The organism is Flavobacterium enshiense, from assembly GCF_040750275.1.
In the GTDB taxonomy this organism is placed as follows: domain Bacteria; phylum Bacteroidota; class Bacteroidia; order Flavobacteriales; family Flavobacteriaceae; genus Flavobacterium; species Flavobacterium enshiense_B.
Window position 1 is genome coordinate 115,343 of the sequence record NZ_JBDOCV010000004.1, and the last position, 57,671, is coordinate 173,013.

Annotated in this window: 50 protein-coding genes and 3 tRNA genes (2 of these 53 running past the window's edge); 28 read left to right on the top strand and 25 right to left on the bottom strand. The window is 38.0% G+C overall.

Features of this window, described 5'->3' with window-relative positions; genetic code table 11:
* The 6 genes in view from ABGT15_RS07115 to ABGT15_RS07140 are tightly spaced (at most 11 nt apart) and all read right to left on the bottom strand, a layout consistent with a single transcriptional unit that may run on beyond the window.
* Positions 1–829, bottom strand: the 5' portion of a protein-coding gene (locus ABGT15_RS07115) for a hypothetical protein (RefSeq protein ID WP_367230742.1). 65 nt of this gene lie to the left of the window's left edge; only the first 829 of its 894 coding nucleotides appear in the window; its start codon is at positions 827–829; its stop codon lies beyond the left edge, outside the window.
* Between the two features lies 1 nt (position 830).
* Positions 831–1,652, bottom strand: coding sequence for a glycosyltransferase family 2 protein (locus ABGT15_RS07120; protein WP_367230743.1), 822 nt, complete (start codon positions 1,650–1,652; stop codon positions 831–833).
* A complete protein-coding gene (gene fcl, locus ABGT15_RS07125) occupies positions 1,645–2,574 on the bottom strand; it encodes a GDP-L-fucose synthase (RefSeq protein ID WP_367230744.1) in 930 nt (309 codons plus the stop codon). Before fcl ends, ABGT15_RS07120 begins: the two co-directional genes overlap by 8 nt.
* Positions 2,574–3,662, bottom strand: coding sequence for a GDP-mannose 4,6-dehydratase (gene gmd, locus ABGT15_RS07130; protein ID WP_367230745.1), 1,089 nt, complete (start codon positions 3,660–3,662; stop codon positions 2,574–2,576). Before gmd ends, fcl begins: the two co-directional genes overlap by 1 nt.
* A gap of 11 nt (positions 3,663–3,673) precedes the next feature.
* The gene (locus ABGT15_RS07135; protein WP_367230746.1) at positions 3,674–4,639 is read right to left on the bottom strand and encodes a GDP-mannose 4,6-dehydratase; all 966 of its coding nucleotides are present in this window, start codon (positions 4,637–4,639) and stop codon (positions 3,674–3,676) included.
* Complete coding sequence (locus ABGT15_RS07140; RefSeq protein ID WP_367230747.1) at positions 4,632–5,762, bottom strand: glycosyltransferase family 4 protein; 1,131 nt, start codon at positions 5,760–5,762, stop codon at positions 4,632–4,634. The genes ABGT15_RS07135 and ABGT15_RS07140 overlap by 8 nt, the downstream gene beginning before the upstream one ends.
* Positions 5,763–5,920: 158 nt before the next feature.
* Here ABGT15_RS07140 and ABGT15_RS07145 point away from each other — a divergent pair, with 158 nt between their 5' ends.
* The 6 genes from ABGT15_RS07145 (at position 5,921) to ABGT15_RS07170 (ending at position 11,639) form a co-directional block, all read left to right on the top strand.
* Positions 5,921–6,703 carry a class I SAM-dependent methyltransferase gene (locus ABGT15_RS07145; protein WP_367230748.1) on the top strand — a complete coding sequence of 261 codons (783 nt, stop codon included), beginning with the start codon at positions 5,921–5,923 and terminating at the stop codon, positions 6,701–6,703.
* 71 nt (positions 6,704–6,774) lie between these two features.
* Complete coding sequence (locus ABGT15_RS07150) at positions 6,775–7,710, top strand: glycosyltransferase (RefSeq protein WP_367230749.1); 936 nt, start codon at positions 6,775–6,777, stop codon at positions 7,708–7,710.
* A gap of 5 nt (positions 7,711–7,715) precedes the next feature.
* Positions 7,716–8,285 (top strand): L-threonylcarbamoyladenylate synthase, encoded by a 570-nt coding sequence (locus ABGT15_RS07155; RefSeq protein WP_367230750.1) that lies wholly within the window; start codon positions 7,716–7,718, stop codon positions 8,283–8,285.
* A 109-nt stretch (positions 8,286–8,394) separates the two neighbouring features.
* On the top strand, positions 8,395–9,813 hold the full coding sequence (locus ABGT15_RS07160; protein ID WP_367230751.1) for a CCA tRNA nucleotidyltransferase: 1,419 nt from the start codon (positions 8,395–8,397) through the stop codon (positions 9,811–9,813).
* 67 nt (positions 9,814–9,880) lie between these two features.
* Positions 9,881–10,900, top strand: a complete 1,020-nt coding sequence (locus tag ABGT15_RS07165; RefSeq protein ID WP_367230752.1) for a COX15/CtaA family protein — start codon at positions 9,881–9,883, stop codon at positions 10,898–10,900.
* 4 nt (positions 10,901–10,904) lie between these two features.
* Positions 10,905–11,639 (top strand): alpha/beta hydrolase, encoded by a 735-nt coding sequence (locus ABGT15_RS07170; RefSeq protein ID WP_367230753.1) that lies wholly within the window; start codon positions 10,905–10,907, stop codon positions 11,637–11,639.
* Between the two features lie 4 nt (positions 11,640–11,643).
* On the opposite strand, the gene ABGT15_RS07175 is transcribed toward ABGT15_RS07170, so the two are convergent.
* The 7 genes from ABGT15_RS07175 to ABGT15_RS07205 all read right to left on the bottom strand — a co-directional run bounded on the left by ABGT15_RS07175 (position 11,644) and on the right by ABGT15_RS07205 (position 19,010).
* Complete coding sequence (locus tag ABGT15_RS07175) at positions 11,644–12,396, bottom strand: LytR/AlgR family response regulator transcription factor (protein WP_367230754.1); 753 nt, start codon at positions 12,394–12,396, stop codon at positions 11,644–11,646.
* An 11-nt stretch (positions 12,397–12,407) separates the two neighbouring features.
* Positions 12,408–13,898 carry an ArnT family glycosyltransferase gene (locus ABGT15_RS07180; protein WP_367230755.1) on the bottom strand — a complete coding sequence of 497 codons (1,491 nt, stop codon included), beginning with the start codon at positions 13,896–13,898 and terminating at the stop codon, positions 12,408–12,410.
* A 46-nt stretch (positions 13,899–13,944) separates the two neighbouring features.
* The gene (locus tag ABGT15_RS07185; RefSeq protein WP_367230756.1) at positions 13,945–14,268 is read right to left on the bottom strand and encodes a 2TM domain-containing protein; all 324 of its coding nucleotides are present in this window, start codon (positions 14,266–14,268) and stop codon (positions 13,945–13,947) included.
* Between the two features lie 4 nt (positions 14,269–14,272).
* Complete coding sequence (locus tag ABGT15_RS07190; RefSeq protein ID WP_367230757.1) at positions 14,273–14,578, bottom strand: 2TM domain-containing protein; 306 nt, start codon at positions 14,576–14,578, stop codon at positions 14,273–14,275.
* A 2-nt stretch (positions 14,579–14,580) separates the two neighbouring features.
* Positions 14,581–15,918, bottom strand: coding sequence for a histidine kinase (locus ABGT15_RS07195; protein WP_367230758.1), 1,338 nt, complete (start codon positions 15,916–15,918; stop codon positions 14,581–14,583).
* Positions 15,919–15,973: 55 nt separating this feature from the next.
* Complete coding sequence (locus ABGT15_RS07200) at positions 15,974–16,606, bottom strand: tetratricopeptide repeat protein (protein ID WP_367230759.1); 633 nt, start codon at positions 16,604–16,606, stop codon at positions 15,974–15,976.
* A 250-nt stretch (positions 16,607–16,856) separates the two neighbouring features.
* A complete protein-coding gene (locus ABGT15_RS07205) occupies positions 16,857–19,010 on the bottom strand; it encodes a TonB-dependent receptor (protein ID WP_437125356.1) in 2,154 nt (717 codons plus the stop codon).
* A gap of 168 nt (positions 19,011–19,178) precedes the next feature.
* Between ABGT15_RS07205 and ABGT15_RS07210 the strand changes: the two genes are divergently transcribed.
* From ABGT15_RS07210 to ABGT15_RS07270, 13 genes are all read left to right on the top strand, one after another.
* Entirely contained in the window at positions 19,179–19,628 is a 450-nt protein-coding gene (locus ABGT15_RS07210; protein ID WP_367230761.1) for a YciI family protein, read from the top strand.
* A 1-nt stretch (position 19,629) separates the two neighbouring features.
* Complete coding sequence (locus tag ABGT15_RS07215; protein ID WP_367230762.1) at positions 19,630–19,980, top strand: MmcQ/YjbR family DNA-binding protein; 351 nt, start codon at positions 19,630–19,632, stop codon at positions 19,978–19,980.
* A gap of 86 nt (positions 19,981–20,066) precedes the next feature.
* Positions 20,067–21,347: a chloride channel protein gene (locus tag ABGT15_RS07220; RefSeq protein WP_367230763.1), complete on the top strand. Its 1,281-nt coding sequence runs from the start codon at positions 20,067–20,069 to the stop codon at positions 21,345–21,347.
* A gap of 3 nt (positions 21,348–21,350) precedes the next feature.
* Entirely contained in the window at positions 21,351–21,965 is a 615-nt protein-coding gene (locus ABGT15_RS07225; protein WP_367230764.1) for an HPP family protein, read from the top strand.
* Complete coding sequence (gene gloA2 / locus ABGT15_RS07230; RefSeq protein WP_367230765.1) at positions 21,952–22,341, top strand: SMU1112c/YaeR family gloxylase I-like metalloprotein; 390 nt, start codon at positions 21,952–21,954, stop codon at positions 22,339–22,341. The genes ABGT15_RS07225 and gloA2 overlap by 14 nt, the downstream gene beginning before the upstream one ends.
* Before the next feature lie 86 nt (positions 22,342–22,427).
* Entirely contained in the window at positions 22,428–22,976 is a 549-nt protein-coding gene (locus ABGT15_RS07235; RefSeq protein ID WP_367230766.1) for an IS1096 element passenger TnpR family protein, read from the top strand.
* Positions 22,977–23,055: 79 nt separating this feature from the next.
* A complete protein-coding gene (locus ABGT15_RS07240) occupies positions 23,056–24,114 on the top strand; it encodes a nucleoid-associated protein (protein ID WP_367230767.1) in 1,059 nt (352 codons plus the stop codon).
* Positions 24,115–24,324: 210 nt separating this feature from the next.
* Positions 24,325–24,597, top strand: coding sequence for a DUF4242 domain-containing protein (locus ABGT15_RS07245; protein WP_367230768.1), 273 nt, complete (start codon positions 24,325–24,327; stop codon positions 24,595–24,597).
* 108 nt (positions 24,598–24,705) lie between these two features.
* Complete coding sequence (locus tag ABGT15_RS07250; protein WP_367230769.1) at positions 24,706–26,538, top strand: hypothetical protein; 1,833 nt, start codon at positions 24,706–24,708, stop codon at positions 26,536–26,538.
* Between the two features lie 53 nt (positions 26,539–26,591).
* Positions 26,592–27,494: an ABC transporter ATP-binding protein gene (locus ABGT15_RS07255; RefSeq protein ID WP_367230770.1), complete on the top strand. Its 903-nt coding sequence runs from the start codon at positions 26,592–26,594 to the stop codon at positions 27,492–27,494.
* Between the two features lie 54 nt (positions 27,495–27,548).
* Positions 27,549–28,388, top strand: a complete 840-nt coding sequence (locus ABGT15_RS07260; RefSeq protein ID WP_367230771.1) for an ABC transporter permease — start codon at positions 27,549–27,551, stop codon at positions 28,386–28,388.
* 52 nt (positions 28,389–28,440) lie between these two features.
* Positions 28,441–30,726 (top strand): T9SS type B sorting domain-containing protein, encoded by a 2,286-nt coding sequence (locus ABGT15_RS07265; protein WP_367230772.1) that lies wholly within the window; start codon positions 28,441–28,443, stop codon positions 30,724–30,726.
* A gap of 36 nt (positions 30,727–30,762) precedes the next feature.
* The gene (locus tag ABGT15_RS07270; protein WP_367230773.1) at positions 30,763–33,165 is read left to right on the top strand and encodes a T9SS type B sorting domain-containing protein; all 2,403 of its coding nucleotides are present in this window, start codon (positions 30,763–30,765) and stop codon (positions 33,163–33,165) included.
* A gap of 85 nt (positions 33,166–33,250) precedes the next feature.
* On the opposite strand, the gene typA is transcribed toward ABGT15_RS07270, so the two are convergent.
* The 6 genes from typA to proS all read right to left on the bottom strand — a co-directional run bounded on the left by typA (position 33,251) and on the right by proS (position 37,424).
* Entirely contained in the window at positions 33,251–35,050 is a 1,800-nt protein-coding gene (gene typA / locus ABGT15_RS07275) for a translational GTPase TypA (protein ID WP_367230774.1), read from the bottom strand.
* Positions 35,051–35,195: 145 nt separating this feature from the next.
* Complete coding sequence (gene rpsT / locus ABGT15_RS07280; RefSeq protein ID WP_367230775.1) at positions 35,196–35,447, bottom strand: 30S ribosomal protein S20; 252 nt, start codon at positions 35,445–35,447, stop codon at positions 35,196–35,198.
* A 156-nt stretch (positions 35,448–35,603) separates the two neighbouring features.
* Positions 35,604–35,675: transfer RNA gene (locus ABGT15_RS07285), tRNA-Glu, on the bottom strand.
* A gap of 32 nt (positions 35,676–35,707) precedes the next feature.
* Positions 35,708–35,779, bottom strand: a tRNA-Glu gene (locus tag ABGT15_RS07290).
* Positions 35,780–35,797: 18 nt separating this feature from the next.
* A tRNA-Glu gene (locus ABGT15_RS07295) sits at positions 35,798–35,869 on the bottom strand.
* Between the two features lie 76 nt (positions 35,870–35,945).
* The gene (gene proS / locus ABGT15_RS07300; RefSeq protein WP_367230776.1) at positions 35,946–37,424 is read right to left on the bottom strand and encodes a proline--tRNA ligase; all 1,479 of its coding nucleotides are present in this window, start codon (positions 37,422–37,424) and stop codon (positions 35,946–35,948) included.
* Positions 37,425–37,525: 101 nt separating this feature from the next.
* Between proS and ABGT15_RS07305 the strand changes: the two genes are divergently transcribed.
* The 3 genes from ABGT15_RS07305 to rimO all read left to right on the top strand — a co-directional run bounded on the left by ABGT15_RS07305 (position 37,526) and on the right by rimO (position 41,760).
* Positions 37,526–38,584: a hypothetical protein gene (locus tag ABGT15_RS07305; RefSeq protein ID WP_367230777.1), complete on the top strand. Its 1,059-nt coding sequence runs from the start codon at positions 37,526–37,528 to the stop codon at positions 38,582–38,584.
* Between the two features lie 69 nt (positions 38,585–38,653).
* On the top strand, positions 38,654–40,225 hold the full coding sequence (locus ABGT15_RS07310; protein ID WP_367230778.1) for an OmpP1/FadL family transporter: 1,572 nt from the start codon (positions 38,654–38,656) through the stop codon (positions 40,223–40,225).
* A 230-nt stretch (positions 40,226–40,455) separates the two neighbouring features.
* Positions 40,456–41,760, top strand: a complete 1,305-nt coding sequence (gene rimO / locus ABGT15_RS07315) for a 30S ribosomal protein S12 methylthiotransferase RimO (RefSeq protein WP_367230779.1) — start codon at positions 40,456–40,458, stop codon at positions 41,758–41,760.
* Between the two features lie 70 nt (positions 41,761–41,830).
* Here the strand turns inward: rimO and ABGT15_RS07320 are convergent, their stop codons facing one another.
* A complete protein-coding gene (locus tag ABGT15_RS07320) occupies positions 41,831–42,235 on the bottom strand; it encodes a DUF1573 domain-containing protein (RefSeq protein WP_367230780.1) in 405 nt (134 codons plus the stop codon).
* 144 nt (positions 42,236–42,379) lie between these two features.
* Between ABGT15_RS07320 and ABGT15_RS07325 the strand changes: the two genes are divergently transcribed.
* The 3 genes from ABGT15_RS07325 to ABGT15_RS07335 all read left to right on the top strand — a co-directional run bounded on the left by ABGT15_RS07325 (position 42,380) and on the right by ABGT15_RS07335 (position 44,686).
* Positions 42,380–43,681 carry a sensor histidine kinase gene (locus ABGT15_RS07325; protein ID WP_367230781.1) on the top strand — a complete coding sequence of 434 codons (1,302 nt, stop codon included), beginning with the start codon at positions 42,380–42,382 and terminating at the stop codon, positions 43,679–43,681.
* Complete coding sequence (locus tag ABGT15_RS07330; protein WP_367230782.1) at positions 43,668–44,360, top strand: response regulator transcription factor; 693 nt, start codon at positions 43,668–43,670, stop codon at positions 44,358–44,360. The genes ABGT15_RS07325 and ABGT15_RS07330 overlap by 14 nt, the downstream gene beginning before the upstream one ends.
* Positions 44,361–44,449: 89 nt before the next feature.
* On the top strand, positions 44,450–44,686 hold the full coding sequence (locus ABGT15_RS07335) for a YdcH family protein (RefSeq protein ID WP_367230783.1): 237 nt from the start codon (positions 44,450–44,452) through the stop codon (positions 44,684–44,686).
* A 39-nt stretch (positions 44,687–44,725) separates the two neighbouring features.
* On the opposite strand, the gene ABGT15_RS07340 is transcribed toward ABGT15_RS07335, so the two are convergent.
* Genes ABGT15_RS07340 through ABGT15_RS07350 form a run of 3 tightly spaced genes read right to left on the bottom strand, consistent with a single transcriptional unit; the run spans position 44,726 to position 48,205 of the window.
* Positions 44,726–46,270, bottom strand: a complete 1,545-nt coding sequence (locus ABGT15_RS07340; protein WP_367230784.1) for an acyl-CoA carboxylase subunit beta — start codon at positions 46,268–46,270, stop codon at positions 44,726–44,728.
* 2 nt (positions 46,271–46,272) lie between these two features.
* Positions 46,273–47,718, bottom strand: a complete 1,446-nt coding sequence (accC, locus tag ABGT15_RS07345) for an acetyl-CoA carboxylase biotin carboxylase subunit (protein WP_367230785.1) — start codon at positions 47,716–47,718, stop codon at positions 46,273–46,275.
* Between the two features lies 1 nt (position 47,719).
* Complete coding sequence (locus ABGT15_RS07350; RefSeq protein ID WP_367230786.1) at positions 47,720–48,205, bottom strand: acetyl-CoA carboxylase biotin carboxyl carrier protein subunit; 486 nt, start codon at positions 48,203–48,205, stop codon at positions 47,720–47,722.
* Positions 48,206–48,337: 132 nt separating this feature from the next.
* On the opposite strand from ABGT15_RS07350, the gene ABGT15_RS07355 reads away from it, so the two are divergent.
* A complete protein-coding gene (locus ABGT15_RS07355) occupies positions 48,338–48,877 on the top strand; it encodes a YfbU family protein (protein ID WP_367230787.1) in 540 nt (179 codons plus the stop codon).
* A gap of 67 nt (positions 48,878–48,944) precedes the next feature.
* Here ABGT15_RS07355 and ABGT15_RS07360 read toward each other — a convergent pair whose 3' ends face one another.
* Together ABGT15_RS07360 and ABGT15_RS07365 are read right to left on the bottom strand one after the other, a co-directional pair.
* Positions 48,945–51,056, bottom strand: a complete 2,112-nt coding sequence (locus ABGT15_RS07360) for a response regulator (RefSeq protein ID WP_367230788.1) — start codon at positions 51,054–51,056, stop codon at positions 48,945–48,947.
* A gap of 73 nt (positions 51,057–51,129) precedes the next feature.
* Entirely contained in the window at positions 51,130–53,319 is a 2,190-nt protein-coding gene (locus ABGT15_RS07365) for a B12-binding domain-containing radical SAM protein (protein ID WP_367230789.1), read from the bottom strand.
* A 199-nt stretch (positions 53,320–53,518) separates the two neighbouring features.
* Between ABGT15_RS07365 and ABGT15_RS07370 the strand changes: the two genes are divergently transcribed.
* Complete coding sequence (locus ABGT15_RS07370) at positions 53,519–57,169, top strand: T9SS type B sorting domain-containing protein (protein ID WP_367230790.1); 3,651 nt, start codon at positions 53,519–53,521, stop codon at positions 57,167–57,169.
* Between the two features lie 78 nt (positions 57,170–57,247).
* Positions 57,248–57,671, top strand: partial view of a bacillithiol biosynthesis cysteine-adding enzyme BshC gene (gene bshC / locus ABGT15_RS07375; RefSeq protein ID WP_367230791.1) — the 5' portion only. It continues 1,169 nt past the right edge of the window; only the first 424 of its 1,593 coding nucleotides appear in the window; it begins with the start codon at positions 57,248–57,250; its stop codon lies beyond the right edge, outside the window.

Below are 57,671 nucleotides of genomic sequence, written 5' to 3' on the forward strand. Positions count from 1 at the left end.
TTCTAAAGAACAACTTATGAGCCGGTATTTTCAGATTGGCATCGTTGGAAACAATTCTTTTCAGTTCCTCAAGATTTGTAGTCGGAAAATAGCCTAATTCCGGCCAGGTTTCCGGATCTAAATAAAAAACATCTCTTATTTCTTTATAGTTGTCTTTGTTTGCCTTTTGCCATTTTTCCAAAAAAGTAGTATTGATTTCGTGGCTGTGTCCCCAGTTAACCAATTTCATTTTTAATTCTTCCTCCGTTCTGGCCAAACCTTCGTGTAAAACATATGTGGGCAGGTAAACGATTCTGGATTTTGTATTTTTTGCGTATTTAAAATTCGGATAGTTGGTAGCCAACAAAAACTTTGAGGGTTGATTCACATACAACAATCCTTCTTCCAGATATTTGTAAACATTGATGTGAAAACCGGCAAACTGAATCGGATGACTCTTTGGATTGGTCAAATAACTGTCAAACTTTCTCAATTTCTGTACAAAACCTTCAAAATCAATAATAATTTCATCAGAATCAACCTGAACAATCCAATTCCCCAATCCCATTTTCATTCCCAGCATGTGGCGTTCACGGGTATCGTTCTGAATAGCGTTCAATTCGGGAACATAAAAATTATCGCGGTAAATTTGAATTTTATTATCAACATCGATACTTTTCAGCCATTCAAAAAAAGAATCGTTAATCTCGAATTTATTCCCTTTCCAGGTACGCTGCTGTTCGTCCAACGCTAAAAAAATAGCATCCGCTGCTTTATAAACCGGCGGAATTGACTTTTTTAAAAGTTCATAATCATAAGACAACAGAAATCCTACATGAATTTTCTTCATACTATTTTTTCATTTTAGGCACAAACAACAAAAGCAGTGACATGAATCCTTTTAACAGCTTCCAGGGCATTCCGAATTGCTGTAAATGTAAAAACTGGCTTACCCTTTTGGAGGTAACCGTATTCAATCGTTTATAATCTTCCGTAAAAAGCGTGAAATACTTTTGAAGCACCTGTTCTCTTTCAATTCGGGCATATTCCTCATACTTACCGGTAGAAGACATTCCTGTAAAATCGTATTGACAAATAGTGACATTCAAATACTTATACGGAACATTTTCCTTACAGATGGTGTAGATAAAAAATTCCCAATCCGAGGCGATTTTGAAATTTTCCGTATAATAAAAATAAGTATCAAATAACGATTTACGAATAAACGTTGACTGATGGTTTAACGTACTGGTATAAAAAAACGAAAAATCAAGTCGTTCCGGATACGTTTTCAGCCTTTTGGAACCGTTTTCCTTCACTTTATAATTGTTTCCGTAACAAATATCGTAATCGGAGGTTAACTGTGGTGCGACCACTTCCAAAACCTTAGCATCCTCAAAAACATCACCCGCATTCATAAAGATTACAAACTCACTGTTGGAAGCTTTTATTCCTTTATTTTGAGCGTTGTAAACTCCTGAATCTTTTTCACTTACCCAATAATGAATATTGGATGCATATTGTGCAATTACTTCCTTGCTGCCATCATTACTGCCACCGTCTATTACCAGGAATTCATAATCGGTAAACGTTTGGCCTATAACGCTTTTAATGGTTTTCTCTAAACCGGTTTTATCATTATAATTAATGGTTATAATGGCTATTTTAGGCATGCTGAAGGAATTTATCTTTGTAAACTTTTTCGATACCGTCTCTAAACTCAATACTGTATTTCCAGCCTAAACCCGTTAGTTTGCTAACATCCATTAATTTTCTCGGGGTACCGTCCGGCTTGGTGATATCAAACACTATTTCTCCTGCAAAACCTACTATTTCTTTAACTAAAAAAGCAAGGTCTTTAATAGATATTTCCGTACCTGTACCAATGTTTACAAAACCCTTTTCATCGTAAGTCTGCATTAGGTAAACGCAGGCATCGGCCATATCGGAAGCGTGCAAAAACTCTCGTAACGGTGTTCCCGTTCCCCAAACTTCCACCTGATGTACGCCGTTGACTTTAGCCTCATGAAATTTACGCAACAAAGCCGGCAGGACATGGGAATTCTGCAAATCGTAATTATCATTAAACCCATAAAGGTTCGTTGGCATTACCGATATAAAATTACAGCCATATTGGTCTCTGTAAGCATCACACATTTTAATCCCTGCGATTTTGGCTATGGCATAAGGCTCATTGGTTTCTTCTAAAAGACCTGTTAACAAATAATCTTCTTTTAACGGTTGCGGTGCCAATTTCGGATAAATACAGGAAGATCCTAAAAACATCAGTTTCGTAACGCCGTTTACATAACTTTGATGAATGACGTTATTCTGAATCATCATGTTTTCGTAGATAAAATCGGCTCTGTATGTATTATTAGCTACGATTCCGCCAACTTTTGCTGCAGCTAAAAAAACATATTCCGGCTTTTCAGAGGCGAAGAAATCGGCTACTGCTTTTTGATCGGTTAAGTTTAATTCCGAAGACGTGCGGGTTATGATATTGGTAAACCCTTTGCTTTGCAAATTGGCCACAATAGCACTACCTACCATCCCGCGATGTCCTGCAACAAATATTTTAGACTGTAATTCCATTACCTGTTTTCCTTGTAAAATTTCTCTTTTTTGAAAAGAGCCACATCTGCTTCCATCATTTCTTTCACTAACATTTCCAAAGTATATTTAGGTGTCCAACCCAATTTGGTTTTTGCTTTGGTATTGTCACCGATTAACAAATCTACTTCAGTCGGACGGAAATAGGTCGGATCGATTTTAATCACTTCCTGGCCTATTTTAAAAGCATATTCAGGATTTGAAGAAGAAACAACTACACCAACTTCATCAACACCTTCGCCTTTGAATTCCAATTCAACCCCTACTTCTCTGAATGCCATTCTAATGAAATCACGAACTCGTGTTGTAACGCCTGTAGAAATAACGAAATCTTCTGCTGTATCTTGTTGCAAAATCAACCACATCGCTTCAACATAGTCTTTGGCATGACCCCAGTCGCGTTGTGCATCGATATTACCCATATACAAAACATCCTGCATTCCCATAGCCATTTGTGCGATACCTCTGGTAATTTTACGGGTTACGAATGTTTCACCACGCAAAGGACTTTCGTGATTAAACAAAATCCCGTTACATGCAAAAATATCATAGGCTTCACGGTAGTTTACGGTAATCCAATACGCATACATTTTTGCTACGGCATAAGGAGAACGCGGATAAAATGGTGTGGTTTCTTTTTGAGGAACTTCCTGCACCAAACCGTAAAGTTCGGAAGTGGATGCCTGATAAATTTTAGTTTTCTTGGTTAAGCCCAACAAACGTACCGCTTCTAAAATACGAAGGGTTCCGATTCCATCTGCATTAGCCGTATATTCCGGTGTATCGAAACTCACTTTTACGTGGCTCATCGCTCCCAAATTGTAGATTTCATCCGGTTGGGTTTCCTGAATGATTCGTATTAAATTGGTTGAATCACTCAAATCACCATAATGTAATCTGAAGTGTTGATTCTGAATATGCGGATCTTCATAAATGTGATCAATTCTTTGGGTATTGAACAAAGAACTTCTACGCTTTATACCGTGAACCATATAGCCTTTCGACAATAATAATTCTGCCAAATAGGCTCCGTCTTGTCCTGTTATCCCTGTAATTAATGCTACTTTCATATTCTGTTTGCTTATATAAGGTTTTTCAATTCTTCTTCTATTAATAAATCTAAAACATCTGAAACGGATAAATTGTAATCCCAATTCAGCGTTGATTTTGCTTTGGTATTATTTCCGTAGATATCTTCAATGTCTGCCGGTCGGTATAATTCATCACTGATTTTACAGGCCGATTTGTCTATATTCAGTTTTTCAAAAACATAATAAACAATATCTCTCAAGGATACTGATTTACCCGAACAAATCAGATAATCTGACGGCTCGTTTTTTTGCAGCATAAGATACATGGCTTCCACATATTTGGGTGCATAACCGAAATCTCTTTTAACATCCAGATTTCCTACATACATAAATTCCTGTTCTCCTCTGCTTATTTTTATACTCTCTCTTATAACTTTTTTTACAAAAAAATGCTCTTGCCTTAAATACGATTCATGATTAAACAATACACCGCAACTAATGTGCAAACCGTAACTTTCCCTGTAATGAATACAGGTAAAATGTGCCGCAGCTTTGGAAATAGCATACGGACTTAATGGATGCAACACACTGTTTTCTGTAATTGGCAAGTTATTAACTTTTCCGTACATTTCACTGCTGCTGGCCTGATAAAACTTAACGCCCGGATGTTTTTTCTTAATGGTTTCCAACAAGTTAAAAACACTGATCGTATTAAACTGAAACGTTTGTATCGGCTCTTTAAAAGAAATATAAACAGAACTCTGAGCTGCAAGATTATAAAACTCATCTGGAAGAAACAAAATAAAAAGATTTTCTACCTGAGTGATATCCAGCAAATCGGTAACATGGAATTCTATTTTGTCTTTTATCCCTAAATATACCAACCCTTTCAGTTTATCAACATCAGTATTCCCTCTTAAAAGGCCGATTACCCGATAACCTTTATCAAGCAGCAATTTTGCCAGATAAGCACCATCTTGCCCGGAAATTCCCGAAATCACCGCGGTTTTACCCATTGCTTATTGCTTTTTTATAAACACTTAGGCAATTTTCAGCCGTAGTGTTCCAATTAAATTTTGCTGCCTGGGCAATTCCTTTTTCAGCATAAACCTTTCTCAGATTCGCATCTTTTAAAAGATTTTCTATTTTATCTTTCAAATCGTTGGTATCATTCAATTCAAAGTATACACCCGCATCACCCGCTACTTCCGGAAACGAACTGTGATGTGCCAATACAATCGGACAGCCACAAGCCATCGATTCTAAAACCGGAATACCAAATCCCTCATACTCAGACGGAAAAACAAAACACTGGGCATTTTTGTAATACGACACCAGTTCGTTATCTTCAAAATTACGCTGAATAAGCTGATTTTCAACACCTAACTCCTCTATTAATTTTTTATCGTTCTTTGAGAACTTATTTCCTCCGGCACAAACTACAAAAAGATCTTTATCCTTTTTCAGTAGAGGAGAAACAGCTTCCATAAAAAAATTGAAGTTCTTATAACCACTTCTATTTCCTACGAACAACACATATTTTTTAGGAAGTTCAATATCCGCATTGGTGTTGGTATCAATACTGTGTGACAAGTAAACGACATCAATTTTTGAACTGTCAATATGCGGATAAATTTCAAGAATATCCCGTTTGGTGCTTTCGGAAATAGCAATAATCCTTGTGGCTTTTTCCATAAGGAGTTTTTTGTAATCGGCAGTTTCACGATCTCTACCGAAATATTGCGGCAGTTTTTCATGAATCATGTCATAAACCGTCAGTACAAAAGGTTTGTTTCCGATTGCCTCCAAAAAATACGGATTGAAATAGGTCGGCACAAAAAGATCAAAATCCTGTTTTTTCAACAAGTTCAATGTCTCCCTTTGGTTGGTTTTTCTGTAGTATTTTAAAATTTTTTTATTGATAAATTTTGGTAAAAAACCCGAAGTAATAAAAGCCGCAAAAGCGTTATGGAACAATCCTGCTTCCTTCAAATGCAGGTTATCTGAGAATACAATCGGACAATCCATATCTACATTCATATCTCTTAAATATGCCAGATACAGTTCCGTGTAATATCTTGAAATCCCCCCAAATTTCTGTTCGTTAAAGGTTTGAGGGTCTAAAATTATTTTTATCAATTTTTTGTAGTATTATAGTGTAAGATTACGCGATTTTACGATACAAATTTAATTATTTATTTGATTTATCTCCAGAGAATCTGTTTTGAAAAGCTAAAGTCACAAGAGTTCGTATATTTTAACTACTTTTGAAAAAGAAAACTTAATCGCGTTTTTTTATGAATTGTAAAATATGTAATAACCCGTCCGAAAAGATATTCGACAAAATTGTACTCCAAAAATACCCTTCCAATTATTACAAATGTACCGCATGCAACTTTGTTCAAACTGACGAACCCATCTGGTTAAATGAAGCCTACAGCAGCGCCATTACAGACTTAGACATTGGTTTATTGGATCGAAATAACATTCTGAAAAATGAAGTCAAAAACATTATAGACACTTATTTCCCTGAATCCAAAGTCTATTTGGATTATGCGGGAGGTTATGGTGTTTTTGTACGAATAATGCGCGATATCGGTTATGATTTTTATCGTCAGGACACCTATTGCGAAAACATTTTTGCCACACACTTTGACATTACCGATACTGATATTAAAAAATTTGACATCGTAACTGGTTTTGAAGTTTTAGAACATCTAAACAACCCTATTCAGGAAATCGGGGAAATGCTGAACTATGCAGACACCGCCATTTTCTCAACCGAAATATTACCGGAAAATAACAACCAGATTGAAAACTGGTGGTACATTACACAGGAAACCGGGCAACATATTGCTTTTTATTCTAAAGAAGCGATGGAAGTTTTAGCTAAAAGATTTAATAAAAATTATTATCGCAGAAACGGTAACATTCATATTTTCACGAATAAAAAACTATCGAACTTTAAAACCAAATCATCGAAAAGCTTCTTATCGAAAATATTTGAAAAGAAAGTACGACGTGAATCGCTTACCGGTAAAGATTATCAGTACATTAAAAATTTACTGAATAAAAAATAAATTCTGAAAAGCGATTACCGCACTGAATGGAAGTAAAACGCAAATAAACTTTAATACCATTCATTTTTTTAATGAATATTACCATCATAAATAACGGAAACCCCATCCCCAGTATCCACTATGGCGGAACGGAAAGAGTCATTTGGGGATTGGGTTATGAACTTCATAAATTGGGTCATAAAGTAACTTTTATTGTCCCGAAAGGTTCCTACTGCGATTTTGCGGATGTGGTTTTTCTGGAAGACAACACCCCGATCAACACCCTAATTCCAAAAGATACGGATATCGTTCATTTCAATGGTTTTTATGACGAAACCTGTGCCTTCCCATTTGTGTACACCTTACACGGTAACAATCCCGAAGGCTCCGTTGCGGAACCTTTTACTATTTTCATTTCCAAAAACCAGGCGTTACGAAACCAGGGGAAAACTTTTATTTATAACGGTTTATTATGGGATGATTACCCAAAAGTAGATTTAACCAAAAAAAGAGACTATTATCACTTTTTAGGAAAAGCAAGCTGGAAAGTAAAAAATCTGCAAGGAGCATGTGAAATTGCCGTAAAATCCAACAACAAACTCATGGTTATGGGCGGCGAGAAATGGACTTGGGCCAATCTGAAAAGAAAACCTCAGTTTACGCTTCATCCTAATATAAAATACTTTAAGCAGGTAAATAACACACAGAAAATGGCCATTATGGAACACTCCAAAGGACTTATTTTCCCTGTAAAATGGCACGAACCTTTCGGACTGGCCATTATTGAAAGCATGTATGCCGGTTGCCCGGTTTTCGGCTCTACATTGGGTTCTTTACCGGAATTGGTTTTACCTGAAGTTGGCTTCTTGAGTAACAACATTGATGAAATTTCGGCTAAAATAAACACCTTTGATTTTTCTCCGAAGCGGTGTCATGAATATGCGTTAGAAAATTTCAATTCCAAAAAAATGGCTGAAAACTATCTGGAAGCTTATACCCGAATTTTAGACGGTGAATCTTTAAATTAAAAATCATGCAAGACATCAACACAGAAGTACATAACGCTTTCGAGGTTATTAAAAACGGTGGTATTATTCTTTATCCTACGGATACGGTTTGGGGAATCGGTTGCGATGCTACTAATCCGGAAGCCGTTAAAAAAATCTATGCTTTAAAACAACGCGAAGAAACCAAAAGCATGATTGTACTGATGAATTCCGACCGCATGATGTATAACGTTTTCAAAGACATTCCGGAAGTAGCCTGGCAGATTCTCGACTTATCCGAAAAACCAACTACTTTAATCCTTGACAACCCACGAAATGTAGCCGAAAATGTGATTGCAGAAGACAAAACCTTGGGTGTTCGACTGGTTAACGAAGCTTTTTGTTTTAAGTTGATGGAACGCATGAAAAAACCATTGGTTTCCACTTCGGCGAATATTTCCGGCCAGCCTACGCCAAAATCCTTTAAAGAAATCAGTCCTGAAATTTTAAAAGGTGTGGACTATGTGGTAAATTTGCACCAAGATAAAATTTGCGACAAACCTTCCACGATTATCAAATTAACATCCGATAGTCAAGTGAAAATTATTAGAAAGTAGTTTTACTTCATCAGTTCGCTACGCTCAGGACAGTCGCAGTCACAGTTTATCAGTTTACAGTTTGGCCTAACAGCTTTAAACTCTGAACATTTAAACTTTAAACTTCAGCATGAATTACAAAGAAGCATTACAAGATAAAATATTCAAAATCATTGCACAAGCGGCTAAAGAACTTAACGTTGACAGTTATGTTATCGGCGGTTTTGTACGCGATTTGATTTTACAACGCGACCATAAAAAAGATATCGATATTGTTGCGGTGGGCAGCGGTATCGAACTCGCTTTAAAAGTATCTGAATTACTGCCAAACAAACCAAAGGTTCAGGTTTTTAAAACCTACGGAACGGCGATGTTGCGCTATAACGACATGGACATCGAGTTTGTAGGTGCCCGAAAAGAAAGCTATCATTTTGACAGTCGCAATCCTGTGGTGGAAAACGGTACTTTGGAAGACGATCAGAACCGACGCGATTTCACCATCAATGCTTTGGCGCTTTCGCTGAATGAAACCACATTCGGAGATTTAGTAGATCCTTTCAACGGATTGCAGGATATGGAAAACAAAATCATCCGAACGCCTTTAAATCCGGATATTACTTATTCGGATGATCCTTTGCGTATGATGCGCGCGATTCGTTTTGCATCACAACTGCATTTTGAAATCGAAGCGGAATCGTTGGAAGCTATTTCCCGAAACAAAGAACGCATTAACATTATTACCGGCGAACGTATTGTTGACGAATTAAATAAAATTTTAATGTCGGAACAACCATCCGTTGGCTTTTTATTACTGTACAAAACCGGTTTATTAGACATTATCCTTCCCGAATTGACCGCGTTAAACAATGTGGAAGAAGTAGAAGGTCACACCCATAAAAACAATTTCTATCATACGTTAGAAGTAGTTGATAATATTTGTCCGAATACCGATGACGTTTGGCTACGCTGGTCGGCCTTGTTGCACGACATCGGAAAAGCGCCTACCAAAAAATACAACAAAAAACAAGGCTGGACCTTTCACGGCCATGAGTTTTTAGGCGGAAAAATGGCGAAGAAAATCTTCATGCGTTTGCACATGCCGTTAAATCAAAAACTGAAATTTGTTCAGAAAATGGTGATGATGAGTTCCCGTCCGATTGTTCTGGCACAGGATATTGTTACCGATTCGGCGGTACGTCGTTTGGTTTTTGATGCCGGGGAAGATGTGGAAAGCCTGATGACCTTGTGCGAAGCCGATATCACCACCAAAAACCCGAAAAAATTTCAGAAATACCATAACAATTTCAAAATCGTTCGCGAGAAAATTGTGGAAGTGGAAGAGCGCGACAAAGTTCGTGTGTTTCAACCGCCTATCACCGGAGAAGAAATCATGGAGCTTTTCAACTTAAAACCTTCACGGGAAATCGGGGTTTTAAAGGAAGCTGTAAAAGAAGCCATTCTGGAAGGCGAAATTCCGAATGAATACCAAGCTGCGTACGATTTTGTTTTGATGAAAGCTGAAAAAATGGGGTTGAAAAAAGCAACCTAACATTTATCATATTCTTTTGAAAGAAAACCCATGACATTTGTACCCATAACGAAGAAACCATATCATCATGAACTTTAATAAAATTGCCAAAACCGCTTTAGTTTTAGTTTATTTCGTAATCATTGCCGGCGCGCTGGTTCGTATGACGGGTTCCGGAATGGGTTGTCCGGACTGGCCAAAATGCTTCGGCTATTACATTCCTCCAACTGATGTTAAAGAGTTGACTTGGAGCGAGAATCACGAATTCAAGAAAGGACAGGTAATCATTAAAGACGAAGGTTTATGGGTTGCCAAAGAAACTTTTACCACTGGAAGCGAATTTGACGCTTCACATTGGGAGAAATATACCAAACATGATTATGCTGTTTTCAATCCAACGCATACTTGGGTGGAATACATTAACCGTTTGTTTGGCGCATTGGCAGGAATGGCTTGTTTTGCCATGGCTATTGCTTCCTTCAAACAATGGAAAAAAGATAAAAAAATCACGTTGTTTTCCTGGCTGGTGGTTTTCATGATGGGTTTTCAGGCATGGTTAGGTGCGACTGTGGTATACAGCGTTTTAAATCCGGTAAAAATTACGATTCACATGGTAATGGCACTGGTGATTGTTGCGGTGATTTTATACATTATTCGTTTGGCAAAACCGGTTACTTCAGATAAAATTTTTAATCCGATGTTCCGCAATATCCTTTGGATTTCGTTACTTTTTACGTTGATTCAAGTAGTTTTAGGAACCCAGGTGCGTCAGTTTGTAGACGAACAAGTAAAATCCGGCATCGGCAATGAAACCCTTTGGCTACGCCAACCGGAATTGAGTTTCTACTTTCACCGCACGTTTTCGTTTATCGTTTTATTTGCCAATTTCTTTTTATATCTGAGAAACAAGCGCTTGAATTTAGGTTTCAATAAAATCAATTGGGTAATGTTGTTGTTGTTTGCCGAAGTACTTTCTGGTGTTGCGATGTACTACATGCATTTTCCTTTTGGTAGTCAGACAATACATTTGGTCTTAGCTTCGTTATTATTCGGAGTACAATTTTATATGATTCTGGAAGCAAAACAAGTAAACAAAAACACATTGTAACCATATGAAACATTTGGCTTTTAAAACTTTTACATTCTTTTGGTTTTTTATTTTCCAGCCTACAAATGCTCAAAATACAATTAAAGAGTTGGCGGGATTCAAGTACAAAGAATTAATAGTCAATGCCGATTCTACAGCTTCTAAGCTTCCCGTCATTATCGCAATGCATTGGATGCGATCTACCCCTGATGAGTTTTTCGGTTATATAAAAACTGTACAAAAACCAGCCCGAATCATATTATTACAGGGCACCTATCCGTACAAGGAAGGGTTTTCCTTTTTCCCGGTTTCCCCTGATAATTATTACAAAATGAATGATGATGCGAAGATGGAAAAACTTAGTGAAGAAGGTGACAGACTTGCCAAATTTATAAAAGCTGCAGTAAAAAAGTACCCTTCAAATACAAAACCCATTATTGTTGGAGCTTCACAGGGTGGCGATTTAAGTTATTACATTGGAATAAAATACAATCAACTGATAAGCCTTGCCTGCCCATTACTTGCGACCATTGACAACCGCATAATAACAAAACGCGATAAGAAAAAAAGTTCGCCCATAATTGCCTTTCATGGTGAAGATGACCCCATTGTAAAGATTGATGTAGCCAAGAATCATATTGAAATCTTAAAACAAAACAATTTTAACGCCACAATAAACACCTATAAGAACTTACAACACGACATTGCTCCCGAAATGCAAGCCAATTATTGCCGCCTCATCGACCAATATCTAAAATAAGCTACTACCCGATCCATTCCTTAAAATCATTCACGCGTTCGCGGGCAACAATTATTTCATCATCGTTGAACGTCGGTAAAATAACCTTCAGACGGGAATTGCTGTGCAGCTGAATTTCTTTAATCGCTTTCATCGGCACAATGAATTTTCGGCTTACGCGATAGAAATCCTTCGGATCGAGTTCGGTTTCCAGTTGCTCCAAAGTTCCGTCTAACAGGTAATTGCGATTGTCTAACGTGTGCAGATAGGTTCCTTTATTTTCACTGAAAAAACATTCGACTTCTTCCACATTGATTAATTTTAACTGCTGACCTATTCTCACAGTGAAACGTTTCTTGTAATTTTTATCGATTGGATTGACCAGCATCTTCTTAATCATTTCAAAATCCAGCGATAAGTTCTGAGGTTGATTTCGGGCTTTAAATTTATTGACCGCCACTTCCAAATCGTCTTCATCAATCGGTTTTAATAAATAATCAATGCTATTCAGTTTAAAAGCGCGTAAAGCGTATTCATCATAAGCAGTAGTAAAAATCACGGCGCTTTTTATATCAATCTTTTCAAAAATCTCAAACGACAAACCATCCGACAACTGAATGTCCAGAAAAATCAAGTCCGGATGAACATTGTTTTGAAACCATTCCAGCGCTTCTTCCACCGAATGCAACATGGTGTTTACATTCAGCCCTAATTTTTCTACTTTTCGTTGTAACAGGCGCGCTGCCGGTTTTTCGTCTTCGATGATGATGATATTCATACGTTGGAGGTTTATTCAAAAATATATTGTTCAAGCTCTGGCCACAGTTGCTGGAGATCTTTTTTAGGCTTACGACAAACGTAAACGGGAATATTGTTCTCTTCGTCAATAGCGTATTTATGAGTAATGATTTTGATTTGTTTGCAATCTTCAAAGAGTTTACGGACAACCTCTTCTTCATTTCCAATACTGATGCAAACGTCACCTTTTTTATCACCCGGCCCCCAAGTCCAGAAACTACCGTGTCGGGAAACAGGATCAGGAAGATTGTACTTATCTCCTAATATTTTCAAAGCTCCAGCCTCGCCATAATTTTCAGCAAGAAAGATGCATTTTTCCTTATCCGGTTTAGAAAGTGAATTGTATAAACTATCGGCAAGTTTTACTTGTTCTTCCCATCCGAACATGTCGGCATAATCGTCAGTGAGGATGATTCTGCCGTCTTTTTCCGGTTGCAGTTTAGCATAATGCACAAAGGTATCAATAGGCAAAACAGGGGTAGCCATCGGAATAAAATAAATTACAGGAACGATTAACACCAAAACCACAGCATAATTCCAAATGGGTTTTCGGCTTAGTAATTTCTCTATTTTAACCGCACCTAAAGCAAATAAAACCGGGTAAATCACAAAGAAATAATACGCTTTGGATTGCAACAGCCACATGGCAAAAAACACAACCAAAACTGCTATGCCAATGCTTTTGTATTTTCGCAATTCGGTATCAAAGAAGCTCGCGAATAAACCTATCAAGCTTATAAGTAAAGTAAACGGAAATTTTAATTGTTCGAGTGCAAAGTCGTATGGCCCCATTTCATCCAACTGGCTTTCCTTTAATTGCCTTAAGTGCATCAACAAGGGAAAATGATGTTTCGCCTGCCAGATAATGTTGGGCAAAACCATCAACAAAGCAATGATTCCGGAAACATGCAACCATTTGTTTTTAAACAACTTACCTTTCTCAAAAAACATCAACCCGATAACAACTCCCAATCCCCAAACTACAAAAGTATATTTATTCATCAAACCCAATCCGGCTGTAATTCCAAGCCAAACGAGAAATCTTTCGTTCTTGGTATTGAAATATTTAATCAGAAAATAAAATGCCAACGTCCAAAAAAACTGATCGAAAGCTACCGGTTGAAATAACGTATGATTTCGGAAAAAAGGTAAAAAAGCCAGTACAGAAACTCCTGCTAACATAATGGCATTACGTTTTCCGCCTAATTCCTTTGCTATCAAACAACACAATATTAAAATTGCTACACCTGCCAAGGTTGAAAACAAACGAACTCCGGAAAGCGAATACCCGAACAAGAAATGAGCCAATTTTCCAACAACAGCAATGAAAGGCGGAAATTCCATATAACCCCAAGCAAGATGCTCACTAACAGATAAATGCAGCAATTCATCTCGCTGAAAACCGTAATTTCGGTTCGCAACAAGATGAATCAATAATTTTGTTAATGATAAGATCAGAACAATGGGCAAATATTTTTTCATGAAACTCTTTTAGTCAAAACTAAATCTTTTCTTTCATATCGTAAAATTATTCCCACTTGTCGTGTAACTCTTTATCTTTCTCCATGAATTCTTTGATTTTTCGTTCCTCCCAACCTTTTCCGAAGATCAAATGATGACCAAAAACGCTAACTCCATGTGCCAATAAGCCGATTCCCCAAAAGAAGGCGGTAAAAAAGTTCTCAAACTGAAAATAACTTTCTCCGGGTTTCAGGTTGCTGATGTTTAAAATCACAATCATGATGTTTACGGCCACATAAGCCAAAAGATGTGTATAAAAACCTTTGATTCTTTTTACGCGTTTCTCTGCTGCCTGATAGCGTTCATCGAAATTGTCGTTATAATTTTCCATACTTTTACTTGATTTGATTTTTACGACGTTCTTCTTCTTCCATAAATTCTTTCAGCTTGCGTTCTTCCCAATCTCTCCCAAGGAAAGGCATAAAATTGAAGGTTTTCATGGCATGAACCGTGATTCCGATTCCCCAGCCCAACATCGGCCAGAAAAACCAAAGATGTTCCGGCGATGTGAGTAAATTAACCGCCATCAGAAACAGATTCACCACCACATAGGCTAACAAATGGCTGTAAAACTCTTTAATTTCTTTTACTCGGTTTCTAGCGGTTTCGTATTTTTCCCTATCGTTATAATTCGTTTCCATAATTACTTCCAATTTTGTTTTTTGGCATCCTCATTCATAAGTTCTTTAATTTTTCGTTCTTCCCAATTGGCCCCTAATCCAAAAACGCCGAACCCGTGGAAAATTAAGCCCATTCCCCAACCCAGCATCGGAAACCAAAACCATTGGAATTTGGAGGAGAATTTCAGATTAATGAATACTAATACCGGAATGACCACGCAATACGACAACAAACTTCCGTAAAACCCGCGAATGGCTTCCACTCTTTTTTTAGCTCTGAAATAAGCTGATTCTTCTTTATAATTATATGATGTTTCCATGATTCCTACTTGTTTGGTTAACAGCGGTAATTCCACCGTAAATTCTTTTTCGCTTTGTGTGATGTTTACTTTTCGGTCTGTCAGAATAGCGTAGCGGCTGATAATATTTTGCAAACCAACACCTTGCCGGTCTTTCAATACTTCTTTCTTTTGCAAATCGTTTTGAACAATTAAGCAATTATCCTTTTCAAAAATTCTGATTCTCAGCGGCTTTTTTTCACTTACCACATTATGTTTCACGGTATTTTCCAAAAGCAATTGCAAGGACAAGGGAACTATTTTAGCTTCCAGGTTATTCACTTTTTCCGGCAATTCGTAAAAAATACTGTTTTCGAAACGCATTTTCAAAAGGTTCATGTACGTTTTGGCAAATGCTAATTCCTCTTCGATGCTTACCAATTCTTTATCACGTTGTTCCAAAACATAACGGTAAATTTTTGATAATGACGATGTGAATTTTTGAGCGCTTTCCGGATTTTCCTCAATAAGAGAACTCAATACATTCAAGCTGTTGAACAGAAAATGAGGATCGATCTGATTTTTTAAACTCTCAAATTTCGCGGAAGCAGTCCCCGCAATGATTTTCTGTTCTTTTACACGATTTTCCTGATAAGAACGGTAAAAATAAACCGAATGAACAATCAGTGTAATAATGAATGTTATGATCGTGGCAACCAAGTAATTGGCAGCTCTCTCATTGTTTATAAACTCTTCCAGTGTGTCTCTTTCGATAACGACTTCTTCAAAAATCCGCAATAAAAAAATCGTAAAAACAGATACTACAAAGGAACTTATGAAACCAATCAGTACCCTTTTAAAAGTAAAACGATTGTTGGCAAAAACCTTATCCAAAAAAATAAATATAAAAGAATTCGTCATATACAGACACACGGAATACAGCAAAGTGTACTGCAAATTCATCAACAAGTTGTTGTCTAAAGCAATATTTTGTCCGGTGAGCCAGCTTAAAAACGTCAAGACTACAAAGACAATCAATCCAATGCCTATCGATTTTAAAAACTCTTTTAAATATTTGTTCATTACTATATCGTTTAAGGTTACGGATTAAAAACCAACCTTTATTCCGTTTCGCTTATTATTTTCCGCAAGTCGCCAACACCTCTTTTGCTCTTTCCAATCCCCAATTCGGATGAAATGGTGTTTCCGGTTTAAATTTAGCAAAAAGTCCGATAGAACGTTCTACTTCAGCACACATTGACTTTGTATCGGTTCCCCAATATTTGGCACCTCCAATTTCAAATTCCGCTTTAGAAAACACAACTCTCGGGTTTTCAGGTGCAAGTGCTTGTGCTTTATAATACTGCTCCATGGCTTTGCTGGAATATTTCATCCCGTTGGTCATCGGATCCTGAACTATCCAAGCAGTGTAGATTAACGCTTGAACCACCATTAATTCCGGATTATTCGGACTTACCGCCGTAGCATCGTCTAAAGCAACTTGTGCCTTATCTAACAACGCTGGATTTTTACTCTTATCCTGTGCTTTAAACGTTTCAATGGTATTGATTAACGACACATAATAATTAGGCAACCAATTGTTTTTTTCAACTGAGGCAATGCGTTCGAAAATTGCTGTGGCTTCTGTTCCTTTTCCTTCACTCCAAAGTTTCAGTGCTTTCCCCATTCCTTGTTCGTACTGCGCTGACGGTGCCTGTGCCAAAGCCAATCCGCAGATAAATAATACTAATGATGTGATAATTCTAGTCATGATTTTAATTTTTTAAGTTGTTAATGTCTTCTTTTTAATTTGTTGTGATTCGATTGATGATTGAACCCTTTTAATTTATACTCCAAAAGTATTTCGGTTTTTATTCCTATTAAATTTATGTTTACCGAACTGTCGAATTTTGAGGATGAAGTGTTTTTTTTAAGGCGCTAAGGTTTTATTTACTATTTTTTTAAAGACAATAAGGCTCATTTTACACCGCCTAAGCACCTCAGCGCCATAACACCTTCCCCTACAAATTATCCAACTGATTCTTAGTCTTATCCTTACTAATCGTCCAGAAGAACCCGATGAAAAAGAAACGGTCTGCGGGTTGTGTTATCGCTTGACGCTGAAACTGCCCTGCCAAATCCGGTGAATTAGCGTATTGGTAGCCAAAAACATTATCTCTTCCCAAAACATTCGATACGGAAAAATACAAAATTTTCTGAGGCGATAACAGGTAAGCCCAACTCATACTCAAACTGTTATATTCTTTGGTTTTCCCGTTCATGAACGTTCTCTGGTTCGGATTGTTGTAAGGACGGCCCGTGGCAAAACTGTTTGTTACACTCAATTGCGATTTCCAGTCTTCTATCCAGTATTTACCGACTAACGATAACGTATGATTCGCTACAAAACCCGGTGTAACTTCCGCCGAATAATTTTTATAATCCCGTTTGCTGTCAATATACGAATAGGAAATCCAATAATCCACATGTTTAAACGTGTTGCTGTCTCTCCAAAACACATCCAGGCCTTTGGCAAAACCAAATCCGTTATTGTTGTAAATACTGTTATACATTGGCATTTGCGTATCGTATTTCACCAAATCGGAATAATCTTTGTAAAACAATTCAGCTCTTAATGTTCTCCGGTTGTGGGCATACAAATAGTTTAAAATATAATGCGACGTTTTTTCATAATTAAAATCAGAATGAAATTTCAGGTAATCCTGTTTCGGATTCTGGTGAAAATCCCCGTAAGCCAACGAAAGCTGTCCGTTTTTACCGGTTTTGTAGGCCAGTGAAATTCTCGGATCGACAACAGTTTGATCAATCAAATCGCTGTTCATGGCTCTTACCCCAAGTTTAGCCGCAAATTTTTTCGAGAAGAAAATATCCGATTCGGCATAAAACGCGGCTACATTGTTTCGGTACCCCGTTCTGAAATCGCCATAGGAATATTCGTTATAGTTTTCGTCAAAATCGGTAATAAAATAATCGCCTCCAAAAGCCAGATTGATTCTTTCGGAAAACTTTTTGGTTAGTTTCAGCTTCATGTGTGAGGCATTTTCACTATTTCTCAACTGATCCAAATCCAAACCGATTTTGTTCTGACTGTACCCGAAACTGATTCCGCTTTGCAAACTCCAACCCAATCCAAAACTCCCTTTGTAGGAAGCATTCAGGTAGAAATTATCGTTTTTGGTGTCTACCCGGACAGGTTCAGGAGCATTGATATCTTTCTGATTCAAATCGAAAGTGGCATGATCGAAAGCCGCATACAATTTAAACAATCCGTTTTCAAAATGTCTTCGAAAAACAGTTTCACCCGACATCGACTGATACGGTTTATTCCAATCCACGCGTTGCTTGATAATTTCCTGGTACGGTTTTAAATTGATATATGACAGATTAAAACTCAACGAACTTTTTTTCCATTTTTGCGTATTACTCAACCCTAAACCAACCGTCATATACGACATGTGGGTTTGTTCATCATCCGGTTCATTAATAGTGTTCAATAATAAAACACTGGAAAGCGCATCGCCAAATTCCGCCGAATAACCTCCGGTGGAAAATGTCATTCCACTAAACAAAAATGGGGAAAAACGACCACGCGTTGGCAAGTTGTTTGCCGTTGCACCGTATGGTTGAGCCACACGGATGCCGTCAATATAGGTTTGTGTTTCATCTGATTCCCCTCCCCGTACAAAAAGCCTTCCGCTTTCTCCAACAATTTGGGCTCCCGGTAAAGTTTGCAGTGCACCTACTATATCACCGGCAGCTCCGGCAGTAGTCACAATATCCAAAGGTTTTAATGCCGATACTTTGGAATTATCGCCCGCCTTAAAAGTTCCTGCCGAAATCACTACGGCATCCAATGTATTTACACTTTCTCTTAATTTAAACGTTTTGGGTTGATAGCTTTCCATAACAATCGGAATTCTTGTCGTTTCAAAACTTAGGAAAGTGATCACTAAAGTCTGTTCGCCTTTTTCGGTTGTCGTGAATGAAAAATCGCCGGTGACATCGCTGGTGGTTCCGTCGTACGCGCCTTCAATAAACACATTGGCTCCTTCTACCGGCTTCCCTTTGTGATCCGTAACTTTTCCGGTTACTGTAGTCTGAGCCATCAAACTTAGGCTGAAAAAAAATACTAAAAATGTAAAAAACCTGTTCATTTTGGTTGAATTTGATAGGACAAATTTCTATCAGAATTTTAACCGAAGATAAAAAAGAATACTGAACTGTCTTTTTTTAAGGATGAACTGTAAAAAGAGTGGCTGAATTACTGAGTGGCTGAGTTGCAAAGTAATTTGTACATTTGATATTCCTAAAATTATCAAACAATGAAAAAAATAGTATTTCTTTTACTGATAAGTCTTTCGGCATTTGCTCAGGAAACTAATTCAACTTACGATGAAAAACTGGCAAAAGAACTGGGTGCTGATGAATATGGCATGAAGACCTACGTGTTTTGTATTCTGAAAACCGGTTCCAACACTACAGCAACCAAAGAAGAAAAAGCAAAATACTTTGAAGGGCATATGAACAACATTAACCGTTTGGCAAAAGAAGGAAAACTGGTGGTGGCCGGGCCTTTCATGAAAAACGACCGAAACTATCGCGGGATTTTCATCTTCAATTGTGCCACTGTAGAAGAAGCTCAGAAATTAGTGGAAACGGATCCTGCAGTTAAAGCCAAAATATTTGAGGTAGAATTAACGCCATGGTACAGCAGTGCTTCTTTAATGGAGATTTCGAAAATGCATGACAAAATCGCCAAAACCAAAATTTAAAATGAACATTGAAGAACTGCAACAACTGTGTACCTCGTTTCCGCATGTAACAGAAGATGTAAAATGGGGCAACGATTTGTGTTTCTGCATCGGAGAAAAAATGTTTTGTGTTGTGGGTTTGAACCAATCGCCAACTTCAGCATCGTTTAAGGTAACTCCGGAAGAATTCGACGAACTTTCTACCAAAAAAGAGTTTACACCTGCTCCATATGTTGCCCGTTACAAATGGATTCTGGTAGAAGACATTACTACTTTATCGGCCAAAGAATGGAAACATTATGTTACACAATCGTATACGTTGGTGAAAGACAAATTACCAGCAAAAGTTAAAAAAATGCTGGAATTATCCTGAAATTGAACTTTAACGTTTTTGTGTTGCCTTTTTCTTTAGCTGATGCTTATTTTTGTGATTCAAATTCCGTTTACTTCAAATTTTAAATGACTAAAACTGCACAAATCCGCAAAAACTATAGGCTCATCAAATTGCAAAAACTAAGCATTGCTTCCGTTTTGATTGGTTTTTTGTGCGCTTTCCTTTCCGTTTCCTTAAAACGTCTGACGGAGCATTATGAAGAAATTTTATTTCACAAAGCAAGCCTCAACTGGGTCTTCTTCTTAATTTTTCCTGCTTTTGGGCTTTTTGTTATTTATTTTTTACGTCAGTACCTTTTCAAAAAGAAAGAAAATAAAGGGATTAAAGAAATTTTTGAAGTTCGTGATAACGCAAATAAAAAATTACCGGTTTACAAAGTGCCTTCCCACTTTTTCAATGGGCTACTCACCGTTGTTTTTGGTGGTTCTACCGGGATTGAAGTTTCTACGGTAGTCGCATCCGCTGCTATAGGTTCTGTTGCACAACAAAAAGAAAACCTCTTCAATCGCTATAAAACAGAACTCATTTGTGCGGGAATTGCAGCTGGTATTACTGCTTTGTTCAACAGTCCCATTGCAGGACTTCTTTTTGCTTTTGAAGTTATCTCTAAAAAAATCACCAAGGCTTTTGCTTTAACCACAACCCTCTCGGTAGCAATTGCTTATGGATTTATACTCATTTTAGATGAAAAACCGCTTTTTGAAGTTTCGGTTTCTAATTGGCATCTGCATGCCTTCCCTTATTTTCTGCTACTGGGAATAATGGCTGGAATTCATTCGGTTTATCTGACCAAATCGGTAATTTATATAAAAAATAAGTTTGCTGCTATTAAAAAGCACTCCATAAAAATTATATTTGGTTCTATAATTATAAGCGCTTCGTTATTGCTTTTACCCCAGTTGTATGGCGAAGGTTATCATGCGGTAAAAACCATTTTTGCCAATGCAGAATCTGTTGTTTTAACCACGTCTTTCACCATTAGCCTGATTGGCATTCTGCTCTTAAAACCGATTATTACCTCGGTAACACTCGCTTCCGGTGGCGACGGTGGTGTATTTGCTCCAAGTATGTTTCTCGGAGCTTTTTTAGGTCTTTTAACCGCTTTGGTTTTAAACACTTTTTTCGATGCAAATGTTATTCCGCTCAATTTCATGATCATAGGAATGGCTGCCATGCTGAGTGCCAGTATTCATGCTCCTTTCACAGCATTATTCTTAATTTGCGGATTGATAAACGATTACACCTTGTTTTTCCCTATTCTTGTAGTGTGTTTGATTTCCAAAACCACAGCCCAATTGCTTTGTCCCTATACCGTTTACAGTTATCAGCCTAAAACCGTTCAATAACGTATGCCAACCAAACACCTAAAGCGAAACTACCGCAAGGCCAAGTATGTACTCTACAAGGAAACTCTGGTCGATTTCAAGGAACATTTCTGGGCTTTCATGGGTGCTTTTGTAGGCATGGGAATTATTGCTTATTTACAATACGATGCTTTTCCCAAAGAAGATTTCGTGTTTTTAATTGGCTCTTTCGGAGCCTCCTGCGTTTTGGTGTATGGTGTGATCCAAAGCCCATTGGCGCAACCGCGAAACCTGATTGGTGGCCATGTAATTTCAGCCATTGTAGGGGTAACTGCTGCTAAATTTTTTCCGGATATGCTTTGGCTCGCGTCTGCCGTTGCCGTAGCGTCTGCGATTGTCTTAATGCAAATTACAAAAACTCTGCATCCTCCAGGTGGTGCAACGGCTTTAATTGCCGTGACCGGCTCACCTGCTATTTTGGAATTAGATTATTGGTATGTTCTTTCTCCGGTTTTAAGCGGTGCTGTAATTCTTTTGGCAGTAGCTTTAGTGTTCAACAATTTAACCTCGAATCGTCAATATCCGACCAACAAAAAATTCACAAAGTTTAAAAAGAAAATCGCTCGTAAAATAACTTTGAATAAAAATGCTTCAGCTTAATAAAATTCATCATACCGCCATCATCTGTTCCGATTATGAAAAATCAAAATTTTTCTACACCCAAATATTAGGGCTGGAGATTATTCAGGAAATTTATCGGGAAGAACGTCAATCGTTTAAACTGGATTTGGCTTTAAACGGAATTTATGTTCTGGAATTATTTTCGTTTCCTAATCCGCCAAAGCGTGTTTCGAGGCCGGAAGCAACAGGATTGCGTCATTTAGCTTTTGAAGTAAATGATATTGAAATAACACGGAACTTAATCCTTTCTCAGAACATTGACGCTGAGCTCATCAGAATCGATGAATACACCGGAAAACCTTTTTTCTTCATTGCCGATCCGGACGATTTACCTATCGAATTCTATGCGAGCTGATTAAAATCTTATCAACAATTCGCATTTCCGGATTCGTAATTCGCAATTAAATTTTACCTTTGACCTTTCCAAAAAATACACAAATCATGGTTTATAAGTTTAGAGTGATATTAGATGCCGAAGAAGATGTTTTCCGCGATATTGCCATCCTTGAAGACGACACTTTAGAAGATTTACACAATGCCATCGTGAATGCTTTCGGTTTTGACGGTATGGAAATGGCTTCCTTTTATACGTGTGACGATGCCTGGACTCAGGAGGAAGAAATTCCTATGTTTGATGCCGGCGATGTTCCCGGAGAAATGAAAATCATGGCCGATTATCCGCTTTCGTCTATTTTGAATGAAAACGATACTAAAATCATTTACGTATACGATTTCCTGAACATGTGGACATTTTTTGTAGAATTGGCTGCTGTTGAGGCGGAAGAACCAGGTGTTTCGTATCCCGAGTTGCTTTTTGCACACGGTGAATTGCCTACTGATGCTCCAACAAACGATTTCAAATCGCCAAATGTTTCCAAAGATGATATCTACGGGGATTATGAAGACGATTTCGATGAAGAAGACTTCGACATGTTTGACGGCGACGATTCGTTTGAAGACTTTGGCTACGAGGACAACAACTGGAACTAAAAAATATCAATACTAATTGTTTAGAACCAAGATTTAGACCTTTCTTCTTCTTGGTTTTTTCATCTAAAATACCACAGCAATGATCAACTTGTTCAACACCCACATCGACAACCTTTCCATCCACCGTGTTGGAAACAAAAGCCGTAATGAAGCAATTTTTCTTTCGGAACAGCCTTACAACCTGAACGATGAAATCATGCCTCTTTTAAAGGAATTTTTCTTTAAACCATTCCGTGACAAGGAAGAGAACTATTATCAGTTTGCGCACGATGTGGATTTGGATTACAACGAAATGTACAATTTTGCCAATGAGATTTTTGCCAATCCGGGCAGTGTGCATGAGGTTACTAAAAAAATTACAAAGCATTTGTTTGAGCAGTCTAACCATCCGCACATTAAAAACGGAGAAGTTTATGTGACGTATTTAACCAATGTATCTATTGACAACAATGTGGTGGACGCCATCGGTGTTTTCAAAAGTGAGTTAAAGGCAGATTTCCTTCAGTTTGAAGAAAAAGATGCCAACCTGGATATGATCCTGCAACAAGGAATCAACCTGAACAAATTGGACAAAGGCTGTTTGATTTTCAACTACAAAAAAGAAGAAGGCTATAAGATTTTAACGGTAGACAGCAACCGTTATGATGCGCGCTATTGGTTAGAGCATTTCCTTTCTGTAGATGCTTTTCAGGATGAGAACTTCATCACTAAGAAATATTTGAAATTCTGTCAGGACTTTGCTAAAGAAGTAGTTTTACCAGCAGAAGACAAAAAAGAAGAAGTAATGTTCATGAACCGCGCTGTAAATCACTTCGCGAAAAACGACAACTTTGAAGAATCTTTATTCCTTAATGAAGTAATCGACAACCCGGATTTGATTTCGGAATTCAAAAACTACAAAGTGGATAAAGGTGAAAAATACAGCATTGAAGATTTAACAACTTTTCCGATTGCCAACGCAGCCGTTTCCGATGCCCGCAAAAAAATGAAAAACGTGATTGAGCTGGATACCAACATTCAGATTAAACTGGATTTCATCAACCCGGAAAGTGCCGAAAAATTTGTCGAAAAAGGCTGGGACGAAGAAAAACAAATGTATTACTACTTGGTATACTTCAACAAAGAAAATAAATCATAGTATTGATTTTCAACAAAATACACAATCCTCAAGCAGCAATGTTTGGGGATTTTTTCTTAAATTTGATAGTTAATTCCGTTAATTGATACCTATACAACATCCTAATACTTACTTCGCCCCTTTATTGTAAAATGTGAAGCCGGACTCACTCTAAAAAACGGGGCAAAACCGAAAAGCCATACGAGTAGGACTAATTTAATTTTTAAAATTATGCCGAAATATGTAATCGAAAGGGAAATTCCTGGGGCCGGAAACCTGACTCCCGACCAATTAAAAGAAATTTCCTTAACTTCACGCAGTGTATTGAGCAAAATGGGATCGGAAATCCAGTGGCTGCACAGTTATGTAACCGAAGATAAGATTTATTGTGTTTACATTGCACCAGATGAAGATATGGTTCGGGAACACGCCAGACAAGGTGGCTTCCCTGCAAATTCAGTAAGTAAAGTCGCCAACATTATTGATCCGACAACCGCTGAATAACACTTTATATTAGTTTGTAACTAAATGCAGAAGGTCTTCATGACCTTTTTATTTTTTCTGTACAACAATAATACATAAATTACGTTGGATTACCGTTAATTTCCGATTATGCCAAAACGTTTACTTTTAGTATCACTTATATTCTTTTTTATCTGCTCCACAGGTTCTGCACAGATTGTAAGAGTACCCAGAGATACTACAAAAGTGTACAGTTATATTGAAAAGTATTCCAAAAAAAGAAAGTTTACCAAATTTCTGCACCGCTTGGTATTTAAACCTACTCAGAAAGTATCGGCTTCCAGTCGTAAAAAACAAGCTGCCGCTCAAAAAAATCTTTACGTTCCATACGAGGGGAAAATCATCCGAAACATTAATGTCGAAACTTTTGATCCTTTTGGACATTCTTTAGACAATCCGAAAAAAAAACCAAACACCTGGCTCGAAAAAACAGGTAACAGTTTACACATAAAAACCCAAAAATGGACCATTCGAAACAACTTGCTTTTCAGGAAAAATGAACCCTTGGATTCCCTTTTGGTTAAAGAATCCGAGCGTCTTATTCAACGTCAGCGCTACATCCGAAGGGTTACTATAAAACCAGTTCCCGTAGCAAACAGTAAAGATTCCGTTGATATTCAAATTTCAGTTCTGGATTCCTGGAGCATCATCCCAACCGGTTCCGTATCCCCTACAAACGGAGATTTGGAAATCACAGAACGAAATTTTATGGGTATGGGGCACCAATTCGAAAACAACTTCAAACAACGTTTTACCGACAGTGAAAATGCCTACGCTATGCGTTACATTATCCCAAATTTCAGAAATACATTCATAAACACAACCTTATTATATGATGTAGATTTTGAAGATAATTACGTAAAAAGCATCGCTTTGGAGCGCACGTTTTTCTCTCCATTCACAAAATGGGCAGGCGGTAGTAGTTTTCAGCAACGCTTTTACAGGGATTCCCTTAAAAATAACCTCAATGAATACCGAAAGTTCAATTTCAAATTCGAAACCAGTGATTTTTGGGCAGGACACTCCATAAGGCTTTTTGACGGAAAAAGTGAAGATGACCGAATTTCAAACCTGGTCATGACGTTACGGTACTCCAATCAAAAATTTATTGAAGCACCGACCGCTGATTTCGACCCGATACATTTTTTCTCAAAGTCGCAATTGTATCTGGCCAGCATAGGTATTACTTCCCGACGATTTATAGAAGACAAATACCTCTTTAACAACGGCATTCCGGAATACGTTCAAATTGGAAAAACCTATTCGTTTACAACAGGATTTCTTGATAAATATTCCAACAAAAGACCGTATTTAGGTGGAAGATTTTCCTTTGGAGGCTATTATGAATTCGGCTATTTGAGCCTTAATGCGGAAGCCGGAAGCTATTTTAATCAAGGTCGTTCGGAGCAGACCACTTTTCGACTCGAAGCGCTTTATTTTTCGGATATAATGGAAGCCGGCAGATGGAAATTTCGACAGTTTATCAGCCCGCAACTGGTTATCGGAAACAACCGGCTACCGGTTAAAAACGACCAACTGAATATTAACGAACGTAATGGTATACAAGGGTTTGAAACCAATTTATTCGGAACCAAAAAGTTTCTGGCTACCCTGCAAACGCAGTCCTATGTCCCGGGAAGTTTGTATGGCTTCCGCTTGAGTCCTTTTTTCAATGCCACTTTCGGAATGATTTCGGATGAAACACAACCGCTTTTCAACAGTCGATTATACTCAAAATTCGGATTGGGAATTTTAATCAGTAATGATTATCTGGTTTTCAACAGCTTCCAGATTTCTTTTTCTTATTATTCCACAATTCCCGGAGATGGAGACAACATCCTGAAATCAAACACTTTAAAAAACAACGAAATAGAACTTCCGGATTTTCAGATTGAAAAACCTTATGTAGTTCCGTTGCAATAAGTAACAAATTCCGTTCTTATTCGTCTAACCTTAGCAATCAAAAAACAAACACATTGGAAACTATTCTTACTATTGAAAATCTCAATAAACATTACGGAAAAGTTCATGCCGTAAAAAATGTTTCTTTCGAAATCAAAAAAGGAAATGTTTACGGAATTTTAGGCCCCAACGGAAGCGGTAAATCGACCACTTTGGGAATCATTCTAAATGTTGTAAACAGAACTTCTGGCGATTACCGTTGGTTTGACGGAAAATCAGACACGCATGAAGCATTGAAAAAAGTAGGCGCAATCATCGAGCGACCAAACTTTTATCCTTACATGACGGCTGAAGAAAACTTGAAACTCGTTTGTAAAATCAAAGGCATTCAATACGAAAAAGTGAACGAAAAACTTGAAATCGTTGGCCTTTTGGAACGAAAAGACAGTAAATTCAGGACATTTTCATTGGGAATGAAGCAGCGTCTGGCAATTGCTTCTGCTTTACTAAACGATCCGGAAATCCTCATTTTGGACGAACCTACTAACGGGTTGGATCCTCAGGGAATCCGTCAGATTAGAGACATCATAAAACATATTGCTTCATTGGGAACAACCATTTTATTGGCTTCTCACCTTTTGGATGAAGTAGAAAAAGTGTGTTCACACGTGGTTGTGCTTCGAAAAGGAGAGGTTTTGTATTCGGGTTCTGTAGACGGAATTGTGGCCAACGAAGGCTTCTTCGAATTGCAGGCTGATGACAATCAATCGTTGAGAAATTTGCTGCAACATCATGCCGCTGTTGAAAAAATAGAAGACGAAGACGGTAAACTTTATGTATATCTGAAAGCGCCTTTGGAAGCTGCTGATCTAAACCGATATTTATTCCAGAACAATATCAGTTTAAATCATCTTGTAAAACGCAAACACAGCCTTGAAGAGCAGTTTTTACAACTTACCAATCATCATCAGTCATAAAGAATTACAAATTCGGAATAACCCGATTAACAAATCCACAAATAATCAGCAGAAATGAAACGTCTTTTAGATATAGAATTACAAAAACTTTGGAAAAACAGAGCGAGTAAGGTATTAATTATTGCCTATTTTGTACTGCTTTCCTTCATCGCTTTAATTGCTTCAATAAAATTTGAATTCGGTGCTTTTAAACTTCATATTGCAGAACAGGGTATCTTCAACTTTCCTTACATCTGGCATTTTAACACTTGGATTGCAGCCATTTTAAAATTGTTTTTAGCCATCGTAATTGTTTCAATGATGGCCAACGAATACAGCTATGGCACCTTAAAACAGAACCTGATTGACGGCATGAGTAAACGAGAATTCATACAGTCAAAATTTTCAACAGTGATTTTATTTGCCTTTAGTTCAACGGTATTCATTTTCATCATGTCATTGGTATTGGGTTATTCGTTCTCTTCTTATAATGAAATTGGTATTGTTTTTTCGGATTTGGAATACCTCTTAGCCTACTTCATCAAACTAATTGGTTTTTTCTCTTTCTGTTTGTTTTTAGGGATTTTGGTAAAACGTTCGGCGTTTGCTTTAGGTTTCTTATTCGTTTGGAATATTGCAGAAGGCATCGCTATCGGATTAATGAAATGGAAACTTTTCAAAGACACAAACATTGCAGAAAAAGTAAGTCAGTTTTTCCCATTGGAATCTATGAGTAACCTGATTAAAGAACCGTTCACCAGACTTTCGGTAATAAAAAGTGCCGGAGAAATGATTGGAGGCAAAGCTTTTGAAAAAGACTACTCTGTACATTTTTATGAAATCTTAATCGTTTTAGCCTGGACTGTTATTTTTGTGTTAATGTCATATAAAATTCTGCAAAAAAGAGATTTATAGTATCTTTGCAGATGCTATGCATGAATACAAAAAGTACTTTTCACTTATATTTTTGATACTGACAACCTATTCAGTATCGGCGCAATACATTACTATTGACAATTCGAAAACACCTGTAGAACTGGTTCAGTCGCTGTTTCCGGCAGGAAGTTGCGTACAGCCTACCAACATCAGCATAAACGGTTATGACTTTGGCGGCGGTGCGAAAAGTTATGCCGCTTTTGACAGTAACGGTTCCGGTTTTCCGCTTAATAACGGGTTGATTATTTCCACCGGAAAAGCAAGTTCTGCGATTGGGCCTAATTCCTTTATATTAAGTGAAGGGCCTACAAGTTGGGCAGGTGACTCTGATTTGCAAAATGCCATCAATGAAAACAACACCATCAATGCAACAGTGGTGGAATTTGATTTTACGGCGGTTACCAACCATATGAGTTTTGATTATGTCTTTTCTTCAGAACAATATTTATCAAATCCGGGATCCAACCAATGTAATTATTCGGATGGTTTTGCTTTTTTATTACGGGAAACCGGCAGCGCTGCTTATGAGAATCTTGCCGTAGTTCCGGGAACCAATATTCCGGTAAAAGTAACGACCGTAAGAGCCCAAACGCCAAATTGTCCGGCAGCTAATACACAATATTTCGGTGGGTTTAACAACAATGATCATCCAACTAATTTTAACGGGCAAACCATTATTCTAACAGCAGAAGCAAATGTAATTCCAGGGACATCTTACCACATTAAAATGGTAATTGCCGACCAAGGCAATAACTTATACGACTCGGCAATTTTTATTGGCGGCAATAGTTTTAACAACGAAATAGATTTAGGCGATGATCGTTTAATCGCGAACAACAATCCTTTGTGTGAAGATGATACTCTCGCACTTACGCCCAGCCCAATAACAGGAGCTGTAAGTTACACCTGGCTGAAAAACAGTACTCCGATTCCCGGATATACTAATGTAAGTTCGCCTAATTACACCATAACTGAAGCCGGAGATTATACCTTCGTTGTCAACCAAACGAGTTGCTCGCTTTTTGGTTATATAAAAGTTGAATATGCAAGCATCACCGTTAACAATGCTACTTTAATCCAATGTGATGACAATAACGACGGGATTACCACTTTCAATCTTACCAATGCAAACACCTTAATTACAGGAGGCAATAGTAATTTAAGTATTGAGGGTTATTACCGTTCACTTACTGAGGCACAAAATCAGCAAAACAGGATTACGAATCCTACTGCTTTTCAGAATTCTTCAACGAACAATATTGTTACAGTTAGAATTGAAAACAGATTTGGATGTAAAGAATATGCTGAAATCACCTTGCAGCTTGCCAATAACATTTTGAACACCATTTCTCCTGTTGAAGAATGCGATACAGATGATGAACAAGATGGTTTTTTTGAATTTAATCTGAACGAAATCACACAAGAAATTGCAACTGACAACACCCTTCCGACCGGATATGTCATTCAATATTTTGCAACACCAGCAAATGCTGTTGTAACAACTGCACCTTTAAGCAATCCTTTTACAAATACAGTGGCAAATCAGCAAGTTATTTATGCCCGTATTATTAATGGTCCTGATTGCTATGGAATTCTGCCCGTAACCTTGAAAGTAAATACTTTTCAGCCATCTAATTTTAACACCGAACAAAAAAGGATTTGTAAAGGTCGTTCCATTACCATTGGTGTTAGCAATATTTACGATTCATACAGTTGGAATACCACTCCTGTTCAAACAACATCTTCCATTACGGTTTCAGCCGCGGGTACATACACCATTACAGCTACCAACAACAAAGGTTGTACCGCTACAAAAACATTTACAGTCCTTGAATCGGAAGCAGCCACAATCAATGATGTTCAGGTAATTAGTTTTTCGGGCAACGGAAACACAATAACGGTTTTGGCAAGCGGATCAGGAAATTATGAATATTCGCTGGACAATGAATTTTATCAGGATGAAAATATATTTACAGATATCCCTCCTGGTGAGTATACTATTTATGTTCGTGACAAAAACGGCTGTGGTCCAACAGCAACCAAGCATGTATATGTGCTGGATTACCCTAACTTTTTCACTCCGAACGGGGATGGATTTAACGACACTTGGTTTATAAAAAACCTGCATATAACCTACCCTAACGCTAAACTTTTCATTTTCAACCGCTACGGAAAACTCCTCAAACAAGTCGCTGCTTCAGGACAAGGATGGGATGGAATTCTCAACAACAATCCGCTACCTTCTGACGATTATTGGTTCACTTTACAAATGGAAAACGGAAAAACAATTAAAGGGCATTTCGCTTTGAAACGGTAAGAGTTTACATTACTTTTGCGATCAAAGAGTTATATTATGATTTCATTTAAACCCAAAAACTTAATTTTTCTGTTTTTACTGTGTTTTCAGCTTTCTTTTTCACAAAATGACTGCTCCGATGCCATCATTGTGTGTGGAAACAGCGATTTCACACAATTATCAGCTACTGGTTCCGGTGTGCAGGAATTAAACAATTCTAATAATTGCGGAAGTCAGGAAAACAATAGCCTTTGGCTTAAAGTCAGCATAGAAAGCAGTGGTACATTAGGTTTTACGTTAACTCCAGAAAGCAACGATATAGATATAGATTTTGACTTTTTTATATTTGGCCCAAATGCTTCATGCGGAAATTTAGGGAGAGCCATACGATGTTCCACTACAAACCCGCAAGCCGCAGGTCAATCAAATAACTTAACCGGTTTAAACAGTTCAGAAACAGATACAAGTGAAGGACCGGCTGAGGATGGAAACAGTTTTGTAAAATGGCTCAATGTTCAGGCTGGCCAAACATATTTTATTGTAATTGACCGTCCTGTAGGCACCAGTAATTTTTCATTAAACTGGACCGGAACTGCAACTTTTAGTGCCCCGCCGGTATTTAATGTACCAACTACCGGAACAGCTCTAAATTTAAGCAAATGCGATGCTGACGGAAATCAAGACAATTTAACACAATTTGACTTAACCCAAAATAATAATCTTATATTAGGTTCACAAACCAACACATCAATTTCATTTCATAATTCTGTTAATGATGCTATTACCAATACAAATGCTATAGTAAATCCGAATACTTTTACCAATTCAAGCAACCCTCAAACTATTCACATCCGATTAACAAATACCGTTACAGGATGTTTTGCAAATACTAGTTTTACAATTGAAGTCACACCCTTACAGACGAATAACCCATCAAATCTGGAAGAATGTGATTTGGATAATGACGGATTTGCCAATTTCAATTTAAGAGATAACGACGCTACTATTTTTGGCAATGACCCGAATCTTTCCGTCACTTACCATCCTTTTCAAAACAGTCCTCTTACTTTGCCGAACAATTACACGAATCAAACTGCTTTTACCAATGAAACCGTTTGGGCCAAAATAACCAATACAGTTTCCGGCTGTTTTATTTACAAGTCATTTGAACTTGTTTTGTTAAGTCGACCTGTGGTAACACCTGCGCAATTGACCCAGTGTGATTTTCAATTAAGTCCGGACGGGCTTACCGCCTTCAATTTAACAGAAGCCAATACAACCATAACCGGAAGTAATTCCAATTACACCACTACATTTTATACAAATACAGCTAATGCACAATCCGACACCGGTGCGTTAAATACTACTTATACAAATACTCAAAATCCACAAACGCTTGGTGTAAGAGTAACCGATAACACAACTGGTTGCTATACAATTACCACATTAACTTTAAATGTCACTGTAAATCCGACGGTAACGAAGCAACTTCATGAATGTGATGATGACGGAACTGAAGACGGTTATACAGAATTTGATTTAACTGACGCCGGTTTTGAAAATAGCGGAAATACGGTTACTTACTTTTCCAATAGTAACAATGCCTTGTTGGAAATAGACCCGATAGCCACAATTTTTACCAACACGGAAGAAGATACACAAAGAATTTATGCCCGAATTGAAAACGGAAATGACTGTATCGGTATTAATATCATTGATCTTTTTGTAGAAGCTTTACCTGATATCGACATAAGCGATGAGGCTGTTTTTTGTTTGAACAAATCGAACATCCCTGTCACACTTGATGCAGGAATAGGAAATCAAAATCCGAGCAATTTCACATACAGTTGGACACCAAATGGTGAAACCACACCCACTATTGCTATTTTATCAGCAGGTACTTACACCGTAACCGTAACCAACAATGACAGCTATAATTGTTTCAAAGTAAGGACGATTGTTGTTAAAGAATCTGATTTAGCTTTGGTAGAAAGTGTCGCAATAGTTGATTTAAGTGACAACAATTCAGTAACCGTATTTGTACAAGGTGATGAAAGTGATTATACTTACAGCTTGGATTTACCAAATGGTCCTTTTCAGGAGAGTAATTATTTTGACGATGTTACGCCGGGCATACACCACGTTTACATCTCAGACAAAGATGGTTGCGGAATACAAAAACATGAAATTTCCCTTTTAGGTATTCCTAACTTCTTCACTCCAAATGGCGACGGAATCAATGATACCTGGAAAATCGAAGGAATGGGAAAAGGACATTACAAAAACAGTGTTATTTACATCTTTGACCGCTACGGAAAGCTATTGAAACAAATGGCCCCTTCGAGTGACGGATGGAACGGCACCTTCAACGGTCAGCCGGTTGCTTCATCTGATTATTGGTATGTGATGCATTTAGAAGACGGACGTACTATCAAAGGACATATTTCCTTAAAGCGATAATCACAGCAGCAGAAAACCCGGAAAACAACAAGCATAAAAAAACCACTCTGTTTTAGAGTGGTTTTTTATTTATCTACAATTGAAATTAATCAATTTTGTAACGTTTTCTGTCGTTCTCGTTCAAGTAGATTTTACGTAAACGCAACGATTTTGGTGTAACCTCAACGTACTCATCTTTTTGAATGTACTCCAACGCTTCCTCTAAAGAGAATTTGATTGCCGGGATAATTCTTGTTTTATCATCAGCTCCAGCTGAACGGAAGTTGGTTAACTGTTTCGTTTTAGTAATATTGATTACCATATCGTCTCCACGAGAGTTCTCACCCACAACCTGTCCTTCGTACACATCCTCATTCGGATCCACGAAGAATTTACCTCTATCCTGTAATTTGTTGATAGAATAAGGAATCGCTTTTCCGTTTTCCATAGAAATTAACGAACCGTTGATACGACCTGCAATTTCTCCTTTATACGGTTGATACTCTAAGAAACGGTGTGCCATGATTGCCTCACCTGCCGTAGCGGTTAACAACTGATTTCTCAAACCGATAATCCCTCTTGAAGGAATGTTGAATTTGATGATCATACGCTCACCTCTTGGTTCCATGCTTAACATTTCACCTTTACGAACGGTTACGAATTCTACTGCTCTACCCGATACATTTTCTGGTAAATCGATAGTTAATTCCTCAATCGGCTCACATTTTACCCCATCAATTTCTTTGATGATTACCTGTGGCTGTCCGATTTGCAACTCGTATCCTTCACGACGCATGGTCTCAATTAAAACCGATAAGTGCAATACCCCACGTCCGAAAACCATGAATTTATCCGCAGAATCCGTTTCGTTAACACGTAATGCTAAGTTCTTTTCTAACTCTTTAGTTAAACGATCTTTTACGTGACGTGATGTTACGAATTTACCTTCTTTACCAAAGAAAGGCGAATCGTTAATAGTGAACAACATACTCATTGTTGGCTCATCGATTGCGATAGACGCTAATGCTTCCGGATTTTCGAAATCTGCAACCGTATCTCCAATTTCAAAACCTTCTAAACCAACGATAGCACAAATATCTCCTGCCATTACACTTTCTACTTTTTTACGACCTAAACCGTCAAAAGTGTGCAATTCTTTAATTTTAGATTTGATGATTTTCCCATCGCGTTTTACCAACGAAATGTTCTGATTTTCCTTCAACTCACCTCTTTGTAAACGACCGATTGCGATACGCCCTGTAAAAGAAGAGAAGTCTAAGGATGTAATCAACATCTGAGGCGTTCCTTCAGATACTTTTGGTGCAGGGATGTGCTCCAATACCATATCCAAAAGTGGCTCGATGTTTTCAGTTTGATTTCTGAAGTCTGTCGACATCCAGTTATTTTTAGCCGATCCATAAACGGTTGGAAAATCCAACTGCCATTCTTCAGCTCCTAATTCGAACATTAAGTCGAAAACTTTTTCATGCACTTCTTCCGGAGTACAGTTCTCTTTGTCCACTTTATTAACCACCACGCATGGTTTTAATCCTAAATCGATTGCTTTCTGCAACACAAAACGGGTTTGTGGCATTGGTCCTTCAAAAGCATCTACTAACAATAAAACACCGTCAGCCATGTTTAGTACACGCTCAACTTCACCACCGAAATCGGCGTGACCCGGAGTATCGATAATATTAATTTTAGTTCCTTTGTACGTTACGGAAACGTTCTTGGAAACGATAGTAATTCCACGCTCTCTCTCAAGATCGTTGTTGTCTAATATTAAATCACCGGTGTTCTCGTTGTCACGGAACAATTGGCAATGATACATGATTTTGTCTACCAAGGTCGTTTTTCCGTGGTCTACGTGGGCAATAATCGCGATGTTTCTAATTGAAGTCATATACTAATTTTGAAGGTGCAAAAGTACAACTATTTTTTGAATTAAAAAGACTAATTATGAAGCAGTTAGCAAAAAATAATCTATTAATAATATAAAAAAAGCTCTCAAATATTGAGAGCTTTAGTATTTTTCAGAAACGTACTACTTATAAAGCAGCTACGTGTCTTGTTAATTTAGATTTTAAGTTTGAAGCTTTGTTAGCGTGGATGATGTTTTTCTTCGCTAATTTGTCAATCATAGAGATAACTGAAGATAATTTTGCAGCTGCCTCAGATTTGTCAGTCGCTAAACGGATTGCTTTGATAGCATTACGTGTAGTTTTGTGCTGGTATCTGTTTAATACTCTTTTCTTTTCGTTGCTTCTGATTCTTTTTAAAGCTGACTTATGATTTGCCATTTTCTTAAATTTTTAATTGTAATAATTATTTTAAATTACTAGTTAAAAAAGAAAAACCTCCCACAACTGCTAGAACAATCACTTTGGTTTTAACTAATAAAACAACAACCGAGACACCAACTGCTATTTCATAAAACTTATTTACAACTAATTTTGTAGCCCGTAGGGGAATCGAACCCCTCTTACCAGGATGAAAACCTGGCGTCCTAACCGATAGACGAACGGGCCAAAGCCTGTTTTTAGAGTTTTCAGTAAACTTGTAGCCCGTAGGGGAATCGAACCCCTCTTACCAGGATGAAAACCTGGCGTCCTAACCGATAGACGAACGGGCCATATTAGAAAAAAAGTTGTAGCCCGTAGGGGAATCGAACCCCTCTTACCAGGATGAAAACCTGGCGTCCTAACCGATAGACGAACGGGCCTCTTTTTCTAATTGCGGTTGCAAAAATACAACTATTTTTTATTCTCGCAAGCCTCTCTTTAAAAAAAATTAATTTTTTAATAAGCCTTGGCAAACAATACTCTTCCGGCAGAAGGCTTACCTGTTAACACACAGCTTCCTACCTCTTCTTTTCGATCTAAAGCGATACAACGAATTGTTGCTTTGGTAAGTTCTTTAATTTTCTCCTCAGTTTCTGCTGTACCATCCCAATGTGCGGAAACGAAACCGGTTTTATTTTCCAGAACTTCTTTAAATTCTTCAAAAGAATTTACTTCAGTAATGTGTGAATTTCTGTAATCCAAAGCTTTACCGAATAAATCTGTTTGAATTTGCCCCAATAAATCCTGAATGTATCCAACAATTCCGTCTTTAGAAACCGTTTCTTTTGACAAAGTATCACGACGGGCTACTTCATACGTTCCGTTTTCCAAGTCATTTGGACCGATTGCCAAACGAACTGGCACTCCTTTCAATTCCCATTCTGCGAACTTAAATCCTGGTTTTTGCGTATCTCTATCATCGAATTTAACCGAAACACCAACTTTGCGCAGTTCCTTCATCAACTCATTTACCTGAGCGGAAATCGCGTCCAATTGTTCATCCGTTCTGTGGATTGGAACTATCACCACTTGGATTGGCGCTAAATTCGGAGGCAATACCAGACCATTATCATCGGAATGCGTCATTACCAACGCCCCCATCAAACGCGTAGAAACCCCCCAAGAAGTACCCCAAACGTGTTCCTGTTTCCCTTCTTTATTGGCGAATTTTACATCAAAGGCTTTTGCAAAGTTTTGTCCTAAGAAGTGAGAAGTCCCGGCCTGAAGTGCTTTTCCGTCCTGCATCAAGGCTTCGATACAATACGTTTCCTCTGCTCCTGCAAAACGTTCGGTTTCAGTTTTTACTCCTTTTACTACCGGAATCGCCATGAAGTTTTCTACGAAATCCGCATACACGTTCATCATTTGTACCGATTCTTCGATTGCTTCTTGTTTGGTAGCATGAGCGGTATGCCCTTCCTGCCATAAAAACTCAGCTGTACGCAAAAACAAACGGGTACGCATTTCCCAACGCACTACATTCGCCCATTGGTTGATCAATAACGGTAAATCTCTATAGGATTGCACCCAACCTTTGTAGGTAGACCAAATAATAGCCTCACTGGTTGGACGTACAATTAATTCTTCTTCTAATTTTGCATTCGGGTCAACGATAAGTTTGCCTTTGTTTTCTTCATCATTCTTTAAACGGTAATGCGTAACAATGGCACATTCTTTTGCGAATCCTTCAGCATTCTTTTCTTCAGCTTCGAACATGCTTTTGGGCACAAATAGCGGAAAATAAGCATTGCTGTGACCCGTTTCTTTAAACATGCGGTCTAATTCTTTCTGCATTTTTTCCCAGATAGCATAGCCGTACGGCTTAATAACCATACACCCTCTTACTCCTGAATTCTCTGCTAAATCTGCTTTTACAACCAATTCATTATACCATTTGGAATAATCTTCTGATCTTTTTGTTAAGTTCTTGCTCATTTTAAATACTTTGGCACAAATATTGTTTAACTTATCTTTGATAAAATAGTTCGACAAAACTAACTATTTTTGTTATGTCCAACAATAAAAAAACCAGCGATATGAAAACTAATTACTTATCCGGCCGAAATGTATCCATTTATACACTATTTGGATTAGTAGGACTTTTGGCTTCTTCCTGTGGTTCTTATCAGAATTCATCTTATTATGAGAATGACGGCGTTTACGGTTCATCTGAAAGACCCAGAACAGAAGTGCAAAACAAATACAGCGAAGAAAATGTAGCACAGTCTAACAAATACAAAGAGTATTTTGGTTCGTATCGCGATGAGTATCCGGATAACGAATCTTTTACAGATGTGGAAAACTATTCTTCACAAACGAACGATTCAACCCAAACCAACAAACAGAATTATGCCGGTTGGGGAGACAATTCCGATAATATCACTATAAATTACTACAACAACGATAACTGGGGATGGAACAGTGGCTGGTACTGGAATTCTTGGTATTCCCCAAGCTGGAACTGGGGATGGGGATGGAACTCTTATTACGGAAGCTACTGGAATGTTGGCTGGGGATGGAATTCTCCATATTACGGTTGGGGATGGGGATATCCTTACTCCTATGGCTATTATGGTCCCGCATACGGATATGGCTACCCTTATTACTACGGAGGTCATTACCACAATGTTGCATACAATAACGGCCCACGAGGCGGCAGATATTACCGTGATTCCTACCGAAACGATTACAGTGGCAGAAGAAGCTACAGTACTGATAGCTACAACGGCGTAAGACCAAGAAACAGCTTTTCAAATTCGGTAAATCCGCGTAACCCGCGCAGCACTTTCGCAACCCCTAGAGGCGGCACAAGAAACGATGCTCAACAAGGGGTAAATCCTCGACCAAGAAATAATAATTACCAAAATCCAAGAGGAAATCAAGGTAATCAAGCTACGGGCACACCAAGATCTAATCCAAGAAGCTACAGCGAACCAATAAATACGCCTTCACCAAGAAGTTACAGCGAACCGAGAAGCAGCTCACCAAGAAGCTACAGCACTCCAAGTTCCGGAGGCTACTCAAGCCCTAGAAGCTCAGGATCATCCGGAGGAAACTTTGGCGGCGGCGGCGGACGTTCTGGAGGACGAAGATAATATACCCTTTCCCAAGTCTTTAAAACAGAGGCTTGGGATTTGTATTGTACAATCGATAAACAAAACATCATGAAAAAATATTTACTTTCAGCTTTAATTTTAGCGGCTTCTCTGGAAATTACCGCACAGGAGACTACGGTTTCCGATGCCCTTCGTTATTCGATATCCGACCTAAACGGAACGGCTCGTTTTAGAGGATTGAGCGGTGCTTTCGGTGCTGTTGGAGGTGATCTTTCGGCTATAAATGTAAACCCGGCAGGTTCATCCATTTTCAATTACAACTCCGCCACCGGTACCATCAGTAATTTTAATACCAAAAACAATTCCAGCTATTTCGGAACAAACACCAGTGATAACGAAAGTGCATTCGATATCAATCAAATTGGCGGTGTATTGGTTTTTGGCGACAAACAAGGTAAAAGCAATTGGAAAAAAATTGCAGTAGCCATCAATTACGAGAACACAAACAACTTCGACAACAATTTTTATGTAAGAGGTACCAACCCAAATTCATCTATTAGTAATTATTTCTTAAACTTTGCCAATACCGGAAATAATGGTGGTATAATCCCCATAGATTTGGTAGAACTTCAACCCGGAGAAAGTATTTCTGAATTGTACACTTATCTAGCTTCCTTCTCTAACGGTTTTGCAGCGCAACAGGCTTTTTTGGGATACCAGGCCTTTCTTTATGATTACAACGACGGAGTAACTCCCGATCCAGACGTACCCGATAACGCACCTTATTACATGTCCAATGTCCCTGGAGGAAGCTTTTATCAAGAAAACAGAACATCAACAACCGGATACAACAGCAAACTAACCGGAAATATTTCAGCAGAATACAACGAAAAATTACATATCGGCTTAAACTTAAACGCACATTTCACAGATTACAGAGTGAATTCCGTTGTGTATGAGCGAAATAGCAACAACCCCGCTTTAGGAGTACAACAAATACAATTTGAAAATGAAATTTACACTTATGGAGGCGGTTTTTCATTCAACTTGGGAGCTATTTTAAAAGTATCCAAGGAATTTAGAATTGGTGCGGCATACGAATCTCCTACCTGGTACCACCTAAATGATGAACTTACCCAAGGTTTAGTCGCCACCAGTCATGACGGCAGCAACACCTTCACCGATGCTGTTTACCCTCAGGTTACCAATGTTTATGAACCATATAACATACAAACTCCCGGGAAATTAACAGGAAGTCTGGCGTACATTTTCGGTAAAAACGGATTCATCAGTTTTGATTATGGCCGAAAAGATTACAGCCAAACCAAATTCAGACCTCAAAACAGCGACACTTTTAATGCTCTAAATTCTGAAATAAGCAATAGTCTGACAGCTGCTAACGAATTCCGTATTGGAGCGGAGTACAAAATCAAACAAATTAGCCTGAGAGGCGGTTACCGCTTTGAGGAAAGTCCATACAAAGACAAACAGAAATTTGATGATTTAAAAGGTTATTCCGCAGGGCTTGGTTTTAATTTTAAAGGATCACGACTTGATTTAGCGTATTCCTATGCAGAACGTGATTCTCAAATGAGACTGATCAGTTCCGGCATGAATGACACGGCTAAAGTGACTACTAAAAACAACAACGTTTCGCTTTCGTATACTATTGATTTCTAACAATCAACACTTAATATTCTAAAAGCTGCTTCTTACGGAGTGGCTTTTTTTATTCCTAAAAGATTGCCCCCAGCCCCGACAGTAGTGGCATCCTTTTACTTTTTGATCAAAAAAAGTAAACGATAAAACGGATGGCGGGACCGAACCCTTAAAAAAATCCCAAACGATGGTGCTCCTAATTATAAAAAGCGTAATTTTGCGCACTTTCTTAAAATAAGTTTCGTAAATATATGAGAACCAAGTCATTAAAGAAGAATAAAATTAATGTTATCACTTTAGGATGTTCGAAAAACACCTACGACAGTGAAGTTTTGATGGGGCAACTGAAAGCCAATGGCAAAGAGGTTGTGCATGAGCAGGAAGGAAATATCGTGGTGATCAACACTTGTGGTTTTATTGACAACGCTAAAGAAGAATCGGTGAATACGATTTTGGAATATGCCGATAAAAAAGAACAGGGCTTGGTAGACAAAGTATTCGTAACCGGCTGTTTGAGCGAGCGTTACCGTCCGGACTTAGAGAAAGAAATCCCGAACGTAGACCAATATTTCGGAACCACTGAATTGCCTTTATTATTAAAAGCATTAGGTGCGGATTACAAACACGAACTAATTGGGGAACGTTTGACCACCACGCCTAAAAACTACGCCTATTTAAAGATTTCAGAAGGCTGTGACCGTCCTTGCAGCTTTTGTGCGATTCCTTTGATGCGCGGTAAACACGTTTCCACACCAATCGAAAATTTGGTGATTGAAGCGGAAAAATTAGCCAAAAACGGTGTAAAAGAATTAATTCTGATTGCTCAGGATTTAACCTATTACGGTTTAGATTTATACAAAAAGAGAAACTTAGCCGAGCTTTTGGAAGCTTTGGTAAAAGTTGAAGGTATTGAATGGATTCGTTTGCACTACGCCTTCCCTACCGGTTTCCCGATGGAAGTGTTAGAGCTGATGAAGCGTGAGCCGAAAATCTGTAATTATATTGATATTCCGTTACAGCATATTGCTGACAATGTATTGAAATCAATGCGTCGCGGAACGACTTACGAAAAAACAACCAACTTGTTGAAAGAATTCCGTGCGGCGGTTCCGGAAATGGCCATCCGTACGACTTTGATTGTGGGTTATCCGGGTGAAACCGAAGAAGATTTCCAGATCCTGAAAAACTGGGTGGAAGAAATGAAATTCGAACGTTTGGGATGTTTTACCTATTCGCACGAAGAAAATACCCATGCTTACAGTTTGGTGGATGATGTTCCGGATGAAGTAAAAAAAGCGCGTGCAGCTGAAATTATGGACATTCAGGCGCAGATTTCATGGGATTTGAACCAAGAGAAAATCGGTCAAACTTTCAAATGTATCATTGACAGAAAAGAAGGACAGTATTTTATCGGAAGAACTGAATTCGACAGCCCGGATGTGGATAACGAAGTGTTAATCGATGCCGCGAAATTCTATTTAAAAACCGGTGATTTTGTAAATATTACCATTACTGATGCAACAGAGTTTGATCTTTACGGAGAACCTCAAGCTTAACAATATCTCAAAAAACAAAAAACTCCATTTAGCAATAAATGGAGTTTTTTCATTTAAATACTAACCTCTATTACTTAACTATCCCTTTGAATGTTAGTGTTTTTGGTGTTTGTTCTGCATTGGTTGTAACGGTAACCGTTTTGTTAAACGGTCCTTTTGCAGCGGCATTATAAATCGCTTTTATCACTCCTGATTTCCCCGGTGCGATAGGCTCTTTAGTATAATCCGAAGCGGTACACCCACATGAAGGTCTTACATTTGTAATGATTACCGGTGTTTTACCCGTATTCTTGAATTCAAACTCAATTACTTTTGGTGTTCCTTGAGGAATTTCACCAACTTCAATAGCCTCGCTTTTCCAGCTGATTACAGAACCTACAACTTCTTTAACGATTCCGTTCTTAACTGGATTAACTGAAAATGACATTAATCCTAATGTTACTGCCAATAGGCCAAGTGTTACTGTTTTTTTCATGATTTTACTTTTTTGGTTGAATAATTTGATTTTTGGGTTCGTTGTATTGAACAATTCAAAAGTAGCACTATGTAATTCAGATGGCTGTTAACCGGTTTCAAATGTTTGTTAACGACTTGTTAACGGTAGCATTGCATCTAAATTTTGACTAATATTACAGTGCATAACATCAAAGCTGTGAGAATTACCAAACTGAACGTTAGCATTGTTTTAGGACTGATTGCCATCATCGGCATTTTAGTTTTACAATTACTTTGGACGAAAGAAGCCTTTAAACTGGAAGAGAAGAAGTTCAGTCAGAAAGCCCACATCGCGCTGTTAGAAGTTGCTAAAAAGCTATACGAAGGCACTAATAATGATTTACCATCCGATTACCCGGTTCAAAAAGTATCCAACGATTACTACATCGTAAATGTTGATAATGATTTCGAACCTGAAATACTGGAATATTATTTAAAAACAGAGTTTGAAAAGGTAAACATTGCCACCGATTTCGAATACGCCATGTACAATTGCCAGAGCGATGAAATGGTATACGGAAATTACGTTTCGTTTTCCGACAAATCCAAATCGAAACAAACCGTTCATTTTCCGAAACACAAAAACTTAGTTTATTATTTTGCCGTTCGTTTTCCAAATGAAACGGGTTATTTGTTCAGTTCCCTAAAATTCTGGTTTGTCCTTTCTTTGGCATTGATTGTTATTTTATTGGTTTATGTGTATTCTATCTTCACACTTTTACAGCAGAAAAAATACTCGGATTTGCAACGGGATTTCATCAACAACATGACCCACGAATTTAAAACGCCGCTTTCGTCCATTCTCATCGCCTCCAATTATCTGAGCAAACACGAATTAATCAAATCCGATGAAAAACTGGAGAAATATGCGGATATCATTGTCAATCAAGGCCATAAACTCAACCATCATATCGAAAAAATTCTGAATATTGCCAAATCCGATACTTCACCGATGCTACTCGATAAAAAGGAAATTTCAGTCCGTCAGGTTATTGAAACGGTCATTGAGAACATTCAGCTTAAACATCCGGAAGCAACTCTTGAACTTTTATCCAACGAAGATCATCACATTCTTGCGGATGAATTCCATTTTTCAAATTTGATTTACAACCTCATCGACAATTCCATAAAATATTGCGAAACCAAGCCTGTTATCAAAATTCAAATCGCTCAAGATTTCAAACAGCTTAGGATGAACTTTACCGACAATGGTTTAGGAATTCCACCCAAAAAACTGGCCTTCATTTTTGATAAATTCTACCGTATTCCGAACAGTAAAAGCAACGAAGTAACCGGTTTCGGATTGGGATTATACTATGTAAAGAAAATATGCCTGCTGCACAAATGGAAGATCAGCGCTAAAAACAATTCCGATAAAGGCATTACCATTTCACTTTTAATACCAAACGACAATGGCTCCCTATAAAATTCTATACGCCGAAGACGACGAAACGCTCGCCTTTTTAACTCAGGACAATCTGGAACAGCAGCAGTATGCCGTAACGCATTGTAACAATGGCAATTCCTGTTTGGAAATTTTCAGGAAAGAATCGTTTGACATTTGCATACTCGACATCATGCTCCCTAAAATGGACGGTTTCGAACTGGCTACCGAAATACGAAAACTGAATTCCGATGTTCCGATTATTTTTCTTTCGGCTAAAACGCTGAAGGAAGACCGTATAAAAGGTTTACGCTTGGGTGCCGATGATTATTTGGTAAAACCGTTCAGCATCGAAGAATTACTGCTGAAAATAGAAATATTCCTGAAACGTTCCCAAAAAAACAAAACGGAAGACAATACCTTCTACACCATCGGAAAATATAATTTTGACGCTAAAAACTATCTGATTTTCAACGAAACCGAAAAAATAAGCCTGACTCAAAGGGAATCTGATTTGCTGAAATTATTTCTCGACAACAAAAACAAAGTACTCAAACGGGAAGAAATTTTAAAAGCACTTTGGGGTACCGACGATTATTTCATGGGACGAAGCCTTGACGTTTTCATCTCCCGTCTTCGCAAAATACTGATAAACGAAAAAGGAATCTCCATCGAAAATTTACACGGTATCGGATTTAAGTTTCAGCTCAATGAAACATAGAATTTACAAATTGCCTCTTCATGACAAATATCATATAATTTGATTTTAGAAAAAGGGAACTTTAGGTATAATTTAAAACTGATACCTTTATGATTACAAGACACATCCTAACCGAAGAGTTTCCAGAGTTCGCACAAAAAATTCACAACTTAAAAACAGAAGACAACCACTTTAAAAAACTATTTCAGGAGTTTGACGATTTAGATCACGAAATTTACCGCATTGAAGCCGACGCCGAACCCGCTTCCGATGACGCACTGAATGAATTAAGAACCAAGCGCGTGCATTTAAAAGATACCATTTACAGTTATCTGCAACAGAATTAAAAATAAAAACCGCCATTAAAGGCGGTTTTTATTTTATGATTACAAAGGAATGTTTCCGTGTTTACGTTTTGGCGTGTCCACCACTTTGTTTTCAAGCATCTTAAACGCTTTGATTAATTTTCTACGCGTGTCTTGTGGGAAGATTACCTCATCGATAAAACCACGCTGTGCCGCACGGTAAGGATTGGCAAATTTCTCAGCGTATTCGGCTTCTTTTTCCAACAATTTCGCAGCAGGATCGGCCGCTTCAGCAATCTCTTTTTTGAAGATGATTTCAGACGCTCCTTTTGCTCCCATTACCGCGATTTCCGCTCCCGGCCAAGCAAAGTTCATATCTGCTCCGATGTGTTTCGAGTTCATTACGTCGTAGGCACCACCGTAAGCTTTTCTGGTAATTACCGTTACTTTCGGAACCGTCGCCTCACTTAACGCATACAACAATTTCGCTCCGTGCACGATAATTCCGTTCCACTCCTGATCCGTTCCCGGTAAGAAGCCCGGCACATCCACCAACACTAACAACGGAATGTTGAACGCATCACAAAAACGGGTAAAACGCGCCGCTTTAATTGAACTGTTCACATCCAAACATCCGGCTAAAAACATTGGATTGTTTGCTACTACTCCAACGCTTTTTCCTCCGATTCGGGCAAAACCAACGATAATGTTTTCAGCATAGTTTTTATGGATTTCGAAGAAACTTTCCTCGTCGATGATGGCGTTTACCACATCGTGCATATCGTAAGGCTTGTTCGGATTGTCCGGAACAATGTTGCTCAATTGCTCGCGAAGTTCTTCTCCTAATTCATAAGGCAAATCTTCGGTAACTTCAGTATTGTTTTGCGGAATATAGCTTAACAATCGTTTTACGTCTTCCAAACATTCCACATCATTGGCAGAAGTTGTGTGTGCTACTCCCGATTTTGTCGAATGTGTTGAAGCGCCTCCCAATTCTTCAGAAGTCACTTCTTCATTGGTTACGGTTTTCACAACGTTGGGCCCGGTTACGAACATATACGAAGTGTTTTCGACCATCATCGTAAAATCCGTCATCGCTGGAGAATAAACGGCTCCACCGGCACAAGGTCCCATAATCGCAGAGATTTGAGGAATTACTCCGGAAGCCTGAACATTTCTGAAGAAAATATCAGCATATCCACCCAAAGAACGAACACCTTCCTGAATACGGGCACCACCGGAATCATTCAAACCAATCATTGGAGCACCTACTTTCAAGGCCATGTCCATCACTTTACAGATTTTCTCAGCATGCGTTTCCGACAAAGCACCACCAAAAACGGTAAAATCCTGTGCAAAAGCATACACTAAACGACCGTTCACGGTTCCGTAACCTGTGATAACCCCATCGCCTAAATAATGCTCTTTATCCATACCGAAATCTTTGGTACGGTGCGTTACAAAAGCGCCGATTTCCTCAAACGAACCTTCATCAAAGAAATATTCGATACGCTCGCGGGCGGTTAGTTTTTTCTTGGCATGCTGGGTGGCAATTCTTTTTTCACCGCCTCCTAATTTGGACTCGGCAATTTTCTTATTTAATATTTCGAATTTATTTGATTCCATAATTATAAGTGTGTTGGTAAGCGTAAGATTTTTTGATCCTCTAAATACTGTTTCAAAGCCACATAAGCAGCGATTTCCGCTTCCTTATCCATTTGAGCTTTCAACACTTCACTGTCGTAGTATTTCTTAACGAAATGCGTATCGAAATCCCCGGAACGGAACGCTTCGTGCTCCATTACAAAAGTTCCGAACGGCAAGGTCGTGTGAACGCCTTCAATTTTATACGCTTTAATCGCTTCGATCATTTTCTGAATGGATTCTTCACGGGTTTTTCCGTACGTGATCAGTTTGGAAAGCATCGGATCATAATAAATCGGCACTTCCATACCTTCTTCGAAACCATCGTCTACGCGGATACCCTCGCCTTCTGGCACTTGGTACACCTCCAACGTTCCAACATTTGGCAAGAAATCGTTTAACGGATCTTCACAGTACACGCGCAATTCCATCGCGTGACCGGTAATTTTTAAATCTTCTTGTTTGATATCCAAAGCTTCACCACGAGCTACGCGGATTTGCATTTCCACTAAATCCATTCCCGTAATCATTTCGGTAACTGGATGTTCCACTTGCAAACGCGTGTTCATCTCCAGAAAGTAGAAGTTTTTGTTTTCGTCCAAAAGGAATTCCACGGTTCCTGCACCCAAATAATCACACGATTGAGCAACTTTCACAGCAGCTTCTCCCATCGCTTTACGGATTTCGGGAGTTAAAACTGATGAAGGCGCTTCCTCCACCACTTTCTGGTGACGACGCTGGATCGAACATTCTCTTTCAAATAGATACAGGATGTTCCCATGACTGTCTGCCATTACCTGAATTTCGATGTGACGTGGTGAACCCACATATTTTTCAATGAAAACCGAACCGTCTCCAAAGGCCGAAACCGCTTCACTGATCGCGCGGTTCATTTGAGATTCGAATTCTGCTTCGTTTTCCACCACTCGCATTCCTTTTCCACCACCACCGGCAGAAGCTTTGATCAAAATAGGAAAACCAATTTGTTTGGCTACTTGTTTTGCTTCTTCAATATCAGTGATTGCTTTGTCAACACCCGGAACCATTGGGATATCATAGGCTTTCACAGCGTCTTTTGCCGCTAACTTACTTCCCATTATGTGGATCGCTTTCGATTTTGGTCCGATGAACGTAATGTTGTTCTTCTCGGCTAATTCGGCGAAATCGGCATTTTCACTCAAGAAACCGTAACCCGGATGGATTCCGTCTACATTAAGTGATTTGGCCACTTCGATTATTTTATCTCCTAACAAATACGACTGATTGGAAGGCGCTTCTCCAATACAAACCGCTTCATCGGCAAACTTTACATGCGGTGCATTTCTGTCGGCTACGGAATACACCGCTACCGTTTTGATTCCCATTTTGCGAGCCGTTTTCATCACGCGTAAGGCAATTTCCCCACGGTTGGCAACTAATATCTTTTTCATACTATTCGAATTCGATTAACAATTGACCTTTATCTACTGCCTGATCTTTCGTAACCGCAATAGCTTTGATAACTCCGTCTCTTGGGGAAAGGAAACTGTTTTCCATTTTCATCGCTCCTAAAATCAGGATTGGATCGTTTTCTTTTACTTCCTGTCCTACTTCCACATTGATTTCAAGGATTAAACCCGGCATTGGTGCCTTAATGGAGTTGACTTGTTTAGTAGCTCCAACAGCAAATCCCATTTCTTTGATGAGCTGATCTAATTGATTCGCGATATCGACTACATAATCGGTATTGTTGATGCGTACCGTATATTTTTTGGTATTAAAATCGGCATTTACGATTTCAGCATGATATGGGACATTGTCTTTTAACACATGGTATTGAGAGTTTCCCAGTGCCAAAGCATCGACAGAAGCGGCATCGGCATCCGACACATCGACGGTAACTGTTTTGTTTACAGTAATTTTATAAGTTGCACTCATTCGGTTAATTTTTATCGGTCGTAAATTTAGACAAATAATCTGAAACTTTTTTTTAACAATTGGTGAGGAAAATCCACAATGAGTTTTTGACATCAATTAATAATATTGCCCTGTCAACGTAAAAACAATAATATGATTCCGGAAAGTTTATCAATAGTAGAGCGACAGATTTTAGCAAACCAGTTCCGAATCCTTTCAAAAATGGAAAGCGATCCTCAGGATTACGAAACCAAAATAGAAATTCTTGAGAACGGCTACACCGAACAATATTACGAAGTTTTCGATGTTAATACCGATGAAATTCCTTTGGAAATCTGCGAGGAAACAAGTCAGATATTAAACATGTACCGTCGAATTAATAACTGTATCAAAAAGTTATCGGAAAAAGAAAGAACTGAACTCAATCTGGAGAAAATTGCTTTTGAAGGTTTTGATGTAAAACGTGATTTTCACTTTCAATACATGACTTTCATGATCGAAAAAATGAACCTCTGGAGAGAATACAGAAATCTTTACCTTGATTCACGAAGCCGACTCTCTTTAATGAAATACAGGAAAATGCTGGAATACCAAAATTATCTATTGGACAATGATCAATATGACCTTACAAAAAGCAACCTGAAAAAATTAATTGCCATACTTGAAAAAGAAACTTTGCCTTTGGTGAAGTAATTATCCGCCATCCAGATCAGTTGTTATTTAAATTTGGGAAGGAAATCCGGTGTTAAGCCGGATTTTTTTATTTTTTTTCAGACAGGTGTTTTTTTAGGAGTAAAAAAAGACTCTCCTTATTGATGGGTTTAGAAATGTAATCTGTAAAACCGGCCTTCATTATCTCGTTCACTTCTTCCAAAGTGGAATATGCTGTTTGGGCGATAATCGGGATTTTTTTATCTTTCTTCCGGATGGCAAGTGTCGCATCATAACCGCTTAACACCGGCATTTTAATATCCATAAGAATTAAGTCAATGGTATTGTTTTTTGCTAACAAGATGGCTTCTTCACCATTTTTGGCTCGAATAATGTTGTAATGCTTTAATTTCATTATTTTTTCCAATAGCAGGAAATTGATGTTGTCGTCTTCGGCTATCAGAATGGTTTCAGAACCGTCTATTTCTTTTATATCGATTTTCTCTTCAACCTCAACTCCCTTCTTATCAGATTCATCAGGTTTATAGGGAATTGTAAATTTGAAAACAGAACCTTTACCAAGTTTTGATTTCACCAATTCGATTTCTCCTCCTAACATTTCCACGTAGGCTTTTGAAATGGACAACCCAAGTCCCAAACCTCCAACTTTTATGGAATAATCGCCTTCCACCCTTTTGAAACGGTCAAAAATGATGTCGTGGTGTTTTATATCGATTCCCAACCCGGTGTCTTCAATCCGGAATTCGATCTTTTTGGTCTCTTTGTTAAGATAATAACCGAAACGTACAAAACCTTCATCTGTAAATTTTATAGCATTGGTTATCAGATTGATAATAATCTGTTTCAGCTTAATTTCATCGGTAATTATGTTGTGTTTTAAGGGAAGGGTGCATTCCGTTATTATGAAATCGATGGCCTTATCTTTAGGAATCGTAATTTTTATGGATTTGTATAGCTCGTGAACACAATCTTCAAGATTTACACTGCCGTAATTAGGCGTTATCAATTTGGAGTCAATCCGTGACATTTCAATTAAATCGTCTATAATAGAAACCAAATTGGAGCCACTTTGATCAATAACATCTATATATTCCTTACGTTCTTCGTCGGTTAAATCTTTGTTTTTGAGCAAATCGGCAAACCCTACAATGGCATTCATGGGCGTTCTGATTTCATGGGACAAATTCGTGAGGAACGAAGCTTTTAACCTATTGCTTTCTTCGGCTTTTTCTTTTGCAATTTCAAGCTGAACTTTTTGAGCATTGTTTTCAAAGAAGAGATTGCCAATGTAACCGAACTCACCCGGTATCTTCCGCAATAATGCAATAGATTTTTTATTTCCGGTTTCAAGAGTTTTAGTAATCAGTCGTAGAGGAAGATAGAGCCATTTTCTGCTATAAAAAACAGTAATCACCAGATTAATCATGAAAACAGCAAGAATGATATTCAGGATTGTTTTTGCTTTGGCAAAACTAACCGTGAACGGACGGTTGAATTGCATTTGAGCAACCGTATTATTTTCCCAGTCTCTTAATTTGGTAACAACTTCTATGTCATTAGGCGTTTCCTCAATCGGATGATTTTTATCAAGAAATACAATTTTGGATCCGCTTATTTTTTCAAGGTCTTTAATATAAGAGTCTTCAAGCAGTCTCCCCATTATAAAATAACCTGCAGGTTCTGTTTTCGTCTTTAAGGGATCGTTAGAAGGGTGTATTGTCGCCCCGAAAACCTCTACTACTCCTTCGGGCGTCTGCGTGTAATACTTGATGTATTTTTTTTTGTATAATTTATTCAGAAAACCCTCTGTAACCAGGCTTTGTGTTTTAAAATTATTCCGCGTTGCATGACCTACCAGTTTATTTTTCAGGTTATAAACCCCCAAATACTCAACTCTGTATACATCTATAGCACTTCCGATGGATTGGTAAAACCATTTTTGATTCTCATTCCTGGTAAATTTCACCAATTCGTCCCAATAAGAAATATCCGAAATTATGGAAACATGGGATTCTGAATTCAGGATTAAAAGGGAATTAACTTCTTTTTCAAACTGATATGCAGACGATTTACGTACTTCTTTCTCTTCCTTCAGAATGTAGTAATACAGCGAAAACAATAAAACAATAAAGGAAAAACTAGATAGTGTTATCAGCAGCAATGATTTAGAATAAGTCGATAAATTATTCGCTTTAAGCATTATACCCAATTTTCTTTAGTCTAAAATAAAAAAAATAAGGTTTGTTTCGTCAGAATATTTTCAAAAACTAACGTTATAACACAAGTATTCCAAATTGTTTTAATACTGTAACCGGTTTGGAGTACCAGAACAATTCGAAATCCTCTAGGCTTGCATTTTCATAATCGCCTTTTATTTCACTATAGGTGAACACCTTGCCATTTAAAACTGAAATCTTCAGCAACAATTGCTGCAACCAAACCCCTTTATCTTTATCGGTAACAACTTCAACAGTTTCTCTTTTATCGTGAAAAATGAGTTGCATCATTTCCCATGAATTTCCTTTTTTACTTTTCACAAAGGGTTTAACTAAGGGTTTTCCTCCTATCCAGACCACTTTTGCGTTGGGTTTTGTGCTGAAATGATTTTCTTCCTGAAGGCAATTATAAATAAAATCCGGTTCAATTCTGGTTCTCGGGATTTTAAAATCAAACCAATCCTGAAGCGGATAATCAAAACAAATCCCATGCATATAATTGAAAAGCGATTTTTTCAATCCAAAACTAAACTTATCGTGATTGATACCTGTTTTGTCTTTAAACTGAACATCATTATTAGCAAAAGTGATGTCGTTCCTTTCAGGAATCACACCGAATTCTTCCGGAAACATCCCAACCGGGCTGTGTGCCGTCATCGCAAACTGATGCCAAAACCCGGATTGCAAAATTCCCAACTCGAACATCTGACGTACCATTTCCAGACTGTCTACCGTTTCCTGAATAGTTTGCGTCGGATAACCGTACATTAAATAGGCATGTACCATGATACCAGCTTCGGTAAAATTTCGGGTCACTTTGGCTACTTGCTCAACTGTAACGCCTTTTTTAATCAGTTCCAATAAGCGGTCGGAAGCTACTTCTAAACCTCCGGAAACCGCAATACAGCCGGAAGCTTTCAGTAGCACGCACAAATCGGCAGTAAAGCTTTTCTCGAAACGGATGTTGGTCCACCAGGTAACCGTTAAATTTCTTCGCAAAATTTCCAAGGCCACTTCGCGCATTAAAGCCGGTGGTGCCGCTTCATCTACAAAATGAAAACCGTTGTGACCAGTTTGTGCGATCAGTTCTTCGATGCGATCGACCAAGGTTTTAGCGGCAATCGGTTCGTAAACTTTTATATAATCTAACGAAATATCGCAAAACGTACATTTCCCCCAGTAACAGCCGTGGGCCATTGTTAGCTTGTTCCATCGACCATCGCTCCACAAACTGTGCATCGGGTTAGCGATTTCTATAACGGAAATGTAATTGTCTAACGGTAAATCCGTATAATCAGGTGTACCGACTTCACTTTGTTTATAATCGTGACGAAGGGTATTGTTCTTATAAACGACAGCATTATTTTCAACCAAAAATGTTCTTTTAAATTCGTGATGTTCCGGATGATTGATGTGTGCATTTAAAAGTTCTACGGGTAATTCACCATCGTCCAGTGTTATGAAATCGAAAAACTCGAAAACGCGTTTGTCTTTTAAATCGCGTAACTCAGTGTTCGGAAAACCGCCGCCCATCGATATTTTCATCTCGGGATAATTCGCTTTTATAAATTGTGCCGAACGAAACGCGCTGTACAGATTTCCCGGAAAAGGAACAGAAAAACAGACTAATTTCGGATTGATTTCTTTCAGTTTTTTTTCTAATATTTTAAGGGTAATCGCATCAATATAAGTCGGTTCCGATTGCAGATAATCATATAATTCATCAAAGGAATTAGCGCTTCTGCCCAAACGCTCGGCATAACGACTGAAACCGAAATTTTCATCAATGCATTCTACTATGAAATCGGATAAATCTTCTAAATATAAGGTCGCTAAATGTTTCGCCTTGTCCTGTAAACCCATCGAACCGAACGCCCAATCCATATCTTCCAGTTGTGCAAAACGGGAGGCTTCGGGCAGAAAACCATCCAAACAAATTTGCCTTGCCAAGGTTGGATTTTTACTTTGCAGAAAAGCGATGACGGAATCAATGGTTTTTATGTAGTCGTTTTGAAGGGCGAAAATGCGTTTAGAATTATCAGACAACTCAACTCCAGCTGGGTCAATTTGCTGAAAAATTTGCTTTAGTCCTTCTTTTGAAAACAATTCCAGAATCACTTCAATACCCAAATCCATCTGAAAGGAACTGATGCTTTTCGTATTCAGAAACCCTTTTAAATAGGCGGTTGCCGGATACGGGGTATTCAGTTGGGTGAAGGGTGGCGTGATGAGGAGGATGTTTTGCATTACTGTTTTGATCTGAAAAGCAAAATTAATGGTTTTTAAAAATATTAAACAGATTATTTCCTTAGCATTTAAATTGATTTTCTACTACTAGCCTTCTCTGAAAAGATTTACATTTTCAAAAAAACAACTTATTAGTTTGATAACGTTATTTCCTTGTCATTTTATGGCTTTTTCCTAATTTTGCAAAAAAATAGAATTCGTGAGAAAATCATTATTGTTTTGTGTAATCCTATCATCATTCTTAAAAGTTTACGCACAAAAAGAAAATTCAACAGTACTTAAAAAAACTTCTGAAAAAGAACATTTTGTGCATAAAAAAATTGAAGACACTCACGGTCATACCATTACAGATCCTGTTCAGAGAGCTTATTTTCTAAAAAAAAGAGAACAGGAGCATCTTTTGAACAGCACTCATCCTGTCAGTAATAAAAATTCCTTATCAGCGGTTCATTTGTGCAGCAATAATAATTTTGAAGAATATGAAAATCAATCGGGAAATAATGTTCTGAAACACTTTCTGTACAAAACAACAGAACTCTCAAACCCTACCCAATGTGTAAGCCAAAACATCACAGCCAATCAATATATTTTACAATATAACCCGAGCCAAACATCTTTGATGAGTACTACTGTACCATCAAATCATATTGACGAATTTATTGGTGATATTGGAGGTTTTGATCAGTTTGCTTTAAAAATCAACTACAAGGAATCCAGTACAACTTCAAGTGTAGTACAAGCCAAAAGATTCAAAACCAATAATGAAAATGAAGTAGTTTTTAACTATAAAACTGTTTTACAAAGTATTGAAGACTCCGGACACGAAGGAGAGCAACCTTTCTTCAAAGCAAGAATTATTAGAAGCAACGGCTGGGTTGTAAATGAATTTTGTGTTATTGGAGACCCAACTAACTGCATTTTTACGCAAGCTCCCAATTATGAAGCCGGAAGTATCATTTTGTATACTCAAAATTGGCAAACAGGAAGTTTAGATATTTCTTCAATACCTAACAATGAAGAATTCACTATAGAATTTACAGCTGCGCGTTGTGGTTTAGGTGCCCACTTTGGTTATGCCTATGTAGACGATCTTTGTCTGAAACATTCTGATGAAAACCTTCAGGGAAGTATTGAACTGGATCCTTTATTCAAAATTTGTCCTACCTTACCGATTTCCGTTTGCGGTAATTTCACCGTGCCAAATTCGGGTGGTGTATCCGCTAATATTGACAGTATAACCCTTAATGTGTTCGATCAGAATAACGCTTTAATTTATTCTACATCGAATACAAGTTCCTTAGATTTAAACAGTAAAACTTTTTGTTTCGAGTTAAATGCCACTAATTTACCCAATACCACAAACGGTAACTACAATGTGAGTGTTAGTATCAATTACGGTTTATTGCAAACAGACTGTACTGGTACAAATTTCAACTCAGCTACTGACAACGATGCCAACCCCGGATGGGATATCTCTTTTATGAACTGTACAGATACGTGTAATTTTATCTTACAATCCGGAATTTTGAAACTATGCGACACAAATGATGACGGAAAAGAGTTTTTTAACCTCACAGATGTAAACCCTCAATTAATCAACACACAAAACGGACTATCTGTTAGCTATTTCACTTCTTTGACCAATGCAACGAACAATACAAATCCGATTACAACAATCAATAATTACGAAAGTTATACTACTACACTTTATGCCAGAGTTTATAGTGATTCAGATGCTACATGTTTTAAGGTAATTGCTTTTGGATTGGTCGTTAAAAATCCGTCTGCAACAATTTCAGGTATTCTAAATGTTTGCGGGGGCAGTACTGTTTTAACAGCATCTCCGGGGGCATCCTATCTCTGGTCTAATGGTGCAACCTCACAGAGTGTTACCGTAACCAATAACGGCACATATACTGTTATGGTTACAGATTCTGAAGGATGTATATCTGATGCATCCGTCACAATCATTCCTTCAAATGTAGCGGTTTCACCAACCATAAATGTTACACAACCAACCTGCTCTGTCCACACTGGTACAATTGAAGTAACCTCCCCAGCGGCCGAATACAGTTTTGACGGCGGTACAACTTGGACAACAAACCCAATACTTACCAATGCCCCAGTAGGCAACTATAGTGTAAAAATTAAAACTGTTAACGGCTGTTTGTCTTATAATTCTCCAATATCCTTAATTTCATTCCAATCGTCATACCCTTATTATACAAGTGTAAAACCTACAAACTGTGAAGGAACCGGAAGTATTACAATTACTACAGTTGCTTCAGAATACAGTTTTGATGACGGTCTTACCTGGACAACAAATAACACCGCTAACAATTTACCTATCGGTACTTATTTAATACGAACCAAAGACAACCTTGGATGCATTTCTGATTTTAATAGCGTAGTTCTAAGCGGAGAGTTTCTGGCTGATCCAACGTATACTACTGTTGCTCCTTATTGTTCTAATCCCGGTAGTATTACCATAACAACACAGGCAGACCATTATAGCTTTGATGGGGGCACTACTTGGCAAACTTCCAACACCCTAAACAACTTAACAGCAGATACATATATCATTAAAATTAAAACCTCGCAAGGATGTACTTCTGGCAATGTTTACGTATATCTCACTAATTTTCAAAACTCATATCCTACCTATACAATAGATGAAGCAGGTTGTGACAGATATGCAACACTTACCATCACTACCCCAGGTGATTATTACAGCTTTGATGGAGGAACAACCTGGACAACCAACAATTCATTATCAAATCTAAACGGAGGAACAACCTATCAGATTAGAGTTAAAAAAAATCCTAACTGTGTCACTTATACTTCATCGGTTAGAATCAATTCCTACTACCTTCCACTTCCGACCCTAACGGACTACGTTACACTTATATGTGACAACCAGAACAATGGCAATGAAAATGTTAATCTAACAAATTTCAATTCCAATTTTATTTCCAATTCTAACAACCATACCTTTAAATATTACCATTCACTCAATGGTGCACAAAACAATATTCCTTCAGATTTAATAACGAATGTTGCAAACTACAATCTTAACGAAACTCAAAAAACATTTTTTGTTTTGGTAACCGACAGTAATGGCTGCTCGAGTATCGCCTATCTGGACTTAACACTAATTGCAACGCCTGAACCAAGTATCAGAGACTTTTATTACTTATGTGAAAACTCTTTTGTTAAGATTGAAGAGCAATTATCTTTTGACAGCTATTCATGGTCAAATGGAACAGCCACAGCTTCTGCTATATTTACACAACCCGGCACGCATTCGTTAACGGTTACGGAAAACCACGGACACGTTATTTGTTCTACAACTAAAAGTTTTGAAATTATTTTGTCGAATCCTGCTACAATTACACAGGTCCATATAGACGATTGGACAGTACACAATAACTCCATTCAAATCATTGTGAGTGGCTTAGGGGACTACGAATACTCACTAGATGGCATACAATACCAGAATAGTAATGTTTTCAATAACATGGAACATGGAGAACACAATATCTTCGTAAGAGATAAAAACGGATGTGGAATAACTGTGAATGATGTTTATCTGTTAATTCATCCAACATTTTTTACACCAAACGGCGATGGATACAATGATTATTGGAAAATTCGCTTTTCTGAGGAAGAATCGGATTTAATCGTTCACATTTATGACCGTTACGGTAAACTTCTGAAACAAATAGGATCTGACAGTAAAGGTTGGGATGGTACTTATTTAGGTGTGCCATTACCTCAGGACGATTATTGGTTTGTGGTAAAACGTCAAAACGGAAAAGAATACAAAGGGCATTTCAGTTTAAAACGCTAATCGAAATTTCCTAAGCCTTTGTTAAAGCGATTTTCCCTACCTTTATTTTTGCTATTTTAGCAGAAACAAAGAATTGTTATGCCAACCGACTGTATCAGCTACCAGAATTCCGGATATTTTTCAAAACTTATTGTTGATTATTTGAATCAGGAAAAGGAAGTACAGTCGTTTTACCATAGATTTCCAACGCTAGAAAATTTCAAATTTCAAATCGAAGAAAAGGCTGCTAATTTTTCTCCTGAAAACCGAAAAACACTTGTTACAGCTTTAAAAGAGCAATACAATGGTTTCGAAATTTCTGAAGCGACCCGTCAGCATATTGCACTTTTGGAAGATGATAATACGTTCACCATCACAACAGGGCATCAATTAAATTTGTTTACGGGACCATTGTATTTCATTTACAAAATCGTTTCCACAATTAATTTAGTGAAACAGCTAAAATCGGCTTATCCGGATTATAATTTCGTACCGGTTTACTGGATGGCTACGGAAGATCACG

Coding starts and splice junctions, on each gene's coding strand:
- accC (WP_367230785.1), bottom strand. CDS start 47,718: ATGAAAAAGATATTAGTTGCCAACCGTGGGGAAATTGCCTTACGCGTG.
- ABGT15_RS07330 (WP_367230782.1), top strand. CDS start 43,668: ATGGCTCCCTATAAAATTCTATACGCCGAAGACGACGAAACGCTCGCC.
- ABGT15_RS07350 (WP_367230786.1), bottom strand. CDS start 48,205: ATGAGTGCAACTTATAAAATTACTGTAAACAAAACAGTTACCGTCGAT.
- ABGT15_RS07200 (WP_367230759.1), bottom strand. CDS start 16,606: ATGACTAGAATTATCACATCATTAGTATTATTTATCTGCGGATTGGCT.
- ABGT15_RS07360 (WP_367230788.1), bottom strand. CDS start 51,056: ATGCTTAAAGCGAATAATTTATCGACTTATTCTAAATCATTGCTGCTG.
- gmd (WP_367230745.1), bottom strand. CDS start 3,662: ATGAAAGTAGCATTAATTACAGGGATAACAGGACAAGACGGAGCCTAT.
- gloA2 (WP_367230765.1), top strand. CDS start 21,952: ATGCTTCAGCTTAATAAAATTCATCATACCGCCATCATCTGTTCCGAT.
- ABGT15_RS07175 (WP_367230754.1), bottom strand. CDS start 12,396: ATGAATATCATCATCATCGAAGACGAAAAACCGGCAGCGCGCCTGTTA.
- ABGT15_RS07145 (WP_367230748.1), top strand. CDS start 5,921: ATGAATTGTAAAATATGTAATAACCCGTCCGAAAAGATATTCGACAAA.
- ABGT15_RS07215 (WP_367230762.1), top strand. CDS start 19,630: ATGAACATTGAAGAACTGCAACAACTGTGTACCTCGTTTCCGCATGTA.
- ABGT15_RS07270 (WP_367230773.1), top strand. CDS start 30,763: ATGATTTCATTTAAACCCAAAAACTTAATTTTTCTGTTTTTACTGTGT.
- typA (WP_367230774.1), bottom strand. CDS start 35,050: ATGACTTCAATTAGAAACATCGCGATTATTGCCCACGTAGACCACGGA.
- ABGT15_RS07320 (WP_367230780.1), bottom strand. CDS start 42,235: ATGAAAAAAACAGTAACACTTGGCCTATTGGCAGTAACATTAGGATTA.
- ABGT15_RS07150 (WP_367230749.1), top strand. CDS start 6,775: ATGAATATTACCATCATAAATAACGGAAACCCCATCCCCAGTATCCAC.
- ABGT15_RS07205 (WP_437125356.1), bottom strand. CDS start 19,010: ATGAACAGGTTTTTTACATTTTTAGTATTTTTTTTCAGCCTAAGTTTG.
- ABGT15_RS07235 (WP_367230766.1), top strand. CDS start 22,428: ATGGTTTATAAGTTTAGAGTGATATTAGATGCCGAAGAAGATGTTTTC.
- ABGT15_RS07335 (WP_367230783.1), top strand. CDS start 44,450: ATGATTACAAGACACATCCTAACCGAAGAGTTTCCAGAGTTCGCACAA.
- ABGT15_RS07185 (WP_367230756.1), bottom strand. CDS start 14,268: ATGGAAAATTATAACGACAATTTCGATGAACGCTATCAGGCAGCAGAG.
- ABGT15_RS07180 (WP_367230755.1), bottom strand. CDS start 13,898: ATGAAAAAATATTTGCCCATTGTTCTGATCTTATCATTAACAAAATTA.
- ABGT15_RS07250 (WP_367230769.1), top strand. CDS start 24,706: ATGCCAAAACGTTTACTTTTAGTATCACTTATATTCTTTTTTATCTGC.
- ABGT15_RS07220 (WP_367230763.1), top strand. CDS start 20,067: ATGACTAAAACTGCACAAATCCGCAAAAACTATAGGCTCATCAAATTG.
- ABGT15_RS07120 (WP_367230743.1), bottom strand. CDS start 1,652: ATGCCTAAAATAGCCATTATAACCATTAATTATAATGATAAAACCGGT.
- ABGT15_RS07310 (WP_367230778.1), top strand. CDS start 38,654: ATGAAAAAATATTTACTTTCAGCTTTAATTTTAGCGGCTTCTCTGGAA.
- fcl (WP_367230744.1), bottom strand. CDS start 2,574: ATGGAATTACAGTCTAAAATATTTGTTGCAGGACATCGCGGGATGGTA.
- ABGT15_RS07240 (WP_367230767.1), top strand. CDS start 23,056: ATGATCAACTTGTTCAACACCCACATCGACAACCTTTCCATCCACCGT.
- ABGT15_RS07245 (WP_367230768.1), top strand. CDS start 24,325: ATGCCGAAATATGTAATCGAAAGGGAAATTCCTGGGGCCGGAAACCTG.
- rimO (WP_367230779.1), top strand. CDS start 40,456: ATGAGAACCAAGTCATTAAAGAAGAATAAAATTAATGTTATCACTTTA.
- ABGT15_RS07225 (WP_367230764.1), top strand. CDS start 21,351: ATGCCAACCAAACACCTAAAGCGAAACTACCGCAAGGCCAAGTATGTA.
- rpsT (WP_367230775.1), bottom strand. CDS start 35,447: ATGGCAAATCATAAGTCAGCTTTAAAAAGAATCAGAAGCAACGAAAAG.
- ABGT15_RS07305 (WP_367230777.1), top strand. CDS start 37,526: ATGAAAACTAATTACTTATCCGGCCGAAATGTATCCATTTATACACTA.
- ABGT15_RS07365 (WP_367230789.1), bottom strand. CDS start 53,319: ATGCAAAACATCCTCCTCATCACGCCACCCTTCACCCAACTGAATACC.
- ABGT15_RS07195 (WP_367230758.1), bottom strand. CDS start 15,918: ATGAACAAATATTTAAAAGAGTTTTTAAAATCGATAGGCATTGGATTG.
- ABGT15_RS07135 (WP_367230746.1), bottom strand. CDS start 4,639: ATGGGTAAAACCGCGGTGATTTCGGGAATTTCCGGGCAAGATGGTGCT.
- ABGT15_RS07210 (WP_367230761.1), top strand. CDS start 19,179: ATGAAAAAAATAGTATTTCTTTTACTGATAAGTCTTTCGGCATTTGCT.
- ABGT15_RS07355 (WP_367230787.1), top strand. CDS start 48,338: ATGATTCCGGAAAGTTTATCAATAGTAGAGCGACAGATTTTAGCAAAC.
- ABGT15_RS07190 (WP_367230757.1), bottom strand. CDS start 14,578: ATGGAAACGAATTATAACGATAGGGAAAAATACGAAACCGCTAGAAAC.
- ABGT15_RS07260 (WP_367230771.1), top strand. CDS start 27,549: ATGAAACGTCTTTTAGATATAGAATTACAAAAACTTTGGAAAAACAGA.
- proS (WP_367230776.1), bottom strand. CDS start 37,424: ATGAGCAAGAACTTAACAAAAAGATCAGAAGATTATTCCAAATGGTAT.
- ABGT15_RS07155 (WP_367230750.1), top strand. CDS start 7,716: ATGCAAGACATCAACACAGAAGTACATAACGCTTTCGAGGTTATTAAA.
- ABGT15_RS07340 (WP_367230784.1), bottom strand. CDS start 46,270: ATGGAATCAAATAAATTCGAAATATTAAATAAGAAAATTGCCGAGTCC.
- ABGT15_RS07170 (WP_367230753.1), top strand. CDS start 10,905: ATGAAACATTTGGCTTTTAAAACTTTTACATTCTTTTGGTTTTTTATT.
- ABGT15_RS07165 (WP_367230752.1), top strand. CDS start 9,881: ATGAACTTTAATAAAATTGCCAAAACCGCTTTAGTTTTAGTTTATTTC.
- ABGT15_RS07160 (WP_367230751.1), top strand. CDS start 8,395: ATGAATTACAAAGAAGCATTACAAGATAAAATATTCAAAATCATTGCA.